Source organism: Paenibacillus sp. NPDC057934 (assembly GCF_042887565.1).
GTDB lineage: Bacteria > Bacillota > Bacilli > Paenibacillales > Paenibacillaceae > Paenibacillus_AQ.
Genome location: NZ_JBHVPB010000018.1, coordinates 1 through 57,671 on the forward strand (window position 1 = coordinate 1; position 57,671 = coordinate 57,671).

Genomic DNA, 57,671 nt, shown 5'->3' on the forward strand with positions numbered 1-57,671 from the left:
CCAGGATCAAACTCTCCAAATTGGTATTTAGAAAGAGCGATTGCTCATTTTGAAACATCTGACGAGAATTAAAAATTCTCATTTTGAATTCACTTGCGTGAATTCGATACTCACTCGTTGTTCAGTTTTCAAAGATCAAGCTGTTCTCGTTGTCCGCTTAATGTCTCAGCAGCAACTCTTATACTATATCATGTCCGACGTTTTAATGTCAAGCTCTTTTTTTTAATTTCTTTTTTCGAGCTCGGCATCGTTTGTTTCTCGGCCGGAATTAGAATATACCATGTATAGAAGACCATTGCAAGTGTTTTTTTGAAAATTAATTGATTTAATAGAACAAGAGCCAACGAGAACCCTCTGTGGAGGTTCCCTTGGCTCTTGTCGCTTTACCTATAAGACAGCACTTACTCCGCAGTACGGTTGCGCATATGTGGGAACAACAGCACATCACGAATGGATGCAGAGTTGGTCAGAAGCATAATCAGACGGTCTACACCGATGCCGAGTCCACCAGTAGGTGGCATCCCGTGTTCCAACGCACGGATGAAGTCATCGTCCATCTCATGCGCCTCATCGTTGCCTTGCTCCTTCTCATGAAGCTGCGCTTCAAACCGCTGGCGCTGGTCAATCGGGTCATTCAGCTCACTGAAGGCGTTGGCATGCTCACGAGCTACGATGAACAACTCAAAACGATCGGTAAACCGCGGATCAACATCATTCTTCTTCGCCAGAGGAGAAATCTCTACTGGATGTCCCATAACAAAAGTAGGCTGAATCAGCGTTTCTTCTACAAATTGCTCAAAGAACGCATTAAGGATATGTCCGAAGGTCATATGCTTCTCAACAGGCACACGGTGCTCCTTCGCCAATTGCTGAGCTTCCTCATCAGTCATTTGCACGCCAAAGTCAACACCAGTTACTTCTTTAACAGCGTCAACCATGGAGACACGGCGCCAGCCAGGGGACAGATCCACTTCTTGCCCTTGGTAGTTAACCTTCTGAGTTCCAAGCACCTCTTGTGCGATATGAGCAATCAGGTTCTCCGTCAGGTTCATAATATCCTGGTAGTCCGCATAGGCTTCGTACAGCTCAATCATCGTAAACTCCGGGTTGTGACGCGTAGAGATCCCTTCGTTACGATAGACACGGCCGATTTCATATACTTTTTCCAAACCACCGACAATCAGGCGCTTCAGATGCAGTTCAATGGCGATCCGCATGTAAAGCTGCATGTCGAGCGTATTATGGTGAGTAATGAAAGGACGAGCAGCGGCGCCGCCAGCAATGGCATGAAGGGTCGGCGTTTCGACTTCAAGATAACCGAGAGAATCGAGATAACGACGCATAGATTGAATGATTTTAGAACGGGCAATGAAGGTCTGCTGAACTTCCGGGTTAATGATCAGATCGACATAGCGCTGACGATAACGCAATTCTACATCTTTTAGACCATGATATTTCTCGGGTAGCGGCAACAGGGACTTCGACAAAACTTCAAGATCCTTCACCTTAATGGAGGTCTCACCTGTTTTGGTTTTGAACACAGTACCTTTTATACCGATAATGTCGCCCAGATCCAGAATATTGAATGCTGCATATTGGGTCTCAGGAATGCTATCCTGACGCACATAGATTTGTATTTTGCCGGAAAGGTCCTGAATATGCGCAAAGCTGGCTTTCCCCATCTTGCGTTTACCCATAATACGACCTGCTACGCTGACCTGGATATTCTTCTCTTCCAGCTCTTCCTGTGTGAAGCTATCGTATTCCTTCAGCAAATCACCTGCATTGGCGTTACGCTCGTACTTTTTACCGAAAGGATCGATTCCCAGTCCCCGCAGCTCGTCCAATTTGGCCCGTCGGATCTGCAGCAGCTCGCTAAGCTCATTCTCCTGAATCTGATCGTTGTTCAATTCTTCAGTCATGCCTTTCATCCCCTCTAAACTCATTAATGTCATATACACAAGAAGAAACGGCGCCGCCCTTCAGCCTTTGTGAGGACAGTCCCGTTCCAGCTTAGGAAACCATATGTGGTTCTGTATTGCCGGTTGATGTTGAAAAAAGCTTCCCTAAGGAAGCTTTCCTAAACATGTTCCCGCGTCTGCAGCCCGGTTCAGCCAAACCAGTGTTTGCCGCAGCAATACTATGTCAGACGGCAAGCGTCCGTGCTTACTTCATTCGGATATCAAGAATTTTATATTGAATAACGCCTGCAGGTACACTTACATCTACAACGGTGCCTTGCTTCTTGCCGATGATAGCTTTGCCCACAGGGCTTTCGTTGGAAATCTTGTTATTGAGTGGATCGGATTCAGCCGTGCCGACGATTGTATATTCCATTACATCGCCATACTCCATATCCTCTACACTTACGGTAACACCAATGCTTACAACATCTGTAACGATCTCGTCGCTATTGATAATACGCGCGTTACGAAGCATTTTCTCCAAAGTGATGACGCGTCCTTCGATAAACGCCTGCTCGTTCTTTGCGTCTTCGTACTCCGAGTTCTCGCTGATATCTCCGTAGCCAATCGCCACTTTGATCCGCTCGGCCACTTCGCGGCGTTTTACGGATTTGAGGTTCTCCAGCTCTTCTTCCAGACGCTTCAGTCCGTCCGGGGTAAGGATGACTTCTTTATCGCTCATCTCAACCGATTCTCCTGTCGTATACATTTATTGAAAACACCATAACTATATGCGAATCTGAAGGGTTAAGAACCCTCCTTGCTGCATTGATCTAACTGTAACGGCGATTTTATACTGAGAAATTATATTGGAACCGCTACAAAATGTCAATGATGGCACATATAATGTTGTGGGTATTCAAATCATGCACGCTTAACAAAGGTTACACTGCGGAAAGAGTCGCTTCAATGCCTGGGCCGCTGTTATCTCCCTCATAATTCAACTGTTCGACAAAATCATTCAAAATCTTCACCATTTCATCACGTCTTGTCTCTTCCATGATGACGTCCTTCACCCGTGCAGCGGCCTTCAAGCCTTTCAAATACCAGGCAAGATGCTTACGCATTTCACGCACGGCTACAGCTTCGCCTTTGAGCGCGATCAGACGGTCCATATGGAGAGTAGCCACCTTGATCTTCTCTTCCGCTCCTGGCTCAGGCATCAGTTCACCAGTACTCAAATACTGTATAGTACGATACAGCATCCATGGATTACCTAGCGCCCCACGACCGATCATGACACCGTCACAGCCGGTTTGATCCAGCATGGCCCGCGCATCTTCTGGCGTGTTTACGTCACCGTTGCCGATCACGGGAATCGACACAGCTTCCTTGGCCATTTTGATATAGTTCCAATCTGCACGTCCGGTGTAGAGCTGCTCCCGAGTACGACCATGCACACTGACCGCTTGACCTCCAGCACGTTCCACTGCACGCGCATTCTCTTCTACAAAAATATGCTCGCTATCCCAGCCGATCCGCATTTTAACTGTAACTGGTTTCTCCACGACCTCTACAACCGCAGATACCATCTCGTAGATCTTATCCGGATTCAAGAGCCAACGGGCACCTGCATCACACTTGGTTACTTTAGGAACAGGGCAGCCCATATTAATGTCGATGATATCGGCATTGGTTTCCTTGTCGACTACTTTAGCCGCTTCCACCAGTGAAGCGCGGTCTCCCCCAACAATTTGCAGGCTTAGCGGTTTCTCTCGCTCGTCCACGAACAACATTTCGCGTGTACGCTTATTGCCGTGGATGATCGCCTTATCGCTTACCATCTCCGCACACACCAGCCCCGTACCAAACTCTTTGGCAATCAGACGAAAAGCAGGGTTACATACGCCGGCCATAGGTGCCAGAACAACCTGATTCTTCATCTCGATGTCGCCAATCTTCAACATTTCTTTCACTCCTTAGTTCTTTGGAGTTACGATGGGTCGGAAAGTTCTTGAACTGTGACTCCTAAAACATTCGCAATTTTATTTAAAATTTGATCTTCTAATCGTCTATTACCACGTTCGACTGCGCCCAGCACAGCCAAAGATATTCCCGTACTATCGGCCAATTCCTGTTGAGTAAAGCCCTTCAGCTTACGGAATGCCCTGACCCGCCTTCCCATACGCTTGTTGTCCACAGCCGAATTCCTTCCTTTCCGTCTACATCTTGGAGCGCTTCTGTGACCCTGGCACGGAGTCCTGAGGGTTCTTGCTCTGGAACGATGTCATTCAGCGGAAAAAGCACAAACGCGCGCTCCAGCATACGAGGATGGGGCAGCGTCAGCTTCGGAGTATCGAAGGTCTCCCCTTCGACCCACAACAAATCAAGATCTACTGTTCTTGGGCCATTAAGGATATCGCGGGTACGGCCGAGCTGATTCTCAATCTCGAGCATAACGTCCAGCAACATCTCCGGTGCAAGGGTTGTGCGGAGCGCAGCTGCCATATTCAAAAACTGCGGCTGATCGAGATAACCGACCGGCTCTGTCTCATACACGCCCGAACTACGAACGACTTGAACTCCATCATGACTGTCCAGCCGATGCAAGGCTTCCTTCAAGGTTCCCTCACGGTCACCCAAATTAGCCCCTAAAGCAATATAAGCCTCTGATTCCTCAGAGGTGGAATGGTTATTCATGGTTCGACTCTCACTTTCTGGTTCTGCGCAGCTCTACGGTCACTCCCTGAAAATGAATGTCGAACGGCGGATGCGGCTTGGTAACTTTGACCGTTACCGCATTGATAATAGTATAAGTGTCCAGTACATGTGATGCAATACATTCACCCAAAGCTTCAATCAGCTTGAAGGACTTGGTTTCGACAATATTTTTAACCAAATCATGCACTTCGGCATAATTTACTGTTTGTGTGAGATCGTCATTCAGACCTGCATTCTGCAGCTCCATATCGAACTCCAGATCAATATAGTAACGTTGACCTAACTTTCGTTCTTCTTCAAAAACTCCATGGTACCCATAGTATTCCATTCGGTGCAGTTTCATTTTATCCATCTAACAGCCGCCCTTCCAAGTATCAATTATTCCTGCACCACGGGTGGTGCAGCGTATAGCATGGCATCGCACATCTTCACTGTACGCTTGATAAGAGCCACGTCGTGCACCCGCACAAACTGACAGCCTTGGGCTATTCCGAAAGCTACTGTAGCAGCAGTTCCCTCCAAAACATCGTCCGGTGGCAAATCTAGCACAGTACGGATGAATTTTTTGCGCGAAGTACCCAGCAGCAGCGGGTAACCTAATCCGGTCAAAGTATCGAGAGCCGCCATTGCCTTCAGATTCTCATCATGATCCTTCGCAAAACCGATTCCGGGATCAAGGATTATTCGTTCCGGTTTGACACCTGAATGAATAGCGAGATGTACACTCTCTTTTAAATCCTCACACATATTCATAATGAAATCCGTGTAATTGCGATCCTGACGGTTGTGCATCAAAATTATCGGGCAGTCTGCTTCTGCGGCCACACTGGCCATCGCTGGATCGGCTTTGCCTCCCCATACATCATTAATGATGTGCGCACCTGCTAGGAGTGCCTGGCGTGCCACTTCAGCCTTATAGGTATCTATCGACAACGGCAGGTGGGGTGCGGCACGGTGGATGCTTTCGATGACTGGAAGGACCCGTTCCAATTCCTCTTCCAGACTAACCGGTTTATGGCCGGGACGTGTCGATTCTCCACCGATATCGATAATGTCTGCACCATCGGCAGCCATTCGTAGCGCATGATCAACCGCCTTCTCCGGCTCATTCCAGAGCCCGCCATCGGAGAAAGAATCCGGGGTGATATTGAGAATCCCCATTACCAGTGTCCGCTGCCCCAAGGCCAGTTCCGTATCGCCACAGCGGTAGGTCCGTTTGTAAATTACAGGTTTCATTGTCTCGCCCCCGTTCTCTCTTTGTATAAACGAATCAGTTCTTCAGTAATGGCTCCGCAGCTTCCGCTGCCGACGGTGTGACGCTCATCTTGTTTCCACAATGAAGTGACTGGGACAAGCTCCTGCACGGAGTTGGTCAGAAACACCTCGTCCGCAACACTTAAGCGCTCCCATTCATATTGTCCTTCCTCAATTGCCAATCCGGCACCAGAAGCCAGCTCCAATACCATTTCCCGGGTAATGCCTGGAAGAATGCCTGTAGAGAGTGAAGGCGTATATAGCACATTGTGATGAACAAAAAATAGATTGCTGACTATCCCCTCAGCCAGGTACCCATCAGCAGTAAGCATCAGGCCTTCGGCCCCTTCACTAGAAGAGACATATCCCGAAAGCTCACGCTTGGCCAAGATATTATTCATATAATGCAAAGACTTGAAGCGCAGCGCCCCTTCCGGTGTGTTCCGGCGGTGGGACAATAACTGTAGTGGCTTGCCTGCGGTATAGAGCTTATCTGATAGTTTCGGCAATTCCTTGATATACAGAAGGTGATTAGGCTGACTGTAGTCTCCCGCAGGCAATCCCAGAATATCCTCACCTGCAGTTACTGTGTAGCGGATATAAGCCTCTTGCAGACCGTTCTTGTTCATTACCCGCTTGATCCACTCCAATAGACGCCCCCGCTCCTGTTCAAAAGGAATCCCCAGTTCCCGGCAACCTGATGCCAGCCGTTGCAAATGCCGCTCCAGCAAGAAAGGGACTCCATCATAGGTCCGGAAGGTCTCGAACAACCCCATACCGTACAAAAAGCCGTGATCCAGAGCAGAAACCACGGCTTCCTTGGCGTCAACTACGCCATTATTGATCCCTATATAGTTCATGCCGTTTCTCCGGCTCTCCGTTTCAGGAAATTGCGTAGCATGGTGTGACCATGATTCGTAATAATGGATTCCGGATGGAATTGTACACCTTCGATCGGGTACTCTTTATGGCGCAGAGCCATGATCTCGCCCTCTTCAGTCTCAGCAGTAATCTCCAAACAGTCCGGCAGGGTCTCCCGCTCTACGATCAGCGAGTGGTAGCGTGTTGCTGTGAACGGTGATTCCAGTCCTTCAAACACCGAGGTACCGTGATGGTGGATCGGAGAGGTCTTGCCATGCATTAGACGTTCAGCACGTATGACGTTGCCTCCGAAGGCTTGCCCGATTGCCTGATGGCCCAGACACACTCCGAAGATCGGAATGATCCCCTTGAAATGCTGCAGCACTTCCAAGCTGATACCTGCCTCATTTGGAGTACAGGGTCCCGGAGAAATCAAGATGTGGTCCGGAGCCAGCTTTTCAATCTCCTCAATGCTAATCTCGTCGTTGCGGGATACCTTCACCTCTTCGCCCAGTTCTCCCAAATACTGTACCAGGTTATACGTAAAGGAATCATAATTGTCGATGACCAAGATCATAATGTTGCTCCCCCTTCGGCGCCGCTGGAAGCCTGCAATTCTTGCGTGTGTTCACTACAAAGAACTGCTGTGACTATCGCTTTGGCTTTATTGTGACATTCCCGGTATTCACGGTACGGATCGGAGTCGATCACGATTCCCGCGCCCGTCTGAATGTATCCGATACCGTTCTGCACAGCTAGTGTACGTATAATAATATTTAATTCCATATTGCCGTTATAGTCAATCCAGCCCATAGACCCAGTATATGGACCACGCCGGACAGGCTCTAGCTCCTCGATGATCTCCATAGTGCGCACCTTGGGCGCGCCGGTGATCGTTCCGCCCGGGAAAAGGGCTGCGATGACGTCATAGGCATCCTTGCCAGGAGCGATGGTGCCTTCTACCTGCGAGACCAGGTGCATGACATGAGAGTAGCGCTCCACAGTCATCAGCTCGGGCACATGGACCGAGCCGTAAGCAGCGACACGTCCGATGTCGTTGCGCTCCAGGTCGACGAGCATGATATGCTCGGCGCGTTCTTTCTCGCTCCCGCGCAGCTCCGCCTCCATGGCGGCATCTTCAGCGGGAGTGAGTCCACGCCGCCGGGTGCCGGCGATGGGGCGTGCGCTGACGCTGTCCCCGTGCAGCTTGACGAGCAGCTCGGGCGAAGCGCTGGACAGCGCAAAGCCAGGAGAGCGCAGCAGCCCCATGTATGGGGACGGGTTAAGTCTGCGCAGCCACTCGTAGATATCCTCTGGCTGCGATTTCAGCGCTGCTTCCTGACGCAGCGACAGGTTCACCTGGAATACATCGCCCTTGCGGATGTATTCCTGAACGTCCAGCACAGCCTGCTGGAACTGTTCATTGGTAAAGGCCGAGGACATACCTGGCCATTCTCCTGTAGCACCAGCATAGATTTTGGCGACTTCGGCGCTGTCATCCATTAGTCCCGCTGCGGATGTGATCATCTCCCACTGAGTCAGCATTCGCTCCGCACGGCCCAGCGCATCATTGTATAGCTGCTCCAATTCATCTGACTGAGGCAAGCCCTTCTCTGCCAGTGGCACATGCACTGCACAATAGAGCATGTCCGCTTCATGGTCATAAATCCATACTTCCTCCATTCTCATGAAGAGGTAATCAGGAAACCCGGGATCGTCTTCCGCCAAAGATGGCAAACGTTCCAGTGAACGGACCACATCATAACCGAGAAACCCGAGGCAGCCTCCCGTAAATGGCGGAATGCCCTCAAGAGGCAGGCGTGGGGAGGTGTAGCCCGACATCCAGTGCTGCAGCACCTCCAGTGGCTGACCCTCCAGTACGCTGGCCGCTGGTTGCGCTGAGCTCCCCGATCCCAGATCGGTTGCTTTCGCCGAAGGGTCGATCACTTTAGCGGAATCGCCTTTTCCTTGGAGCACGGAAGCAGGCGTGAGACCGAGGTATGTGTATCTGCCACCTTTACCGCTTTCCAGCAAGACAGAGTAAGGAGACGCCAATTCCCATGCAGCCTTCCAAGATGCAGGCAACCTCCCGGACTTTTGTTGTGATTGTATAAGTAATGGCAGGGTGCTCCAGCCTTCATTCGCCCACTGCTCCCACCACTGCCGTGTCGTTAAGATTTCCAAAGCCATCCTCCTAAAAGTTTTGTGAGAAATACTTCATTGAACTTTCTACGTAACAAAACTTGCTTCGTAAGCACCCACTTAAGTTTTGTGAGAAATACTTCATTGAACTTTCTACGTAAGAAAACTACTTTGTAAGCATCCGCTTAAGTTTTGTTGCTAATACTTCTTATAGTCATTATTAATTATCTTTATATTGCCTGTCAGTATACTGTACATTTGGCCCTTTTGAAAAGAGCGCACAGCAAAATAACTTCGCCAAATGCACACCATAGGTAAGAAACGGCTTAGTACAAGGCAGAAATGACAAGAAAATGATCGTATTAAAATATTAAAAAGAGCCTTCGCCTCCACCAGATGGTGGGACGAAGGCTCTGAAGCGTCTGAACAGACACAGTTAATTAAACTTCGAAATTATAGAGCGGTGTGCTCAGGTAACGTTCGCCGTTACTTGGGATCACAGCGACTACCTTTTTACCAGCACCCAGTTCCTTGGCGATCTTGATCGCAGCAAATACTGCTGCACCAGATGAAATACCGGACAGAATGCCTTCTTCCTTCGCTACACGACGCGCTGTTTCGAAGGCTTCTTCGTTCTCAACATGAACGATTTCATCATAAACATCCTGGTTGAGGATTTCAGGGATGAAGTTCGCACCGATCCCTTGGATCTTGTGTGGGCCCGGTTTGCCGCCAGCCAGGATCGGCGAAGCCGCAGGCTCTACCGCATAGATTTTCACACCCGGATATTGGCTCTTCAACACTTCGCCAGCACCAGTGATCGTACCGCCAGTTCCAATCCCTGCAACGAATGCATCCAGCGGTCCGCCGATGGACTCAATCGCTTCCACGATCTCAGGTCCTGTAGTTTCGCGGTGAATCTTCACATTCGCCTTGTTCTTGAACTGCTCTGCAATGAAATAGCTTGGGTTCTCGGCCAGAATCTCTTCTGCCTTCTTAACCGCACCATTCATACCTTCTGATCCCGGAGTCAGCACCAGTTCCGCTCCGTAAGCACGCAGCAGATTCCGACGCTCCAAGCTCATGGTCTCAGGCATCACAATAACAACCTTGTACCCTTTAGCAGCAGCCACAAGAGCCAGACCGATACCGGTGTTACCGCTGGTCGCTTCCACAATAGTGTCACCCGGTTTCAGACGGCCTTCCTTCTCAGCCTCTTCCACAATGCTTATTGCAATGCGGTCCTTCACGCTGGAGCCCGGGTTCTGATATTCCAGCTTCACATAGATTTCAGCTGCTCCTTCCGGTACAATGCGGTTCAGACGAACTAGTGGAGTTCCTCCGATAAGTTCTGTAACATTGTTGACGACTTTAGCCATGAGCAAAAACCTCCTTGGAATGGTAAATGAATATTAGTACAATGAATTATTTCCGACTAAATCAGTAGGTTTTCAATAATCTCATATTATCAATGTTCCAGACTATTGTCAATATTTATTAAAGTTGCATATTTGACACGCAGATCGCTCTCAACTTGGTGCAGGGACGGGGCCTGCTCCAACGCCAGTTCCTGACGTACCTGTGATCTTATCTCTTCTGTATCCGGTACTGGGCGCTCAATTTTGTGTTCCAACCGGATTACAGCGTAACCCTCATCCGTCTGAAGCGGACCAGCAATGTCCCCGATATCCAGTCCTGCCGCTGTACTCAGTAGTTCCTTGGGCCAGAACGGATCATCTTCCTCTACAGTTCCCAAATTTCCACCTTGCAAGCGGCTTTCTACGTCAATAGACAATTCCTTCGCCAAAACGGCGAAATCTTCGCCCTTCTCCAAACGGTCCATGACCCGCTGTGCCTTCTTGTAGGTGGACACCTCAATCATAGAGAGCTGCATTTCCCGCTTGGGACGATAGCGATCTTCGTTCTGCTCCAGATAGCTGTCAATATCGGAATCATTAATCGTTATTCCAACGGTGGCTACAGCCTGAAGCGTTAGCTGGTACACAGTCTCTTCGCGCACTTCATTACGGGATAGCCCCAACTCAGACTGCATCTGGGCGTAGTACTGCTCTTCCGATGGATAACCGGCAATGATGCGTTCCAGCTCTCGTTTGACTTCCGTATCGGTTACCCGGATCCCCAGGGTCTGCGCTTCTTTGCCAACAACGATGTGATTGAGCATTTCCAATAATACCTCGTCGCCGTGTTTCTTTTTCAACTCAGCGATCCATTGCCGCTCGGTGATCTCTTGTCCACCCGCCGCCGCAACATCTGGAGATTCCGGATCCGCTTCGCTTCCTTCAAGAACGGCCATGGCACGCAGACTCCAAATTAGCAGCCCTCCACATACCAAGGTCGCAGCAGCTAATAGAACAACGGCATTGCGCAGAGCGCGTTCCTGTCTTGTCATCATCTGCCCGCCCTACGATGTCGCTTGATCCAGGATCGCCTGCATTTCTTCTTTATTAAATTGGTAAGCTTCATTACAGAAATGGCATACTACTTCAGCCTGCTCATCCTCTTCAATTAGACGCTCCAGTTCATGCTGACCCAGACTGATCAAGGTCTGCTCCACCCGTTCACGCGAACATTGGCAGGCGAAATGAACATCCAGTTCATCCAGCAGCACAGCGTCCGGCAAAAGCCAACGCATCATCTCTTCTGGTTCCAAGCCCTGCTCCAGCAATGCTGTAACGGAAGGCATAGCCCCCAGCTTTTGCTCAATCTCTGTGATCTCCGCATCCGTAAGACCCGGCAGCAGTTGAATGATAAAACCTCCGGCAACAATGACGGAGTTGTCCGTATCCACTAATACACCTAAGCCTACAGCCGCCGGTGTTTGCTCGGAAACCGCGAAATAATAGGTGAAATCATCACCAAGTTCTCCGGAGATAATCGGGACACTGCCAAGGTATGGCTCCTTCATTCCCAAATCCTTGATGACCTCAATGAATCCTTCAGTTCCAACAGCACCCGCAACATCGAGTTTGCCCACACTATTGCTCGGCAGATGAACGTGAGGATTGTGCACATATCCCCGAACTTCTCCCAGAGCGTTGGACTCTGCCAATACTCGACCTAGTGGCCCATTACCTTTAACATTAATATTAAGTCTCTCCTGGCCCTTGAGCATGGCTCCCATCATGGACGCAGCAGTAACGGTGCGCCCCAGAGCGGCTGTAGCCACCGGAAATGTATCGTGTCTACGCCGCAGCTCTTCAACCAATTCTGTCGTGCGGACTGCAAACGCTCTTACTCTCCCGTCAAATGCCGTTCCCCGGACAAGCCGATCCTTCTTATTTTCCATTGGGTGCATACTCCTCCTATCATTTATTCTGACTAACCTCTATAGGCAATCTTATTTATTGCGTTCGTATACAATGCGTAGCCCTTCAAGCGTGAGCAGCGGATTAATCTCATCAATGCATTCCGTCTCTCCGGCGATAAGCGGGGCTAGCCCACCTGTCGCAATAACCTTCAGTTCCGGCGCGTTCATTTCGATCTTGATACGTTTTACAATCCCTTCAACCTGACCCGCATATCCAAAAATGATTCCAGCCTGCATCGCATGAACTGTATTGCGGCCAATCACCTTTTTCGGCTTCTCCAATTCGATGCGAGGCAGCTTGGAAGCCCGCTGGTACAGCGCTTCAGTAGAAATACCTAGACCAGGGACAATGGCACCGCCAAGATAATTGGCATCGCCATCAATGCAATCAAACGTGGTCGCAGTCCCGAAATCGACGACTACGAGCGGACATTTATACTGTTCAATAGCTGCAACAGCGTTCACGATCCGATCTGCTCCCACCTCACGAGGGTTTTCATACCGCAGATTAAGTCCTGTCTTAATCCCAGGTCCCACCAGCAAGGGGTCTTTACCGATATATTTTACACACATATCAACGATCGTCTGAACCAGTGGAGGAACCACTGAGGATATAATGACACCTTCTACATCTTTGACCGAGATATCCGACATATGAAACAAATTGTGTATCAGCACACCATATTCGTCCACAGTGGATTGACGAGCGGTGCTCAGCCGAAAGTGGTGCAACAGCTCGCGCTTTTTATATACACCGAGAACAATATTAGTATTACCGATATCAACAGCCAGCATCATGAGATAGGACCCTCCTTCTTGGCGTTAAGGTCCAGGCTGATATCCAGAGAGGAAAAAGAATATGTTAGGCGGCCAACTGAAATTACGTCGACACCCGTTTCGGCCATTCCCCGTAGGGTCTCCAGCGACACATTGCCTGAGGCTTCAGTTCGCACATGTGGCGCCTTGGCTTTGATTCTGGCTACAGCTTCTTTCATCATATCAGTAGACATATTATCCAACATAATGATATCGGCTCCAGCAGCCAGTGCTTCTTCCACCTGCTCCAGGTTCTCCGTCTCGACCTCGATGGTCATCGTATGTGGAATATTATTCCTAGCGCGGTCGATTGCCTGCCGAATTCCACCGGCACCTTTAATATGGTTGTCTTTGATCATTACCGCATCATACAATCCAAAACGGTGGTTCGCTCCTCCGCCTACACGGACTGCATATTTCTCCAGCATCCGGTGGCCCGGAGTCGTCTTGCGTGTATCGACAAGTCGGGTTGAGAGGCCTTCGAGCTCCTGCACAAAAGAAGACGTACGTGTAGCAACCCCAGATAACCGCTGCATCAAGTTAAGAGCGAGTCTTTCACCTGTCAGGATGGCGTGTGTACTGCCCTCTACTTCGGCGATTACAGTGCCCTTCTCCAACTTCTGACCTTCCTGGACATGGGCAGTAAACGTCAGTGACGGATCTACTACCTGGAATACCAGTTCCGCCACAGGCAGGCCGCAAATGACACCGCTCTCCTTGGCATGTATTATACCCTTCGATTCATGACCAGCAGGAATTGTAGTCTGGGTAGTAATATCACCCGAACCCACATCTTCACGCAGCCATGACTTGATGGATTGTACCAGTTCTTCATTATATCCGTTAAACATCATCGCTTAATTCCTCCACTATTCCCAGCTCACGAGTCTGAAGCAGATGTTTGCGCCACTCCTCATCATTGCGCTGCGGATAATCCTCACGGTAATGCGCCCCGCGACTTTCTTGCCGAACAAGCGCCGATTCTGTGATCAGCAGGCAGCAGGTCAGCATGTTGGCAAATTCGTATTCCTCACGCTTAGACAGTGATGCCCCAAAGATCGGCACCTGCCGCTTCAGCTCTTCCAATCCTTTAGATAGCATTTCCTCATTACGCCGAAGTCCGGCATAGCGAACCATCACTTTTTGCAGCTTCAAACGGCGTTCTACTATAGCCTGGGTCGGGGCTTCCGTACGTCCTTCCTGGATGCTAACGGCATTCACATCACGTCCCAGGGGTGGCAGTTCACGAACCCGGTCAATAATCCGCCGCCCGAACACAACTGCTTCGGACAGGGAATTGCTCGCCAAGCGGTTCGCTCCATGCAGACCCGTGGAAGACACTTCACCACAGGCAAACAGGCGGGAAATATTACTTTCCCCGTTCAGATCGGTCTTGATGCCCCCCATCATATAATGCGCAGCTGGAGCCACCGGAATCCAATCTGAGGTAATATCCAGTCCGTAGCTCATGCAAGTCTCATATATGGTCGGAAAACGATGTCTCACCATCTCTGCCGACTCATGGGTAATATCCAAATAGACAAAAGTCGATTTGGTCAGCTCCATCTCGCTGACAATCGCCCGAGCAACAATATCACGTGGTGCTAGTTCAAGCAACTCATGATATCGCTCCATGAAGCGTTCACCATTGATATTACGCAGCACTGCACCTTCCCCACGAACCGCCTCAGAGATTAGGAACCGAGGGGCGCCTGGGTAACTGAGCGCTGTAGGATGAAACTGAATGAACTCCATATCCCGCATGTGCGCACCTGCCCGATATGCAATCGCCACACCATCACCAGTAGCAACCTCAGGGTTGGTCGTGTAACGGAATAACTGACCGGCCCCGCCGGTACACAGTATTGTTGCGTCCCCTTGCAGGAATAACTTTCCGCCATCTGGCTGCTGCAACAGCACGCCGACACATTCCCCGTCCTCAGTAATGAGATCTATGACATAATGATCATCCCATACCTCAATATTCTTATGCTCCGCCACCTGCTGACCCAAGGCCCTTACGATCTCATAGCCGGTTGCGTCTCCGTTGGCATGGAGAATACGTCGATGACTGTGCGCCCCTTCCTGAGTCAGTGCCAGAACACCATCTTCCTTATCGAACAATGTACCAAGCCGAATCAACTCATGCACACCTTCTGGACCCTCATTGACGAGGACATCCACAGCAGCAGAAGAGCAGAGGCCTACTCCCGCCATTAAGGTATCTTGGCGGTGGTAGGCCGGGGAATCATCATCGGAAATAACTGCAGCAATCCCACCCTGTGCATAGCGGGTATTACTCTCCATCAGCGACTTCTTAGTAAGCATAATGACACGCCGGTCTTCACTGGCTTTAATTGCTGTGAATAATCCGGCAATTCCGGAACCTATGACGATGCAATCCGTTTTTACAGTTGGAATATCCCGGAGATCAAAATCAACCAAATATTGTGGAATCATGACCGCTCACCTGTTTCAACGAAAGAGTAGCGCATGCTACTTGACTAGTAGCATGCGCTCTAAGGAAGTTCTGGCTTTGTCGGCGATAGCGGGTGGAACGTAAATTTGCGGTTTCATCGTTTCCAGGCATTTCACCAGTTTTTTGAGATTATTAACCTTCATATTAGGGCATACAAGAAATTTTGTGGCAAAATGGAACTCTTTATCAGGGCTATCCTTACGGAGCTGATACCCGGTACCATCTTCGGTGCCGACAATAAACTGCTTGCGATCCGACTTGCGGCAGTATTCCAGAATCGAGGTGGTGCTACCAACATAATCCCCCATGGCTACAACTTCAGGGCGGCATTCTGGATGAACCACGAACTCGGCCTCAGGATATTTGGCTCTCATCTCCACTACATCCTTGACGGTCAACATGTCGTGGGTATTGCAGTAGCCTTCCCAAATGATCAGCTTCTTGCCGGTTTGATCTTGAACATATTGTCCAAGGTTCTTATCGGGTACCCAGATGATTTCTTCGGCATCCAGCGATTCAATCACCTTCACCGCATTCGCGGAGGTACAGCAAATATCCGTCTCTGCCTTGATTTCTGCGGACGAATTGATATAAGTAACGACTTTAGCATTGGGGTGTTGTGCCTTCAACTTGCGAAGACCTTCCACATTGACCATATCAGCCATTGGGCAGCCAGCGCGTTCATCAGGAATAATTACTGTCTTGTTAGGCGCCAAAATTTTAGCACTTTCTCCCATGAAATGCACACCACAGAACACAATCACATCTGCATCAGTCTCCGCTGCCTTTTGAGCCAGCAAAAACGAGTCACCCCGGAAATCAGCAACCTCCTGAATTTCATCCCGTTGATAGTAATGCGCCAAAATGATTGCGTTTCGTTCTTTCTTAAGCTGTTCGAGACGTATACGAAGTTCACGATTCTGTTCCTGCTTGCGCTCCAGCGCCAAAGCTTCCACGGTCTGTACTCCCCCTTATGTCTTCGCGGCTTGAGGCCGGCACGTTCATGTCAAATTGGATCATATAAAAAGTAAGTAATATTAATCACTAATGTACACAACGTTAAAGCCCCTGTCAATGTAACCGGAAAGACAGTCAACGACTTCTTTTCTAGAGTGTAGACGCAAAAAATCCGGAGAACATAACCGTTCTCCGGATTTGCAGCAGTTAATTCAGTTAAAAGACAACTTAGGAAAGACTTCCGCCGCCTTTATTATCATCCGATCCATCATTGCCTTCGGACCCCGGATTGTTCGGGATATCCTTGGCCAGATCCGGTGATGTGGACTGAGTATCCTCAGGCTTGCCTTGAATACGCACACGCACATCTCCAATAGAATCGATTACTGGCTCTCCACCTTCATGGACAACACCTTCGGATTCCTCAGGCTTGCCATCTTCAGACAGGTAACCCTGCTCGATCAGTTCTTTGATCTGATCCAGTTCCAGTGTTTCCTTCTCAAGCAAGGTGTTAGCAATAAGGTGCATTTCCTTGGAGTACTTGGTTAACAGTTCTCTACAACGCTCGTAGCACGTGCGGATAAAGTTCTGCATTTCTTGATCAATCTCATAAGCGATGGAGTCACTGTAGTTCTGTTCATGCCCGATATCACGGCCCAGGAATACTTGACCTTGGGATGTTCCGAACTGTAGAGGTCCAAGCTTATCAGACATACCGTACTCCATAATCATGCTCCGAACAATAGACGTAGCCTGTTGGAAGTCACTGTATGCGCCTGTACCGATTTCGCCGATGAACATTTCTTCAGCAACACGGCCACCGAGCAATCCAGTTACTCTATCAAGCAATTCCTGCTTGGTTGCAAGCATCCGGTCTTCCTTAGGAAGCATAATGACATATCCGCCTGCGCGTCCGCGCGGGATAATCGTTACTTTATGCACCATATCGGCATGCTCCAGGAAGTAACCAGCAATGGTATGACCTGCTTCGTGGTAAGCCACGATACGTTTCTCACGGTCGCTGATAACACGGCTGCGTTTCTCAGTACCCACGATCACGCGGTCAATCGCTTCATCCACTTCGCGCATGGAGATATCCTTGCGGTTGCGGCGTGCAGCGAGCAATGCCGCTTCGTTCAGGAGGTTCTCCAGATCTGCACCGGTGAATCCAGTTGTACGCTTGGCGATTACATCCAGCTTAACATCCTTCGTCAGCGGTTTGTTACGGGAGTGAACTTTCAGTACTGCTTCACGGCCTTTCACATCAGGGCGGTCAACCGTAATTTGACGGTCAAAACGTCCCGGACGAAGCAAGGCTGGGTCAAGAATGTCTGCGCGGTTAGTTGCCGCTACAATGATAATACCTTCGTTGCCACCAAAGCCGTCCATTTCAACGAGCAATTGGTTGAGTGTCTGTTCACGCTCATCGTGTCCACCGCCGAGGCCAGCGCCACGTTGACGTCCAACTGCGTCAATCTCATCAATGAAGATGATACAAGGCGCATTCTTCTTGGCATTCTCGAACAAATCACGTACACGGGAAGCACCGACACCGACGAACATTTCCACAAAGTCGGAACCGGAGATACTGAAGAATGGAACACCAGCTTCACCAGCTACCGCACGGGCCAGCAAAGTTTTACCTGTTCCCGGAGGACCTACGAGCAATACGCCTTTAGGGATACGTGCACCCACAGCAGCGAATTTGCGCGGATCTTTCAGGAATTCCACGACCTCGACAAGCTCTTGCTTCTCTTCGTCGGCTCCTGCAACATCCTCAAAGCTGATTCGCTTCTTCTCTTCATTATATAACCGGGCTTTGCTCTTGCCGAAATTCATGACCTTGCCGCCGCCACCCTGCGCCTGATTGAACAGGAAGAAGAACAGGATGAACATGATTACCAGCGGGATAATGGAGGAGAGGAACGTCAGCCAAATGCTGTCGCCTTGCATCTTCTTCTGCTCATACTCTACGCCGTGTTCATCACTGGCCTTAACCAGTTCGTTAAGAGCAGCATCTGTAGGAGGGATATATGTGGAGAAGCTTTTGGATTTTTTGTCTGCCGGCAGCTCTTTATACTCACCTGTAACCAGGAACGCGTTGCCTTCAAACTGAACCGTTACGCTCTTCACATTATCGCTCTTGATTTCCTGTCTTAACTGGTCATATCTAGGGAAATCGGCGGATTCATTTCCATTGCTTACAAACTGGACAATGCCCACCACGACTAAAAATAAAATCAAATAAAAACCAGAATTCCGGATGAACCGATTCATCCCCTACCTCCTCTCGCAACACTCAAGTTATTGTACCATAGCCTGTCGGGACACCTCAAATAAGGGAAGTCCTGGAGTCTAATCACCAGCTGTAAGGCTGTCAATTGTTCAGTTGGAATAAATCTCAGGCTTCAGCACGCCGACGTAAGGGAGATTCCGATACCGCTCGGCATAATCCAATCCGTAGCCCACAACAAATTCATCGGGCAATACAAACCCTGTGTACTCTGCTTCAAGGTTGACTGTACGTCCCGCAGGTTTGTCAAACAGGGTAACTACTGAGACTGACTTGGCATTACGATTACGCAGCAGCTCGATCAGGTAGCTGAGCGTAAGGCCGCTGTCGATGATATCCTCAACGATCAGCACATCACGGCCCTCTACCGACACATCAAGATCCTTGATGATTTTGACAACACCGGAAGACTTTGTAGATGCTCCATAGCTCGATACCGCCATAAAGTCCATCTCCAGAGGTACTGTAATGACTTTAACCAAATCTGCCATAAATATAAACGCACCTTTTAAAACACAGATCACTAAAGGGTTACGTCCTGCATATTCCTTGCTCAGCACAGTGCCAAGCTCCTTGATTTTCTTCTGAATTTCCTCTTCGCTGATTAAAACTTCTTTAATATCATTTTGCAACTTGCGAGACCTCCTAAGTTATACTATGAAAGACTTACTTCGACCATTACGTTTCTTCAGTCCCATCACCGTCTTCTAGCGACAGGAGAAGGACCGCGGCCGTATGCCGCCCTACTGCGGCATGCATCGAGCGTCTTACGCCCGGAATCCAGACGATATTGCCCAAACCATCGCACACGAGGGGAATTATAGATCGCTCGGAAGAAGGTATTTTATCATCAATGTAAATATCTTTTACCTTTTTGCTTCCGTTTAATCCCATAATCTTAATGGTATCTCCAGGCAATCTGGATCGGATGGTCAGTGGGAAGACCAATTCATCTAGGTCAAACCATGCTAACATCACTTCAGACTGCTCCCCGCGTAATAAAAAGCTTTCTCTCTCCAGCACCGTCATCGTCATCACTTTCCCAATCTCACCGAGCAAAAGCCGGGTCTGGGGCAAAGAAATCCGATATGTATAGCTTGCCTGCACCTTCGGAGGCTTGGACGAGAACAACATCATGTCATATTGCCGGATACAGGTAAGTCCCCCACCCAGATCGAGACTCCAGGTCGTAGGATATTCCTGTAATGTCCGCCGCCGCACAGATTCAATCTTGGAGAAATCCGTAATGGAAGAATCCGCCGACAGATAATTTAATATTAGTTTAATCAAACGCCGTTGTAAAGCGGAGGGTACGGCTCCAAAGGATACCCTTTCAAATGTATATTTCCCGCTATTTACGGAAACCAGTTCATCAAAGCATCTGGCAGCAGCTTCCTCCATATATTCATCCTCAGCTCCGGCAATCTCTGCCAGTTGCAGCAAGGAATGTCCCAAGCGTCCATTGTATCTTTCCAGAAAAGGCAGCACCTCCAGCCTCACAGCATTCCTCGTATATTGCGTCAGCAGATTGCTGGCATCTTCCGCATAGGGATAACCATTCTCCTGGCACAGGCCCACAAGGGCCGTTTTGTTAATACGGAGGAAGGGACGGATGAGTTGCACCTTTTTTTCGGTTCGCTTCCATCTCATGCCGGCCAGTCCCGAGAGCCCGCTTCCACGCAACAGCCGCATTAGTACAGTCTCAGCCTGATCATCGGCATGATGGGCCAGCGCGACAGCTTGAGCCCCATACTGGTGAGCGGTATCAATAAGAAACTGATAACGCTTCTCCCGGGCTGTTCCCTCCGGCCCAAGGCCACTGTCCTTTGCCAGTGAGGGAATATCAAACTCCGCCATTTCGAAAGGAATGTTGAGTTCTGCCGCCAACTGGCGGACAAGCTCTGCCTCTTCTACCGACTCCCCCCTAAATCCATGGTTCACGTGGGCACATATTAATTTTAAAGGTGTCCGATTTGTCGCGATTTCATGCAGCACATGCAAAAGAGCCACAGAATCCGAGCCTCCGGATACTGCGACTACAATGGTGTCATGAGGCGACCACAGCCCATGTTCAGCTGCAGACTCCAGTACAGCATCCACGAGTCCGTTCATTTGCTCCATATGCGGCTCCCTTCCCGCCCGGCCGTTTGCACAGGTTCGTATACCGGCAATCCTTGGTCGTTAACCGGCAGTATGTATAATTTCAAAATCGCAGTAGCCAATAAATTGTAAAGGCCAGCATGAATAAAGACAAGCCAAACGCATTCTTCAACCAGCGGGGCGTGGCCATATGCTCCGGTCTGGCCTTACGTGAGCCGTATATATGATTCTTCCAAATCTCCATAGCCTCAGCCGAGCTGTTGAATCCACCTTTCAGCGCATGGCAAATCCACGAGGACAACTTCTTGTCCGGCAGGCTGCGGGCCAGCTTCAACAGTTCATCTACACTTCTCGTCTGCGGTAGCTGTAGAGCCGCACTCTTCAGACCAGATTCATTAAGCAGGCGAAGACAGAGAACAGCAAAGGCAAACAGATCGTAGGCCTCATCGCCAGTCCGGCTGCCAGCATTCCAGAAGCCACGATCATGCCACTCGGTGAATTGCTTCACACTGCGTCCCATTGGACTTGCGCCGCCAAAGTCAATTAGTTCCGCTTCCCCGACGTCAGAAACCATAACATTCTCCGGCTTCAGATCACCAAATACAAAGCCGCATTCATGCAGCCTGCGTAACTTATCAAGCAGCTTCAGGCCCACAAGTCCAAGCCAGTCTGGTCCGTTCTTAGAAAGAAAATGATGCAGCGGCCTGCCCTGCACATATCTCATCACATAGAACGGCTTATTATCGTCCTCCCTGTAATCATCAGCTTCCAGTAGATAAGACGACAAGGGCGATTCCCGCTGGGCGCGGTATTCATTACGCTTCCGGCGGGACTGCAAGGAAGTGAGCACATTGATCTCGGATTGCAGGTCAAGCGCATCGTATCCTATTTTAAGCGCATAGTATTCCCGTCTCCCTTGTCGCTGCACGAGATATACGGTTCCATTCGCGCCCCTGCCCAGCAATCGCTGTATCACATAACGGTTTCCCCGCCATTTCCCGGTGATAACGGTGCCGAGAGGATAAGGCGGATTAGACGACATACCCACCAATCATCCCTTCTCTTTCGTCTGGATCTTCAATCATCCGGCGTCCATGATGTCCATCCAGTGTATCATAACGGTAATGCTCAAGCACCTTGAATATCGCGGGTCCTGTAGGAGTGGCGCCTCTCATCCGCAGCTTGGAGAATAAAGAGCGGACACCAGACACATTGTGGGTCCAGTCCATATCAAGCTCTGCATCCTCACTGCTGTTGCGACCGGGAAAATGAAAGACAGCAATCTCGCTTTTACCTTCCCTTGCCTCCAGACTCAGCGCCAGATCTCGGATAGCGTCCTCTACGGCAGCAAGCTTGGGCTTCATGCTGGCGCTGGCGTCAATGAGCAGAGCAATGCGCAGCGGAGATGTTTCCGTCAACTCGTCTACGACATTGACGACCTGAGAACGCTGTAGCGGCGGCAATTCTTCCAGCGAGCCATCACCGAGTATTTTTTTCACCTCTTTGTTGACTGCCTGCTGAATGGTCTGCACTACAGTCTTACGCGTCATCATCTGGATCGTATGAGCCAATTGTGGTGTTCCGACTATACGGCTCAGCCCCCCTCCGGCTTTCGCAATATCGGCAATCTCCCGGCTGCCAAGCTCCCCAATGGTTCCATGATCAATCACACCGACCACGTTAACGGTGATTCCCTCCTGCAGGGCATGCGCCGCTGCCATCACCGGACTTTCCCCCACGTTCGAACATCCGTCTGTAATGAGCAGGATCTGCTTCATAACCATTCACTCCCCTTTTGTCTGAAACCTCTGTTTCTAGCATGTCCAGAAATGAGAGATTTCAAACTCGCATTTTGTGATGTGAAAGGCTTTTAGAAAGACTGTGAATGAAGGGGAACTGCGAGAAATGTTGGGCTTTCGATCGCTGTTATTCTCTGATTTCTTTCATCAGAACCGTTATAGTGGTCGAAATCAGAGAATAAAGGCGAGCGCTTCGCTTCTACAGCTCCAAAATTTCACTCCGTTCCACACCTTTCACTTTTTCAAAAGCCTAACACCACCACAAATTGCGGTGTTTGGGTGGGGAGGAACAAGTGGTGGCGAGTCATCATTTCATTCGACTCGGCAGGCAAAGGCAAGGTCAAGTGCTTGAAGTGCAACAAGTGCGGAAGCACTGTCTAAGCTTGTCCAACATTAGAAGGCCGATACTATAAAAGTTTAGACAACAAGAGAACAGAGCAGTTGCACTCTAACTCACTGTACGCGGGCGCTCCATTCGCCCAATTCCAGGCAGCTGCAGGCTGGACCATTCCGGATGATAATGATCAATCCGGCTGACGACGATGGTCATATCATCATGGATTTCATTACCTTGATAACGAATGACCTTCTCCAGAAGGGTGTCAGCCATGTCCTGCGGATCATCACCCTCAAGCTCCTGTATCATTCGTTTCATCCATATCTCTTTATTAACGGCATATCCCGGTGCATCATAAATACCGTCGGTCATCATAATGAGAATATCTCCCGGATGGAGCTGCAAAGTGATTAGATCCACCTCCATATCCTGAATAATGCCGATGGGCAAATTGCTAGCTGTCACAGGGATCACTTCGCTGCCTCGCCGGATAAAGCTCGGTGCGGAGGCGATTTTCATAAAAGTAGTCTGTGCGGAATATTGATCAATCAGCGCCATATCCACGGTAGCATAGAACTCGTCAGGGGAACGGAGCATCAGCACCGAATTGACGGATTTGACCGCCAGCTTCTCATCCATGCCGGATTGTAGCAGCTTCTCCAGCATTCCGAGCGCCGCGCTACTCTCCATCCTTGCACGCTCGCCGTTTCCCATTCCATCGCTGATCGATACAGCAAATGTTCCGTTGCCCAGTTCGACGGTACTGAAGCTGTCACCGGACAGTAAATCGCCCCCTTTGGCCGCGTTGGCTACCCCGGTATTCACCTCATAAGCTTTTGCCGATCCGAATGTAACCATCGAAAGCCCTTCACGAGGATGAACTGCTGTCTCGCTCATGACAGCTATGTTCTCATTAAGAATGTCCGAGAGCAGTGGGGCAATCATTTTACGGCATTCATCGAACCCACGAGTATAGGCATGAACGACCTCGATTTCTACGCGTCCGGGATCAAGGCTTAATATATCAATGCTATGGATGGACAAGCCCAGCTTCTCCAAGGCTTCACGAATCTGGCTTTCCTGGCGATACATCGCCTGTCCTTCCCGCTTGATTTCTTTGGCCAGGTCCTCCATCACCTGGGAGACGCCGGACAGTTGCTCGGCAACAAATTGTCGGCTGTCGTATATTTGTCTTTTCCACCGCATATCATGCTGGTAAAGGCCGTATTGACCCTTCATGAACTCCAGAACCTCACCCGTCTTGCCACAAATCCGGTTCCACTCAGGGGGTAGCTGAGCGGCCGTGACATCCGGGCATTCTTCCACGGTAGTCATCATATCCGTCATATAACGATAGGTCTGATAGAATTTCGCATCCCAGCAATGACCACGGCGCACGCAACCTGCGCAGACGTTGTCCGTCACCGTACTCATGAAATCCTCCATTTCACGTTCGGCGGTTCCCGCTTCACCGGCGCGTGAAATTTGCCCGAAGCTGCTGGACAGCTGGCGGAATACCTGCGAGAACTGTGTCACCCTTTCTGCCGTAATATCCCGTACTCTGCGGGCATATTCATGTTGAGATCGACTATGATCGGCTGTTCCCGGTACATATTTGGCAATTGCCGAAATCATGCTGCGCGGAGTCAGGAGAAATAACACCACTGCTACACAAGTCTCCCATATTGAGGCCATCATATCACCCGGACCCGTGAAATAGACGGACAGAATACTGGAGCCCAGCAGCATTCCGATCGAAACAGCGCCTTTCCGGCCACCCTGCATCATGCCCGCCAGCATCCCGGAAAAAGCCAGCAGGCTCATCTGATAAATCGCTCCAATATCGGCCAGGCTGAGAATTAGCCCGGTAACGACCCCGACAGCAGCCCCAAGCGGGGCACCGCCAGCCATTGCAAACAATAGGATGAGAAATCGAGAAAGAATATGCTCCAGAGACAGTCCTCCTACAGCCCAGCCGACCAGCCCGGTCATTACAGAGGCCAGCAATATAATTAGGCAGAGAATTTCTTCATTGCGCAGCGATCGGCTCTTCTGCCTAAAGGTCAATAGCGGAAGCGCCTGTACGAATACAAGCGTCAGTACGAACCCAAGCCCTGCATCGAGGGTCATCATCATCAATGGGTACCAGGTGAATGAAGGGCCAATCACGATTTGGAACAGACCCACCATAAAGGAAGATACGAAGACCATTAACGGCGCATAGGAGAGATCGATGCGCTGGAAGCTTTCCATTCCCTTGTAGACCAACATAAAGATAATCAGTTCTGCGGCAATCACCAATCCCCCTGGGAAGGGCGTGAAGAGGCTGCCTGCAATAATCGCTACGGCCACGGGAAGCATAGAGTCTCTGCGCATAAACATAATGACGGCAAAATAAGCGGCAGCGAACGGGGATAGCTCATTCAGAATGGTAGCTCGTCCAAGCAGAAAACCCATGACACTAAGGAGCAGCATCCATTTCTTAGCTGCCAAAAGCTGAAGGGCCCGCTGGTTCTGAGCCCATGTCTTCAGACGCGATCCCAAGCCTTCTTTTTGTGCTTTGTCTTTGTTTCCTGTTCTTGTCCACTCCGGCAAATTAACCACATTGCTTTTACTCATTACTCTACACCACCCGTTTCCAAATTTATGGTTCTCATTATATAGTGGCGGTTCTGAGAAAGTTTGTCAGAAACGGAAGGTAAGTCAGAAGAAATTTCCGACAAAAAAGCCTGTCCCGACAAACCTCGGAAAAGGCCCTTTATTCCTTATGGGACAGTGACTTACTCTGCTTGAGCAGAAGCAATGCCTGACTTCTGTCAGTGAATGACGGCAGGCATTCGCCAGCGATTGCCCTAAAGTAATGTGAGATTGGCGAGGATGCTGTCGCCGATTTGGCGGTCCCCGACAAAAATAGTTAAGGGTCGTGAAACCTTGTCTGTACACTACAGAAAAAACAAAAAAACCGCAAAAGGCCGAAGCCCTCGCGGTTATTTATGATGTTCAAGATTAGGATTATACGCGTTTGGCGCCACGGCCTCCACGTTTTCCTTCTGTGTTCTTCTTAATCGAAGATATGCGCTCTTCGCTGTCTTTCAGGAAGCGTGACATTTTATCCTCGAATGAAGGTTTACCGGCTGCAGGCTTGAATGGACGCCCTCCCCGTTCACGATTAAATCCACCGCCTCCACCACCGTTACCTCCACCGCCGCCAAAACGGTCTCCACCGCTTGGACGTTCAGGTCTTGGTGCTCTTGGGGGACGTACTTCCGATGCCGGCTTATCTACGGCCTGCTTGATGGAAAGTCCGATCTTACCGTCCTTGTCGACGTTGATCACCTTGACTGTTACTACATCACTAATCTTCAGATGATCGTTAACATCCTTGACGTAATTATCGGCGATTTCCGAGATGTGAACGAGACCTGTGACACCTCCTGACAGATCCACAAATGCTCCGAAATGCGTGATGCCTGTCACCTTGCCTTCTAACTTGGTGCCCACTTCAATTGCCATAGAATAAAATGATCCTCCCTTAAAAATATACAGACGAATATTAAGGTCATCCTGTCTGCGGTGATTTGATTATACAGTAAAGAGAAGAGCAAGGCAACAGAGCGAAAAGCCTCTTTTGACCTGCTTTATTTCCCTGATTGCTCTGTTCGAATCGGAGTCTCCCCTTGAGGGTAGATATTATACCATTTACGTGCCAATTGGCCGATATACTCATCATCATTCAGCCTGGATACATCGTACTTCAGTTGATCCAGATTTTTGGTAATACTATCCTTGGCTTCTTGCTTCTTAGCCAGATCGGCACTCTTGTCCGCAATAAGCGCATGTTGGGAAAAGAAAATATAGCCTGCCCAGCCGAAAAAAACCGTCACAACGACCAGCCAGATAAATTTCCTTCTCTTCGCGCCGGCAGCCGAAGCTTTAATCGCCTTCTTCTCTTCTGCAGAAAATCTGTTCATGCTGCGTCCCCCTCTTCAAGGTCAGCGTTTCCATCGCTTAGTCAGCCAAGTAGTAATTGTTGTCATACGTGTGCTATGAACAAGCCGAGTCCAGTAGGGAGAAAGCCATCTGACAGGCAGTACCCAAAGCGGCTTCGTCAGACGCAAGAGCAGCTTGAGAACAAACAGCACAATACGCCCAAGCAGTATCAGCACTCCTTTGAGAAGACGCCAGAGCCACAGAAGCGGCATCCCGATCAGGATCGTTACAAGCTTCCAAAGGAATTTGCACACAGAATGAACCAACTGAATTAACATTACCACAAAACGCCGCACCGTAACACTGAAGATCAAAAAATAGATCCATACACCTAGAAACAGACCAAGGAACGCGTAGAACCGCAATTGCCCCTGATTGCCGGCATACAACAGACGAAACACAAGCAGGGCAGCCCATAGCCAGTACAACAAATCCAGTGCGGCGCACAGCCAGTTGGGAAACCTTAACTTGAACGACAGCACCCGGTAGCCGTCATAGGCGAGTCCCATTGCCGCCCCGGCCAGCATCATGTAGAGCAGGGTTACCCATTGGACCCCGGGGTTCATTTGAAGAGCTTGCCGATAATTCCCTTGTTTTTGCCCTGCGAACCGGGATCAAGATAAATCAATGAATGAACGTTGCCTTCCAGCGACAGGAGTCCGTTTTCCAGACTGAGATTTTTGATATGTAAATGGCTCCCGCGAATGGTGAGATGGCCGAGTTCTGTACGAAGCAGAAACTCCTCGCTGTCGAAACTTTCCACATTCTGCACGCCCGTAAGTTCCACCTGCTTGCGGTCGTGCATATGCAGATCATGCTGCTTATTGGCTTTTACTGGTTCGATCATAGCATGTACCCCTCCTTCTTACCTCTAATCTATGGTGAGGGAGTTCAAGATAGAACGGAGCTTGTTTTAAAAATATACTTAACTTCTCTGAAACCGCCTTATCCACGCAAAAAAAGCGCAACTCTACATTATGTACAGTTACGCTTTCTTACATCAGGCATCCGTATAAGCTAGGTTACCGGCACTTACCACTCCAGCCCGTTGCTCTTCGCAACCGGCTCTTCCCGGAGCAGGGTATACATCCCGGCGGCTTCGTCCTTGCGGGTCGTCTCCACCAGTTTCTCTACCTTGACCGTCACCAGCTTCTGACCGAACTGCACTGTAATCTCATCGCCGAGCTTTACTGTGCTGCTAGGTTTGGATTCCCGTCCGTTAATCAGCACCCGACCTTGTTCGGACACATCCTTGGCCACCGTACGGCGCTTAATCAAACGGGAGACTTTCAGAAATTTGTCGAGACGCATTAGTTGACGGCTTCTTTAAGCTTGTTACCTGCCTTGAAGGCCGGTACAGTAGATTCAGGGATTTCAATAGTTGTGCCCGTTTGCGGGTTACGGCCTGTACGACCGGAACGTTTGCGGGTTTCGAAAGTGCCGAAACCGATCAATTGGACTTTATCGCCTTTAGCCAGAGCTTCGGTGATCTCGCCCAGGAATCCATTCAGTACTGCTTCTACGTCTTTCTTTGCCAATCCGTTTTTCTCGGAAATGTTGTTAACCAAATCTGTCTTGTTCATAGTTTAAGGTTCCTCCTAGGATACGAAAAAATAAATGAAACGAGATTTACCGCCATAATCGGCCACAAATCACCATTTCGTCTTTATGATATTCTGGATGCCACCCGTAAATCCTGCCATGACTCGCCGTTTTTTTAAAAGCGGGCTTCTTTCTTCCCGGCAAGAAGAGGGTTAGCAGAGTATAGCACTATTACATTATAAACTGCAATCCCTGCTTCAAATCAAAGATTCATAGCCGCTATATTCACAGCATAGCCGCTTCTTCGCGTATATATACGGCTAAGTATCTTTCGATTGATCTACCAACGTAAAGTAGCTTCAGTAGGCCCTTCTGCAGCTTCTGTCGTTACTTGCGCTCCTGGACCTTAGCCTCCTGCCAAAGCGCCTCCATCTCATCAAGATTGCTACCCTGCACACTCTTCCCTTTGCTGCGCAGGCTTTGTTCGATGTATTGGAACCGTTGGACAAATTTGCGGTTGGTGCGAGTCAGCGCGTCTTCCGGATCAGCGCCGATAAACCGAGCTACATTAGTGGCTGCAAAGAGCAGATCACCAAGCTCCAGGATCTGTTCTTCCGTAGGCGCTCCACTGGCAATAGCCTCCTGCAGCTCGTCAGCCTCCTCACGAACCTTCACCAGGCAGTCCAGTGCATTGTCCCAGTCAAAGCCTACCTTGGAAGCTTTCTTCTGCAGCTTATAGGCCTTCATCAAGGCCGGCAAATCCCGGGGAACGCCATCAAGGACAGACTGCTCCTCCGGCTTCATACCCTTACGCCGCTTCTCCTCTGCTTTCATGCCTTCCCAGTTCTGAAGCGCCTCATCCGCATTGCCGGCCTCCCGGTCGCCGAATACATGGGGATGACGGAACACCAGCTTGTTGTTGAGTCCCTCGATAACGTCAAACACATTGAACGTTCCCACTTCTTCTTCCATCTGAGCATGCAACATGATCTGCAGCAGTAAGTCACCCAGTTCCTCCTTCATGTGATCCGGGTCATCCTCATCAATGGTTTCCAGCACTTCGTAGGTTTCTTCGATCAGGTTCTTGCGCAGCGATTCATGGGTCTGCTCTTGGTCCCAAGGACAGCCTTCCGGGCTGCGGAGAATATCGACAATTTCATGCAAACGGGCAAAGGTGCGATTTCGCACCTCTTCTGAACGATTTGCCGGGATATAAATCAGCGACAGGTTCCCATACCCATCCAGACGGTCCAACTCGTAGAGAGGCACCTTCAGAATTTTCTCCTCGTTCTCCACGCCAAGCGCATGCCCAACAACAACCTCATATTCGGGTGGATACAGCTCCATCAGACATAGCTTGGTCTCCGAAGCAGTAAAGGTGTCATACACCTGACCGATCAAGGTGTGCAGCTCCGGCTGAAGATGTGAGCGCCGAATACCGGAAGCATCAAGCAGTTGGAACCCTTCGATAGGGTCAAAGCCGAGCCGCACAAAGGCCTCGTCCAGGAAGCTCTCGCCGCCCAGAATCTGCAGCTCTATGCCCCATTCGGTACAGCGTTGCCGGAGTAAGGAAACCGCCGATTCGGCAACCATGGGATGGCCTGGCACCGCATAGACAATTTCTGTGCCTTGCTCGGCAGCAGAGGCCTCTTGAATTAAACGGGACGCAATAGCCTCATAGACTTCGGGGAAAGAGGGCAGTGACTCGTACAATCCGTCGAACGATTTCCACTCAATCTCCAGCTCCGCAAGCGCAGACATCACCGGGTGTTCCTTGGTGCGTACGTACACGGTTGAGGCTGCCTTTAGCTTCTTAATAATACCCAGCGTCAGCCGGTCAGGGTTGCCGGAACCCAGTCCGACAATCGTTAATGATGCGCTCATGCGTGTTGTTCATCTCCTTATTGACCCTCTCTAGCCTTAACAATAGGCAGAGGGCACTCTATCCTTGAATGTTTTCCTGGGCTTGCTATGCAAGCCAGAAGACAGGGAATGGTTCATTTATGATCGGCTAGCGGAATAGCCGTAGCTTGCTGAAGCCCTTCGCTAGGGCCGGGCCGATGCCCGGAAGCTGGCGCAACTCGCTCTCGCTCAGCAGCCGCAGGGCGATCGCGCCTACGGCGAAGACGACGCAACCCGCCGTCACGCCGAGCAAGCTTTGGGCCAGGCTGGCGGTACGCCCGCCAGCCAGCCCTGCCGCTGCGAACAATGCGTCAGCTCCATAGCTGACGGCCGCAGCGGCGGCGGCCAAGCCCGCGAGTAGCACCGCGGGCTTCACCAGGGCATCTGCGAGGCGAAGCCGCAGATAGCCCTGGCGGTGCAGCAGCAGCACGTTGAGTGCTGCTGCCAGCAGGTGCGCGGCCACACTGGCGATGGCCGCGCCGGTAATGCCCTGCTGCGGGACAAGCAGCAGGTTGAGGGCCGCCTTGAGCCCCGCGGCGGCCAAGAGATGTATGGCTGGGGCGCGCACATGCCCCAGCCCCTGCAGCAGTGCAGCCGAGATGATGCTGACCGTGCCGCCGGCGGCGGTGAAGGCCAGCCAGATCATCGTGATGCTGCCGGCAGTATCGCCGTAGAGCGCGATGTTAATCGGCTCAGCCAGCACCGCCAGCCCCACAGCTGCTGCGAGCCCCAAGAGCCAGAACCAACGCAGTGACAGACTGCAGCGTGTCTCGACCAGCTTCAGATCGCCGTTGTACTTGGCTTCTGCCAGTGCGGGAATGAATACAACGGACAGGGATGTCGCAAGCATAGTCACAATCTGCACAAGCGGCAGGCCGCGATTATAGATGCCAAACTGTGCCATAGATGCACTTTCGCTGAGACCTTCTGAGAGCAGGCGAGGCACGGTAAATACGTCGACTAGCCCGATCAGTGGAAGGGCCAGCGCACCCAGCATTACAGGAACTCCATAGGCCAACAGACTGCTCGCCTTGACCCCTGAAGCTTGTCCTCGCAGGGGCTTAGCTCGCCCCTGCGGCCCAGTTACTTCTGCGGTAGCCGCCACTTCTGCCGCAGCGGGAAGTTCCGTATTACGGCGGTGCCTCCGCCAATACAGCAGCATCACTAGCAAACCGGCGGCCCCGCCTCCAGCAGAGCCAAGCAGAGCACCAGCCGCAATACTCTCCACTCCCGCCCCCTGTGAAGTCAGATAGAGCAGCAGAATAATCATTACCGCTACGCGGACCGACTGCTCCACAATTTGCGATACCGCAGTGGGGGTCATATTGTGGAGACCCTGGAAATAACCCCGTAATGCCGCCATGACCGGAACGAATACAAGCCCCCACGATGCGCTGCGTAGCGCTGGAATGACATGGGAGCTGCCGACCCATTCAGCAATAAGAGGCGCGCCAGCATAGGTAAGGAGACCCAGTACCAAACCACAGATGCCCGTAATCAGCGTGGACAGAAGAAGAATCCTCCGGCCTTCATCTTTCCGCCTTCTGGCGGAAGCCTCTGCCACGAATTTGGATATGGCTGAAGGTAAACCCAGCATAGCGATGGTTATGAGCATGGTGTATAGCGGGTAAACCGTATTATAGATGCCAAATACGGCATCACCACCCAGATTTTGCAGCGGTATTTTTTGCAAAGTGCCAATCAGCTTCGAGATAATCGCCGCCGCACTAAGAATAAAGGCCCCCTGGAGCAAACGGGAAGCTTGTGTTGTCGATTTCATGAGATTACCTGCTTCTAACGCTGAATTTGGAAAGAAACGCGACTGCCACCCAGTCAAACAACCGTAGTCAAAACAAGCTTAATTATAACGTATGTATGCCCTGAACGACAAAACTCCCGCTTTCCTTTGTACATCATACCAAAAGGAGAGCAGGAGCCATAGTACCGTAGATATTACTGTTCCATCTGCTTGCCCAAAAATGCGGCAGCCGTTTCAGTCATTTTGACTTCCATCTGGGACATCTTCACCGAATCATCCTTGTTAAGCATCACTACACAGCCGATCGGATCGCCTCCTGAAATAATCGGTGATGCTACATAAGTGGACAGCAGTTCTGAATGGTCTTTGCCTATCTCATAATTGCCACCGTTCGTTTCCAGTACCGTTTTACGGCCATCCATTACCTTTTCCAGCAGCACACCCACTTGCTTCTCCAAATACTCCTTCTTGGAACCGCCAGCAAGTGCAATGAAGGTATCTCGGTCTGCGATTATGGTGATATGACCTGTGCTTTCATACAGCGACTCGGCATATTCTTTGGCAAAATCACCAAGCTCGCCGATTGGCGAGTATTTCTTGAGGATGACTTCACCATCACGGTCAACGAAGATTTCCAGAGGGTCTCCTTCCCGGATCCGAAGCGTCCGTCTAATTTCTTTGGGAATCACCACTCGTCCGAGGTCGTCAATACGTCGTACAATTCCAGTAGCTTTCATTCACATGTTGCCCCGCTTTCTTAAGAAGTATTGTTCAACTACTGTCCATTATGGGAATGGATAATCCCAGTGATTTATCGTAATATCTGCCCATAGTATTCATCTCTTCCCAGTTCATTATACATATCATTGCCTGTATAAAAAAACTCGGGCAAACTTCGCCGATTGCTGCGAATAGTCTGAATAAAACAAAAAAATACCGCCCACAGGGGCGGTACTTGAAACAGAAAGCAAGATGCTTTCTTCAGTCTGTAATGGAGTATAAAGGGGAGCTTGTCCCGGCTTATTCAGCAGCCTTTGTTGCCTCAGGAGACGCACTTGGCTCTGTACCTTTTTCATCAGCAGGGGCAGAGCTCTTAGGCAGGTTGATCTTCTCAATGATACCGTCGAGTTCCTTCTCCATGAAGCTCTCTAGGCTCTTGGAAGCCAGTGATTGCTTAATGTTTTCCTTCTGCTCGTCAGTCAATTGGTCGAAGGTCTTCTCGGTACGGGACTCTACCTTGATAATGTGATATCCGAATTGGCTTTCTACCGGTTCACTGATCGTGTTTAGCGGTAGGGTCTGCGCAGCCTTCTTAAACGACTCTACATAGGTACCAAGTGGTTTATCCTTGTACTCGCCACCCGTTTCCTTGGAAGCCGTGTCGTCAGTGTATTTCTTCACAACTTCCGCAAAATCGGCTCCCCCGTCAAGCTCTGCCTTTACTTGCTTCGCGAGTTTCAAGGCATCCTCTTTGCTGCGTTCCTTCTTGTCAGCATCTGTAAAGCCAATCAGGACATGACGCAGATTAGCTACGGTAAAGTCGCCCTTTGTCGCTTCAAATTCTTTCTTCACATCTTCATCCGTGACTTTGAGCAGCATATCCTGATACACAGTCAGTACACGCACCATGTACGCATGGATATCTTCTTCCGTGATCCCTTGCTGCTTCAAAGTATCTTTATACGTTTTGCCAAGACCTTTTTTCATAGCCTCAACTTGGGCATCGGCTTCCTTCTTAGCTTCTTTCTTAGCCTCGTCCGTAGCTTTGCCAGCCAAATATTCAAAAGCTATCTCTTGCTTGAGGATGGATTCCTTGAAGGCATCAATTTGCAAATACTGCGCCTGATCCGGCGACAGGAATTTCATGATCTTCTGATCCAGATCAAATGCCTTTTCTGTTATTGTACCACCTTTATAAGTAGCAACTGCCGTACTGTTATCTGCTGCAGTGCCCCCTTTGCTGCTGCATGCGGATAGTACAGAGAAGGAAAGAGCTGCTGCTAGTGATACAAGCAGCACTTTCCAGGTTTTTGTTTTATTTAACGACATTGTGAAGTTCTCCCTTCGATTTGAAAGCCTGTTTGACTTCCTCCAGAAATTGCTCAAGCAAGTCAAGCAGCTCTTTGTCCCCGAGCCCTTTCGACTTGACCCGGATGACGGCTTTTGCATCCTTTTCAAATTGTACACGTCTTTCAAAACGATTTCCAACTTTAGCGAGCTTTGCAGTGTCGAATGCCCCGATCCGGTCTTCATAGAAATTGAGCGAGACTTCGTCCCCTCGCCGCACCATGGCGTCAATGCCGTACATCTTGCCATAGACCTTCAACCTTGCTACAGACAAGAGGTTAACGACTGCCTCTGGCAGCTCCCCGAATCGATCAAGCAGTTCGTCTTCAAGCTCGGAAGCATCGTCAAAGGCGGAAATAGCTGCTACCTTTTTATAAATTTCAATTTTTTGGATGCTGTCGTAAATATACTCTGACGGGAGATAGGCGTCAATCGACAAATCAATGACTGTATTCCCTTCCTTCAGCGAGGTATCTTCCTCACCAAGTACAGTCACTTTGCGTTTGCGAATCTCCTCTGCCAGCATCTGCGAATATAGATCAAAGCCCACTGAGGCGATAAAACCGTGCTGCTCTGCCCCCAGCAAGTTCCCCGCTCCACGGATGGAAAGGTCACGCATAGCAATTTTGAACCCGGAGCCAAGCTCCGTGAATTCCTTGATCGACTGTAACCGCTTTTCGGCCACTTCAGTCAGAACCTTGTCCCGCTGATACGTAAAATAGGCGTAAGCGATCCGGTTGGACCGGCCTACCCGTCCCCGCAGCTGATAAAGCTGGGAAAGGCCCATTTTATCAGCATCATGCACAATGAGCGTGTTAACGTTAGGAATATCTACCCCGGTCTCGATAATACTTGTGCTAACGAGCACATCGTATTCGCCATCGAGGAAGTCCAAGATAGTTTTCTCCAGTTCCTGTTCTGACATCTGGCCGTGACCAATGCCAACGCGTGCTTCCGGTACTAGCATGGAGATCTGAGCAGCCATTTCCTGAATACCTTGAACGCGGTTATACAGATAGTATACCTGCCCCCCGCGTGCGAGCTCCCGCTCCACTGCTTCGCGGGTAAGAGTCTGGCTATGTTCAACGACATACGTCTGTACGGGAAAGCGGTTCTCCGGTGGTGTCTCAATGACAGACAAATCCCGTACCCCAAGCATTGACATGTGCAGTGTGCGGGGAATCGGTGTTGCTGTCAGTGTCAGTACGTCCACGTTCGTTTTCAGCTTCTTCAGCTTTTCTTTATGCGTCACGCCGAAACGCTGCTCCTCATCCACAATCAACAGACCCAGATCTTTGAAGACCAGATCCTGTGAGAGCAGACGGTGTGTCCCAATGACCACATCGACAGTTCCCTGTTTGACTCCCTTGATCGTATCATTCTGCTCTTTGCGGCTACGGAATCGGCTCAGCACTTGGATATTCAGCGGGTAATTGGAGAACCGCTCACGGAAAGTCTCATAGTGCTGCTGGGCTAGAATCGTGGTCGGCACTAATACAGCCACTTGCTTACCTTCAATGGCTGCTTTGAAGGCGGCACGAATGGCTACTTCAGTCTTGCCATATCCGACATCGCCACATAGTAAACGGTCCATCGGACGGTTCTGCTCCATGTCCTTTTTGATTTCCTCAATCGCCCGCAACTGGTCGCGGGTCTCATCGTACGGGAATACTTCCTCGAACTCCTGTTGCTCCGGAGTATCCTTCTCAAACCCGTATCCCATAGCGCTTTGACGCTCGGCGTACAGCTTAATCAGATCGTCGGCGATATCCTGTACCGAAGAACGCACCTTATTGGTGACGCGGGTCCATTCATTACCGCCTAGCTTATATACCTTGGGCTCTTTATCTTCGGAGCCGACATATTTCTGGATTAGGTCAATCTGTTCGATCGGGACAGACAGCTTGTCACCGCCAGCATACATAATATGCATATAGTCACGGTGGATCCCACTGACTTCCAGTGTACCAATCCCCATGTATTTACCGATCCCGTGATTCTGGTGAACCACATAATCGCCGATTTTCAGTTCCGTATAACTCTTAATTCGTTCAGCATTGTCTATACCCTTCGACACTTTGCGCGCCTTGCGCTGCTTCTGGGAGAACATCTCGCCTTCGGTAATGACCGCAAGGTGAATAGACGGGAGCTCAAAACCGGATCCCAGATTTCCCTGAACAATGGTTGGCTCCTCAATGCCGTAGTCATAAAGGACTCTGCGCACGCGCTCTATACGTTCCTCGCCGTTCGCCAGCATGATAACTTTGACACCGGACTTGTGCCAGCGCTCCATCTCCGATTTGAGCACATTCATCTGTCCATGGAAATCCTGCATCCCACGGCTGATGAACCCTAGGATGTTCTGAGGCTGAACATGTGGAACTTGGCGGAGAAAGATCGACATAAACAGACTTTGGAAAGGACGGTGATACATTACCGTGTCAGTCTCTACAGAGAGCTGCAGATCCGGTAGCGTCTTGCCATTCTGCAGCAAATGAAGGTTCCATTCCGATTCATCCCGTTCCAACTGCTTTGCTGTCTCCAAGAGCCGTGCTGGCTCGTCGAATACAAGTAGTGTATCCTCCACCATATAGTCATACAGATGGGAATGTTCAGGATAAAGCAAACTGATATATTTATAGATTTCCGGAAAATAAGTACCCTGGCGGAGCATTTCCAGCTCACGGCCCATTTCCTCCCGCAGACGCAGCTTCGCCTGGCGGTCTGTCATCTTCTCTAGCTGGCGTTCCAGCAGAACCGCCGCCTCAGCAGCTGCCGCTTCCTGGCGGGACTTGTCCGCGATGATCTCCTTAGCTGGAGTAATCTTCACACTACGTACTTTGTCAATCGAGCGTTGATCGGCTGGATCGAAAGTTCTGATAGAATCGACTTCTTCGTCGAACAGTTCCACCCGGTAAGCCAAGGCAGAGGTCATTGGATAAAAGTCAACAATACCCCCTCTTACGCTTAGCTCGCCACGGTTCTCTACCCGTTCTACCCGCTCATAGCCCATTTCGATCATGGACAGCAGGAATTCTTCTAGGTTAAGCGTACCTTCCTGCGAGATGGTCACCTGTGCTCCAGCCATAACATGAGGGGACGGCAGCAAACGGCGCACACCTGAATAAGGGGCGATTACAATGCCCCGGAAGCCCTGAGCGCATCGTGTCAGCACATCAATCCGCTGAGCTAGCGTCTCTGGACTGGAGACCGCTGCCTCAGCGGCTACCAGTTCATTGGCAGGGTACAGCAGTACGCGATCCGGGGAAAGCGCTTCCTGCAAATCATCGGCCATCTTCTGGGCCGAGAACATATTATGTGTCACCACCAGCAGCGGGCGCGCTGTCTCTTCATGCAGCGCCGCCAGCATGATCTGCCGGGCAGATCCGGACAAGCCGGATATGAGTTGTTCCTTCATACCTGCTGCAACACCGCGGGTGACAGATTGAAAATCGGGATCTTGGGAAAAAGCTTCTATAAGACCTTGTAACAACAGGCGCACCTCTCTTACTAAACAGGTTGAAAGCGGCTGATACCGCCTCACCTGTTATGATTGGAATCGAAAAACAAGCCTCAGCTGTAACGCCAAGGCTTGCGGATGACGATAGAGACAGGCGCTTCCACTTACTGAAGCGGACTGGCCAGCAGGCTAAGCTCGGGATTGTTATCCAAGGCTTGCTTGCAGTAATCGCAAGTAACCTTTACCGTAATCTCGCCTTCTGAATCATACGCTATGATATCTCTGCGCTCCGCAGGGGTCAAGGAATGTAGGCCGAGTTGCACTTCTGTCGCATCGCTTCTGTGAATGCTGCCCAGAAAGGTTCTGCAGTGCCTGCATACATAGTTTATTGCCATCTATATGCCTCCTGAAGGTAGTATATACCTTCAGTATGCCCGACTGACACTGTATTTAGCCCGGTACAAAGACCATTGCAACATATTAACCGTTGAATTTGGCCATGGTCTGCTCAAACGTGTTCTTGAGACTGAACTCGAGTGCATCACAGGTACTCGTAATCGTGTCCTGCAGCTTATCCCCATCCTTCTTGGCAAAAGTGGACAGTACATAATCCACTATCGCATAACCCGGCTCAGGGCGGGAGATACCCATTCGTATCCGATTAAAGTTCTGGGTTCCTGTGTGCTGTATGATGGATTTAATTCCGTTATGCCCACCTGCACTTCCTTGATAACGCAGCCGCACCTTGCCTAGCTCCGTATCCAGGTCATCGTAGACTACAATCATATCTTCAAGCTGAACCTTGTAATAATCCATATATGCGCGTACGGCTTCACCGGAGAGGTTCATGAAGGTCATTGGCTTGATCAGTACAATCTTGACGCCGCCGATCACCCCTTCACCAATAACCGATTTGCATTTGTTCTGATTAAAAGAAATTCCGTGTCTGGCTGCCAGTTCATCCAGCGCCATGAATCCGACATTATGCTTGGTCTTCGCATACTGCGGACCGGGATTCCCGAGTCCAACTATCCATTTCATTGCTGAACGTTCCTTTCCCTTCGGCTCTTTTGCGCAAGTGATTACTGTTTTTGGTACAATGGAAGCATAAGGGCTTCTTGGACCGACATTACACTTTCGAAGACAGGTGATTATTCTATGTTACGCCAGGGCGAGAAACTGATACTTCACCGCCATTTCCAGTATCACATCCAGTATGCTGTGCCTGTCGAGATTTACCTGGACAATGTGCACATAGACATCGGTATACTGACGGCAGTAGATGAAGGCTTTGTAGAGTTACAGGGTACGCTGTACAACCGTAGCCGCTATACCTTCATCTCCCGTCCCGGGTACTAGAGACCATACGTTTCCTTTGGCATCACGCCGAGAAGGGTTACATCTTCCAAATAGGAGAGGTGTAACCCTTTATTTATTATACAGTTGCTTCTGCTCTATCTACCTTATTCAATCTCGAACAACTTGCTGATCGACAGCTCTTCGTGCACACGGATGATGGCTTCGCCCATCAGTGGAGCAACGGATAGCACCTTCAGCTTCGAAGTTGGGTTCTCGCTACGGATTGGAATGGTATCCGTCACGATAATCTCCTTGATCGGCGAGTTCTCCAGACGCTCATGCGCAGGACCAGACAAGACCGGGTGGGTACAGCAAGCGTATACTTCCTTCACGCCGCCTTCCATCAGGGCATTGGCGCCCAGTACAATCGTTCCAGCTGTATCAATGATATCATCAATCAGAATCGCCGTTTTGCCTTCAATGTTACCAATGATGTTCATAACTTCACTGACATTTGGCTCCGGACGACGTTTGTCGATAATGGCCAGCGGAGCATTCAGGAAATCGGCCAGTTTTCTGGCGCGAACCACACCGCCGTGATCAGGAGACACAACGACAGGGTTCTCGATTTGTTTCGAGCGGAAATACTGAGCCAGAATCGGCACGCCGAGCAAATGATCCACCGGAATATCAAAGAAACCTTGAATCTGCATTGCGTGAAGGTCCATCGTAATGACGCGGTGTGCCCCTGCCTTCTCAATCAGGTTCGCCACCAGCTTGGCCGTAATTGGATCGCGTGAACGCGCTTTACGGTCCTGACGCGCATACCCGTAATAAGGAATAACAACGTTGATGCTCTTCGCGGAAGCACGTTTAAGTGCGTCTACCATAACGAGAAGCTCCATCAGGTTGTCATTGACTGGACCACAGGTCGACTGTACTACATATACATGGCAGCCCCGTACGCTTTCCGACAGCTTCACCTGAATCTCGCCATCGCTGAAGCTGGTAGTATGCGATTCACCCATCGGAATACCGATATAGTCCGCAATTTGACTGGCCAGCTTGGGATTAGAATTACAGGTGAAAATTTTTAGCTTGGAATCACAATAAGTCATAAAATATAAACCCTCCGTGACGGAATTTAGCTTTCCAAAGGCGCCGGAGCGGAGATGTTCAGTCCGTCCGGCGGTTACAGCAGGACTTTACGATGGACTGGACTTATCTTTCTTTGCTTTCGCACGGGCACGGATCTTGACCGCATAGCCCTCTTTATTCTCCTGTCGTGCTCTGGCAATGGCAAGATCATGATCCGGAACGGAACGGGTAATGGTTGACCCGGCAACAACATAGGCCCCTTTACCCACGTTAACGGGAGCAATGAGATTCACGTTGCTGCCGATAAAAGCATCATCGCCAATCTCTGTCTTGGCTTTATTATAACCATCATAGTTGACGGTGATTGCACCGCAGCCCACATTCACATTGGAGCCGACAGATGCGTCACCAATGTAACTAAGGTGCGATACCTTAGAACCGTCGCCGATCGTGGCATTCTTGATTTCTACGAAATCGCCGACTTTGACTTCCTCACCGAGTACAGCACCAGGACGCAAATACGCAAAAGGCCCAACGGTGGTCCGTGCGCCAACTTCTGCCTGATTCAATACAGATTGCTTGATCTCGGCTCCGTCAAGCACACGGGAATCCTCGATTTCCGTTGACGGACCGATCACGCAGTTCTCTCCGATATCAGTTGAGCCTTTCAAGATTGTCCCCGGATACAGAACAGTGTCTGCGCCAATGACTACGTCTGCTCCGATATAGGTTGAGGCAGGGTCGGTAATAGTTACTCCATTAAGCATATGGTAACGGTTGATGCGGTTACGCATATGCCCTTCAGCCTCTGACAGCGCCAATCGGTCATTCACACCAATAGACTCCGCGGCATCCTTTGTCTGGTAACCCAGTACAATCTCGCCCGAAGCCCGCAGTATACCGATCACATCGGTCAAATAATACTCCTGCTGGTTGTTGCTGTTCGTAACTTTCTCCAGAGCAGCAAACAATTTTGCATTATCAAAACAATAAGTCCCTGTATTAATCTCCTGCACAGCAGCTTCCTCGGCAGTACAATCCTTCTGCTCGACAATCTTCTGTACTCCGCCGTCTTCCCCGCGGATGATGCGTCCGTACCCTGTAGGATCATCCATAACAGCGCTGAGCACGGTTGCTGCCGCATGATTCTCTTCATGCAGTGTCATCAGCCCGTTAAGCGTCTCAGTTGTAACCAGTGGGGTATCCCCGCAGATCACAATTGTCGTTCCTTCTTCGCCGCCCAGCAAATCCTTGGCCTGTTTCACGGCATGACCGGTTCCGAGCTGCTGTTCCTGCAGCACATATTCCGCCGTGTCGCCCAAATAAGCCTGAACCGCTTCCGCGCCGTGTCCGACGATGACAATACTCCGCTGGCATCCGGTCGCTTTTACTGTATCAAGCACGTGCCCAACCATCGGCTTTCCGCAAACGGGGTGCAGCACCTTATATAATTTAGATTTCATCCGCTTGCCCTGGCCTGCGGCAAGTACTACAGCCATTCTTTTCAAGAATGCCAACCTCCTACTCTTGAACTCACTACTGAATATATCTCATTCCGGGCAAAAAGAAAAGAGAACCATGTAGGCATGGTTCCCTTTTCTCCGAACCCCAATGAGAAAGACCGTTCATGCTGGACCTTAAATGATGCAGTACAAACCATCAGTAAAGGCGGCCCATTTTGCAATATCAGGAAGTCACTTCAAAGGGATGCTCATACTTTCTGATATTATAAATAACGGCATGGCCTGGCACCGCCCCGAAGGGCAGCTGTCAACAAGTAGAAAGCGCATCCTAGGCTCCCTCTTCGATGACTTCTTCTTCTTCTGTAGCGGCGCGATCGTACTCGGCCAGAACCGCAGATTGAATCTTCTCGCGTGTACCCGAAGAGATCGGGTGTGCGATATCGCGGAATTCTCCGTCCGGTGTACGCTTGCTCGGCATAGCAACGAACATCCCATTGTTCCCGTCGATGACGCGAATGTCATGAACAACAAACTCGTTGTCGATGGTAATGGATGCAATTGCTTTCATTCTCCCCTCAGAGTTAACTCGGCGGAGTCTGACATCCGTAATTTGCATGTGTGTGTTCACCACCTTTTTCCATCAGAGACTTGGTGTATAATTCCACACAACAATGCTAAATCCTTCTTTTCCATACCAAAAAATGACTGTTTAAGAAGAATATTTTTGAACATCCATTGTTTTCGACACATTTCGGGCGGTTTACTGTTTATTCCTCATAATTTCGACAAATTACTCCGTATTTGAAAAAATACGCGGACCTGGCATTCCAGCCGACCCGCGTATCTCAATTCACATTTCCGTCAAAAAAAGTAATTCCCCGGATGTGCAGAAATTTTCCGCTCCTTGGCGTCCACTTCACTTAGCTTCACAAGCGACACATACTCGTGCAGCAGCCGCTCTTCTGATTCTACCGCGCCAGATTCCACCAGCACACCAACACCCGCCACTTCGGCATTAAACTCGCCGAGCAGATCCACCATTCCGCGAATGGTTCCTCCTGCTTTCATGAAGTCGTCCACGATCAGTACCCTGGATTTCTCCTTCAAGGCCCGTCTGGACAGTGACATCGTGTGAATGCTCTTATGCGATCCGGATACATAATTAATGCTCACCGCCGAACCTTCCGTCACCTGATGGTCACGACGGACAATCACGACAGGCAATCCCAGTTGGGCTGCCGTTGCATAAGCCAGGGGGATCCCCTTGGTCTCTACCGTCATAACCACGTCGATGTCCTGATTGCTATAAGCAGTGGCAATGATCTTGCCAGCCTGCTCCATCAAGGAAGGAAGCCCTAACAGATCAGACATGTACAAATATCCACCTGGAAGAATGCGATCGCTGTGTTCGAGTTGCTCGCACAGACGCTTGGCAAATGAAAGCGCCATTTCCTTTGGAATCTTCGGAATATAGCGTACTCCGCCCGCTGCACCAGCCAGGGTCTGAAGCTCGCCCATGCCTTCACCTTCAAATACCTCTTTTATAATAGCCAGATCTTCACTTACGGATGACTTCGCCGCACCGTAACGTTCCGCAAAAATGGACAGCGGCAGCAGGTCATGCGGCTTCTCCAGCAAAAATTGGGTCATGTCAACCAAACGCTGACTTCGTTTTAGTTTCTTCACAGAATACTCCTCGCCAAAACCGAATATTATAGAAAAATATATCACTTTTGTACGGGTTTATACAAGAGAAGCCTGCTATGTCAGCGACCGTACTGCATATACTTCCTTACAAAATCCGCGCAGTCCGTTATAGATGCGCGCTACTTTCGACTGCTTGGACACAAGTCCGAACACGGTAGGCCCGCTACCCGACATCAGGACGCCATCAGCTCCGAGCTTGATCATCGCATCCTTAAGCTGCTGCACCTCCGGGTGCAGCTTCAGCGTCACGTCCTCCAGGACGTTGCCTAGCTTGCTACACACGCCGTGAAAATCGCCAGCCTCAATCGCTGCGCGCATTTCGCTAGCGGACGGATGTACGGCGATATTCCCGGCACGCACACGGCCATACACCTCAGCCGTCGATACATTGATCGGCGGCTTCGCCAGCACTACCCAGCACTGCGGGGGACTTACAATCGGCGTCAGCTGCTCCCCACGGCCCGTCGCAAGGGCTGTACCGCCCGTCACGCAGAAAGGCACGTCCGAGCCCAGCTCGGCGCCGAGCTCTTGCAGCTCCTGCGCCGGGATCCCGAGGCGCCAGAGCCGGTTGAGGCCGCGCAGCGTAGCTGCGGCATCACTGCTGCCGCCGGCGAGCCCGGCAGCGACTGGGATTCTTTTGTCCAGATGGATATGTACGCCACTCCGCACATTGTAGCGGTCTTTAATCAGCCTTGCCGCCTGAAAGGCCAAATTCTTCTCATCCAGAGGGATATACCCTGCCTGGCTGGATATTATAATCGAATCCCTCGGCATCTCTGACAGCTCCAAACGGTCTGCCAGATCTACCATCGTCATTATCATTTCCACCTCATGAAAACCGTCAGCGCGCTTATGCAATACGTCCAGCATCAAATTGATTTTGGCCGGCGCTTTTTCGTACATTTTCAAGGCGTTCACCCACCTTCAGCTTTTCCCCTAAAAACAACTTAACATATTATATGAGAAACTGGTATCGAAGTCCATTCTTCAAATGGAATGGGTCCCAAGACAGAACAAAAGACGCCCCTTCGTGGCAGCGTCCTTTCCAAGTCCATACAACCCTAAGCCTCAATCCGATCTACGTGCAGCCTGCTCAGCGAGCTGAATGGCCCGCTTGACCATATTCCCGGCATCCTTCGCTCTGATTCCACCCCAGCCCTCGCGCTCCACAGTATCGTAGAACCCCAGTTCCTTGGCCAGCTCGGTCTTCAGTTCCTCCGACATCGTGCTACGTCTTCTTCGGCTCACTTAAGGTTCCTCCCTTAATGCATATTTGATGATGAGCAACTTGCCTTATTAGTATGCTTGCCAGGGGAAGAGATCATTCATCCAACAAAAAACAGCCCCCAAATAGGAGGCTGCTCATGAATCGTTAAGATTTAATATACATGATCCGCATCTGCCCGTCATCTTCACACACTGTGATTTCCACAGATTCGGTAAGTATATCGGCATAGCTGTAGGAGACTCGTTTGAACGTTTGCTGCTCCTGATCTAGTTTGACAATAAAAACAGAAGGGTACGTTTCTTCCAGGACACCGGTGCGTTCGACGGTTTTACGGCGACCACCATTTGCACGTAGCGTAATCTTATGACCGACGTGAGCTTCGAGACTGCGTTTGATTTCCAACAGCGCGTTATTAGCCATTGCCTGACGACCACCTCTTTCCTTGTCCATTATACATCATTTTACAGACCTTGTCAAAGTAAATAAATAATTATAAATTATGCCAAAAGGGATGTCAATGGATTTTTTTCGGGGGAAAGATTGGCTGCAATAATTGCCTTGTTATCGGTAATAAGTATTTGCTTGACTCGACTGGTCTTGAATTGTCCATATGAGGAGTGTGTCCTGTTCCCGTCAGATTATGAGCAATAGACCCTTTTTTCCTGAAAAAGAAAGAACCGGGCTTCCGCCCGGCTCTCTTCTGCTACTTATATAGCCGCGAGAACGGCTCACTCTTCTTCTAAGGCGCGTAGATGTCCGTTAAACCACCGAAGGGGTAACCTTTAGCGCAGAGAGGTTCTGCAAGCGTGGCATACCGACTCGGAAGCTACCGCGTGTCTCAATGCCTCCCATACCTTGGCTGCCGCTGATGGTGTTGCCCAGCACGTCGTTCAAATTAACCGTATCCCGAACGGACGTGAATGACGCCTTGGCTGCCACATAGACAGGGTCCAGCGCGTGAATCAGAATCCGCCCCGGCGAGCTAGCGAAGTTGGCCCCTGCGCCCAGCAGCGCCTCAAAATGCGATTGGCAAGCACCCGCAATGATGGTGAGTGAGTCAAAATTTCGTTCATACTCCCGGGCAACCTGAACTGCGGCCACAAAATTCTGTGAATTTTTGTAGCTGTTCAGGCTGTAGAGATCATAAGTATGCTGCTGCTTGAGCACTCCGTCATGACCAGTAATCACCACAATATCCGGACGGACACGGGGCAGCAGTCGGTAGAGCGTATCCGCCATAGAGGACTCACGAACATGATGACCCTCGGCAGGAATCCGCAATTGCTCATACAAGCTCAGGCTTTTATTCAAATAGGACGCATCGCCGTCCAAATGCAGCACTTTGCCTGGCACATCAAAATAAGCCGCTTCTGTAGAGGATTGATTCCACAACCCGCCCGTACTGTTACCGCTGCGCTGTGTTTGGTCCTGACGGTCCTTATGCAACTGCGTCAACGATTCCTTTGCCTTTATCTGCGCTCGCTGCCCCAGCTCTGTGATCCGGGTAGGAGGCACCTGTACCAAGTCGTCCAGTGGAGAATCCGCCAGCAGACGGAATTCTGTCCCCTTGATAACGGCTCCGGTCTGCACGATGCGCTCTACTCGAAAAGTCACGTCACCGCCATAAGATTTGCGAACGACCAAGTCTCCTGAATTCATCAAAACACCACCTTTACCCCATCGTATGGGCAAAAGCCGCGGTTGGTTCGTATTCTGGCGTGTTTTTAAAATATCAGCCCCCCATTTAAGGAAGGCAGCCGTTTCTGCTTAACTCAGACAACTCCTGCGGCCAAAAGAACTCCGCTAAGCCGGGCGTATTCCTCCAGGCTCAGTGTCTCTCCACGTCTTGTCGGCTCGATTCCTGCTTCGCTCAGCAGCGCCTCCAGGCGCTCGCGTCCCTCTCCTGGGAAGAAACGAGCCTTGAGGTTATTGGCGATCGTCTTGCGCCGCTGGGTAAAGGAAGCCTGTACCACATCGAAGAAGTGCTTCTCATCGGCAACCTCTACTGGTGGACGCTCCCGTACCTTCAGTCGGATCACTGCCGACTCTACATTCGGCTGCGGGATGAATACGGTGTGCGGCACAATGCAGACCAGCTCCGGCTCACTGTAATACTGTACGGCGATACTCAGACTGCCATACTCTTTGCCGCCCGGGGAAGCTGCCATCCGTTCGGCAACCTCCTTCTGGATCATAACAACGATATTATCAAGCGGTAGCTTCTCTTCTAGCAGCTTCATAAGGATTGGCGTCGTAACATAATAAGGCAAGTTAGCAACTACGCTTACTCGATCTACGGAGGCAAAGTCCTCCTTGAAGAGTTGCTGTAAGTCCACCTTCAGTACGTCATCATTACGAACCTTCACATGGGGGTATGGGGAGAGTACATCCTTCAGAATCGGGATCAGCCGTCTGTCGATCTCCACCGCTGTTACGGCACCGGCAGTTTGCGCCAAGCGCTCTGTCAGTGCCCCGATTCCAGGACCGATCTCCAGTGCACCTGCAGTATTGTCCAGCTCAGCGGCGTTTACAATTTTATCGAGAATATTCTGGTCAATCAGAAAGTTCTGACCCAGACTTTTTTTGAATGAGAACCCGTACCGTTGAATGATTTCCTTTGTCCGTTTAGGGGTTGAAACGCTCTCTTTGCCAGTCATGAAGTTATGCCTCCCTGTTCAATTTGGGCGAGGGCTCCGGCAAACTCCTCCCGCGTAATGCCAAACATTGCAAGCCGCTTGAAGAGTTGCTTGCCGTTGCAGTACCCAATGCCAAGCAGATTGCCTAGCAGCATCCTTCTCTGAGCGGCCTGTGGGTGCACCAGCATGCCTGCCGCCATTAGGTCATCCAGCCCTATCAGGGCTGGTGCGCCCTCGAAGGACGTATGTACATGCGCCAGCGCGTGGCGGATCGCCTCAGGTGCAGCATTTTCGACGCCAATGTCACCCTTACGAGTAGCATCCTTCTCGGGGATGAAGGCATGCTTGCAGCCTGGAACCTTGCTTGAAACGATCTTGCGGATACGCTCCCCCGCATGGTCAGGATCCGTTAGAATAATCACACCCCGCCGTTCCATGGCGAGCGCGATTTTGGCAATCACCTTCTTGTCCACCGCGGAGCCGCCAGTCTCGATGGTATCCGCCTGAACCGCTCGCTTGATGGCTATCGTGTCGCTCTTGCCTTCGACAACGATTACTTCCTTGATCATAAGTGTTTACTCCTTCTCGTAAACGCAAAAAGAAGAGGATTCGCTCCCCTTCTTTTTGGCTAAAGAATGTATAAGTGATGAGCGGTAGCTCTGCGATCATTTCCTGAGCACAAGTTATTCTTAATTGCTACCCTCACTATAGCTGATTCAACCTAATTTTGCAAAAGCTCAGACTTAGTTAAGCTCTGGTTTTACAGGTCCGATCACATACACAGCACGAGACTTGCGTCCGAAATTACGTGCATGGTTCAGCGAATCGTAGTAGACATCCACCTTATTGCCTTTGATAGCGCCACCAGTATCTTCTGCACGGCGGAAACCCAGGCCTTCGATATATACCCACCAACCGATAGGAATTACATTAGGGTCCACTGCAATCGTACGTCCTTCCGTTACGCGTGTGCCGGAGGCGGTACGAGTTCCAATGCCCGGTTCTTCTGAAGAATAAGCAGTCATCGAGACGTTCTTGATTAATTTCTTGTATTCAAAATTGACGCCCGATTTAGTGGCGACATTACTGCTCTTGGCACTGGTTTTTGTTGAAATGGTAGCATTAGCTGTTTTGGAAGTTGTTGTTTGGGCCACTGTTACAGGTTTTGGGAGAGGCTTTGTGCCAACGGCGATAATTTTGTCTTTGGTCACCGTCTGCACTTCTTTCCCAACCATACGCATGGAAGCCAGTTCACCGTCTTGATAAACCTTTTCGATGTGCTGGATCATGACGCCTGGTGCGCCCGCCTGTGCCACTCTGACTGTTCCCTTGGTAAGGGAGGGGTCTGCCGTCTTGATGACTCGATATGGCAAGTTCGTTGTCCGCTGTACAGTTTGTTTGTTAATGCGGACAATCTTGATATCCATATTGGCAGAGATAGTGGTATCTAGCGAAGGGAAAATCTTATCATGGCCTTCGAGGGCAATACCCAGCTTCTTGATGGCCTGACCGATTGTTTTCTCGGTCGTATAAAAAATCTTTTTTGCACCATCCGCAGAAAGACTGAATGGCTGCGCACGGTTAATTACGACACGGTCGCCGTCTTTTATTTCATCACTAAGGCCTATAGATAGTTGATCATGCGGCTGCAGCGAAATTTGCTCTTTTGCTAGTGCATCACTGAGAATCGCTTCACGCGTTTCCAGAGACTGCGTTTTCCCGTCTATTACTAAAGTGATCTGCTTGCTGCTTTGACCGTGCACGTACAGCAGAATGATCAGCGTGATCAAAATCGATAACACGCCGGCAAGTGAAAGTACGCGAAAATTCACTTGTTCCCACCGTAAAGCGTAAGACCTGCTGGATGATTGCGAATCATGGGATACTTCTGGTTGGAATACGCCCATTCTCTCCATCCTCCTTACATAGCCCCGTCGTCAGCTGTATACCAAGATGACTGTCATCATTCGGACGAAACTATTCGAGATTGTCACAGGACACGCTATTTGCAATACCTTTGCGTCTCCTGCTCATGGATCGCCTGCCCGGCATAGTGCTCCCCCCACATCTGTTATATAACAGTATGCAGGGTACATTCGCATTATTCAAAATAAAAGAAGCCTAAAAGAGTTCTATGAGGACTCTTTCGTGGCTTCTCCGATGTTAGAATACGCGGCTTATGCACGAGGTTTCCTCTCTTACTTTCGCTTACGGGGTTAGCTGTCGGGTTCGGACGAAAGAGAGACGCCCTATCTTGGGTCACCCGCTCACGGCGGTTGCCCTTAAATTCACCCCAAAGACCACGTGAAGAAATCAAATAGTGTCTGCGGCATTCTATGCTGTGCTTGTGGTACTCTGCATGCGGCAAAACAATATTGGTTCCCCCGTTCTCCATACGGAGACTCAGCGAGACGATCCATGATAGCGTGGGCTGTCACTGTAACAACAGCTCACTGCACTGAAAAGATGATATCCTTTTTTGATGCATGTTGTAAAGGACGATTCAACCACGTTTACGCAAATATATGGTTAAAATATTGTAATATTCGGCTGTTTTTTTATTAAAAAAGTTTAATACATCGGCTATCCTCTATTTTTCACCGTGTTTTCTCCCGATTTCACTCAATGCCAAATCGTTCCAGCGCGTTCGCATACGTAATTTCAGCCAATTCCTCCCAAGTTATCCCTTTAATTTCTGCCGCAGCTTCTGCCACCAACTTGACATGAGCGCTCTCATTTCGCTTCCCGCGGAAGGGGTGTGGCGTCAGATACGGGGAGTCTGTTTCGATCAACAAACGGTCCAGTGGCGTCTGCGCCAGCACCTCTTTGGGAACCCTTGCATTCTTGAACGTTATCGGTCCTCCGAAGGATAAATGGAACCCCAAATCCAAGCACATTTTCGCTGTCTCCCAGCTGCCGGAGAAGGAATGCATTACACCACCAACCTCGTTAGCCTTCTCCTCGCGGAGAATTCGTACCACGTCCTCATGGGCATCTCGATCATGAATACAGATAGGCATCTTCAGCTCACGGGCTAGTCCGATCTGCTTACGGAAGACCTCATGCTGCACGTCCTTAGGAGAGGTATCCCAGTAATAATCGAGACCGATTTCACCAATGGCGACAACCTTCTTGTGACTACACAGCGAGGCGATCCAATCGAGGTCCCCCTCCTTCATGTCAATCGCATCCTGCGGATGCCATCCCACGGCTGCATAAATATAATCATACGATTCGGCGAGCTGCATCGTGGTTGGAATCGTCTCCCGGTTAAATCCGATATTGATCATTTTGCTGACACCGGCCTCCACCGCACGGGCAATGACCTGTTCACGGTCCTCGTCGAATTGCGGAGCATCCAGATGGGTATGTGTGTCGAATAAGTACATGTACTGTTGTCCTCCCGGTCTTGATTTCTATGTTCAAAGATAACTATTTAATCTTTATTTCGCGAATATTTCAGCAATGGAGTCAGGCAGTTTTGAAAGCGCCTTATTCAGCTTGTCTTGTGGAAAATATAAGTGATATCTTCCACGGTGAATGCCGCTGATGGAACGAATAATGTCTGAAACTTCCGAAATTTCACGCAGCCGATCCTTCCGGTCAAGCAGCAATATTTGGTTGCTGTCAAAACCCTCTCCCGGACGAAACACATCATACGGAAGGTCTGACGGAAAATCAATTTCCAAATCATATTCCGGGTTCAGTCCCGCTCCGGCAAAACTGCGGCGAATTTCGTCAATCGTCTCCGGATCGAGGCTCTCCATCTCCACATATTTATACAGTTTACGATGAATAAACCGGCTACACAAGTCGCTTAGCAGCCCATCCTCCTCCAGTGTCCATTGCATGAAGGCTGTCTGAACTAGCGCCTCATCTAGCAGCAAATACTGTTCCACTGTCACTTCTCCCTGAAGCAAGTCACCCAGCGGATGAATCATAAATTTAAAATTATACCCCTCTAAATACAGCTCTTTAGCCCGGCGGAAAATCTGTCGTAAAATAATTTCAGAACTCCGGGTTACCGGGTGGAAATATACTTGCCAGTACATTTGATACCGCGACATCAAATAGTCCTCTATCGCATGCATTCCTGATTCCTTAACTACAACTCTTCCATTGTAGGGACGAAGCACCCGCAGAATTCGATCGATGTCAATCGTGCCGTAGTTTACGCCGGTGTAATAAGCATCGCGCAGCAGATAATCCATCCGGTCAGCATCGAGCGGACTGGACACCAAATTGACAACAATTTCGTGCTCATAGGTTTTAGCGATAACTGAAGCCACTTTCTGAGGAAAATCTTCCTCTACATCCCGCAGAATATTGGTGATTTCTGTGTTCTCCAGAATGATCCGGCACGTCCAGTCCTCATGGTTCATTTCAAAAGCTTCTTCTATAGAATGGGAGAACGGACCATGCCCCAAATCATGAAGCAGCGCTGCACAGAGCGTGAGCAATCGTTCTTCCGGAATCCAGCCTTTATATCCACTTCGCTCAAACTGGGAAATAATTCGACGGGTAATTTCATAGACACCAAGAGAATGCGAGAATCGGCTGTGTTCTGCACCATGGAAAGTCAGATAAGAGGTGCCTAGTTGCCGAATCCGGCGCAACCGTTGAAATTCCCTGGTATTAATCAAACGCCAGATGATCACATCCTGCACGTGAATATAATTGTGAACCGGATCTTTGAAAACCTTCTCTTCTGTGAGCGGCTTCTTCATGACATCAACTCCTTCATATAATTTTAATTAGTCATTTCGCGCTTGGCGGTATATAATGGGTAATAATGTCGCACTTTGTCGAATTATGACACAAAATGAGTGGTTGAATCGACAAAATTTATTTATGTAATTTTTGGGTGGTTTCGCTTCAAACCTAACAGCACTGTACATTTCCATAAAATTACCCTAAAATTCGTTAGAAAAAAGGTTGACTGTTTTGGGAATCGTTGGTATTATGGATATCATAAAACAGTGAAGAATGTCGAATAATGACGCTTTTGATATTTGAAAGGGGCAACGATTACTATGATGAAATCAACAGGAATTGTAAGAAAAGTAGACGAACTGGGACGGGTTGTTATTCCAATTGAATTGCGCCGTACGCTTGGCATTGGTGAAAAGGATGCGCTCGAAATTTACGTGGACGGTGAGCGGATCATGCTTAAGAAATATGAGCCTGCCTGCATCTTCTGTGGCAATGCTGAGAACGTAACTTATTTCAAAGGAAAAATTGTTTGTCATGAATGCATTTCTACTATCCCTACCCCTGTGACAAACTAAAACAAATAGTATATAATAAGAATAAATCAAATTGTTAATTCTAACCTTTTTATATCTCCTTGGCCCTCCGTGTATGCGGGGGGTACTTTTTTTTGTGGGGGCACCCTCCCAAACCCTCCCTGTAGGGAGGGCCCCAAAGGGCTGCCAGCCCTCTGGACACCCGGAAGGGCACACCCGCGGACAGTGCGGCAATCGCGGACGGAAGGTGGTGGTAGCGTTAGGACCGGCCCCCTGGGCCTCGTCATGCGGCGCGGACGAGATGAGCTACGGCGTGCGGATTGTGGCGGCTCTCCCTTTGGGAATTGGCTTGCGTCGGCGATAGGCGTACAGCTGATTCGGCGAATGAGTTACGACGAGCGGACTACGGCGGCTCTCCCTTCGGGAATTGCCCTACGTTAGCGCCGGGTGGTGATACGTCTAACCCAGCGTGCTACAGATGGCGGGGGTTCATCGCTCTCCCTTCAGGAATCGGCTTGCATCGGCGATAGGCTTACAGCTGATTCGGAGAACGAGTTACGACGAGCGGACTACGGCGGCTCTCCCTTCGGGAATGGCTGATGTCTGCGCTAGGCATACCGTTGATTCGACGGATAAGTTACGACGAGCGGACTGCGATGGCTCTCCCTTCGGGATTTGCCTAGCTTCGTCGTAAGCATTACTTCTTCAAAATAACCGCTTAATGTTTTCCCAATATTCCCTCAGCATTATCAAACATCATTTACCCTGTCCAATTTATACACTTAGATCCAAATTATACTTTTAGAATGCTATTCCCGCTCCAGCAGCGCGTTATAAATATCTCGTTTGGCCACACCGCGGTCGGAAGCGGCTTTTTTCATAGCTTCTTTGCGAGGGATGTCGTTAGCCTCGTAGTGGGCTACGTGTTCTTCGATGCTCAGTTCACGCCACCAAGCGGACTCGGCAGCGGCTGCCTCTTCTTTACTCTCACCCTCAACGACAATGACATATTCTCCAAGCGGAGGATGCTCGTCTAGCCAAGCGCTACACTCTTCAATCGTTCCGCGCAGAAATTCCTCGTACCGCTTAGTTAGTTCACGGGCTAGAACAACACGGCGGTTACCGAATGCCTCCTGCAAATGCTCCAAGGTCTTAAGTACCCGATGCGGGGACTCGTAAAACAATAATGTTCCCTGAGCAGAACGCAGAGGAGCTAAGACAGCACGAATGTCTTTACGCTCCCGGGGAAGAAAGCCGGCAAAAGTGAAGGTTGTCGTCGGCAATCCGGAAGCAATCAATGCGGACAACGCAGCGTTCGCACCGGGTACCGGAATGACCGGGATACCATGGCTAATAGCAAGTGCAACGAGGTCAGAACCAGGGTCAGAAATAGCCGGCAGACCGGCGTCACTGACAAGCGCCAAATTTTTACCTTCTATTATATAGCGTATTAGCTCCGGCCCACTTGCCGCCTTATTATGCTCGTGATAGCTGAATAGCATAGATGGGGAAATCTCAAAATGACTCAGCAGCTTTCGCGTATTTCGTGTATCCTCAGCAGCAATAATGTCACACTCCTGGAGGGTACGCACTGCACGATAAGTCATATCCTCCAGGTTGCCAATAGGTGTAGCCACAAGATAAAGTGAGCCGCTCCCCTCCGGGCCCCCCCCATCTTTGCTGTTTTGAAAACTGCTCTGGCAAGATATTGTCATGTTCTACCCTCTCCGGCTCCAAAATAGATGTCCATGATCTCCGGACAATATTCATTGTTCTCATTATAAACGATCAACGGCGGCTGCAAACGCACCTCCGGCTTCCCGTCACGCGCTGCTTCGATAAGCACCATATTCGCTTCAAGATGCGCACGGGGATGTACAAAACGGATACTTTTCGGCTCCAGTCTATACTGCCGCATCAGGCTGATAATATCAGCCAAACGCTGCGGCTTGTGTACCATACTCACCTTACCTCCAGTACGGACAAGACGGACACAGGCCTGAATGACTTCCTCCAGTGTACAGCCCAGCTCATGCCGGGCCATCGCCTGGTGTGTATTCATTTTGAGATCGCTCCCGTTCAGCGGCATGTAGGGCGGGTTCACGGTGATTGCGTCATATACACCATAACCTGCCACTGTATGCAGCTCACGTAAATCGCCTTCATGGATGACAATCCGCTCCTCCAGACCATTCATAGCCACGCTGCGGCGGGCCATATCAGCCAGACGGGGTTGAATCTCGATTCCTTCTATAGAAGCACTAGTACGTGTAGTCAGCAGCATGGGAATAACGCCGTTGCCGGTGCAGAGGTCAAGCACTCTGCCACGCGGCGGAATACCTGCGAATCGTGCCAGCAGTACAGCATCCATCGAAAAGCTGAATACCTCATCGCTTTGTATAATGTGCAGATCATGAGTCAATAAATCATCCACCCGCTCCGACGGAAGCAGAGGAATGGCTGAATCTTTGAACGAATTCATCTTGTAGCTCTCCTTACCTTTAAAAAATTTAAATACCGTACATCTCTTCTATATTACAAAAAAACCGTAGGCGTAAATCCCCTACGGCTGGATATCCTCATTTATTAAGAAAAGAAAGACAGAACAGACAATCACCCTCTGTACGCAAATGCCCAAAGTAAACATTGCAGATGTGGAAGCCCTCATGGTATAGACGGGCCAGGTTATCATAACCTTCCCCGACAACCTCTTCTGTTCCTTCGCTTGCCGCCAGAAGCGCTTCTGCTTCCGCCGAATCCACGTTAGGATCTAGGGGTGCTTCCCTCTTTAATATTTTTCTAAGTTGTTCATTTTCGAGACTGAGCCTTTGATTGGCTTCCATCAGTTCTTTTACCGTCTGTTTCCATTCGCCAAGATTGGCGCGCATTGTTTCCATCTGCGCTTCCATATCCTGCATGTGTGCAAATATATTTTTCTTCTCCAAGTTTCCACCCCGAAAGTAACCTTATATGGTTTACTTGACGACAACATCATCCATTGGAAGTTCCTTCACTTTGCCCACTTCAAATAGCTGCACATGAATCGTACGGTTTCCGGCATTAATGCCTACAACCTTGCCTTCCCCTAAAGAGGTAATGACCATTTTACCAACTGCCGGCATTTCTTCCTTCACACTTTCATAATTATCATGCTCAAACTTCAAGCAACACATGAGCCGTCCGCATAATCCGGAGATTTTGGTCGGATTGAGCGAAAGGTTCTGATCCTTGGCCATTTTGATGGATACCGGCTCGAAATCGCCCAGCCAGGATGAACAGCAGAGAACCCGCCCGCAGGGACCCAGTCCACCCAGCATTTTAGCTTCATCACGCACACCAATCTGCCGAAGCTCGATCCGGGTACGGAAGATACTAGCCAGATCCTTAACCAATTCACGGAAATCGACACGTCCCTCAGCCGTGAAATAGAAGATGATTTTGTTTCGGTCAAATGTGAATTCGACGTCCACCAACTTCATTTTAAGGCCATGATCACGAATTTTATTTAAACAGGTGGTAAAGGCATCTTTTGCCGCACCCTTGTTCTCTTCCACCACGCGTGCGTCGGTTTCACCGGCAATACGCATGACTTTCTTCAGAGGCAGTACAACGTCAGACTCCTGCACCTCTTTTTTGCCAATGACGACTTTGCCGTACTCCACCCCACGTGCCGTCTCAACAATCACGCACTGATCCCGTTCAATCGGAAAATCCAGCGGATCGAAGTAATATATTTTACCCGCCTTTTTAAAGCGGACACCTACTACGCTGTACAAAAATTAACCCCCTTGTTTGCCGGTAAAAGGAACCTAAGGGCAAGTCCGCTCCCTGGTAATGCATGCTTGTCCTTCCTCATCGGTTACACCAATACTTCCAGGCTGAAGCGACATATGGAGGATATTCATAATTATCCTTTAGCTTTCCAGACGGATTAAGAACTGCTCCAGACAAAGCTGGGCATTGGCATTGGAGCGCAGCTTTCTTTTGCTCTCTGCAGCAAACTCCATGTAACCCACCCACTGTTCCGTAGTCCGCTGACGGGCATGTCTGGAAATAAAGTCTAACTGATCTATGAAAACGATACTTTCGTGCTTTCGGTACAGGAAGTAGAGCATATCTTTGAACCATAGATGGAACATGCTGAATAGAGTATCCAAATGTTCACCGAGCCCGGTCTTGAACAGCTTCACCCCCGCAGTTGCAAGCGCGGAGCTGCCTTTGCCCAAAGACTCCTTTGCTAATTGTAACACTAGATTTCTCATTTCTGCAAACCAATTCTGTTCCAAAAGTTGCCTGCACCCCTCAAGTCCCGAGGTCAAGGATACGGCGCAGCGGGCCAAGGGAAGCGGAACTCCGTCAGAAGCAAGCGCCTGCAGCATTAGATCCGGATGCACAGGACTGAATGGGATGCGCTGAGTTCGTGATTGTATAGTAGGTAGCAGCGCCCGGCTATTGTCCGAGATTAGAATGCCCACTGCCGGTGCCGAAGGCTCCTCAAGAAATTTCAGCAGACTATTGCCGGCTTGCACCGTCATTTTGTCGGCCTCATCTATAATGTAGATCTTTGGATTAACACCTTCAGACCGATAGGAGAACATTCGCTGCAGCTGACGAATCTGATCAATCTTGATGCTGGCTCCATCAGGCCTCAGGATCGTCAGATCCGGGTGATTGCCATGCTCTACCTTTCGGCATTCCAGGCATTCCCCGCAAGCATCGTCGTCTGATACTGTACAAAATATAGCCTGGGCGAACGTTACGGCCGTACTCATCTGTCCGCTACCAGATGGCCCGCTGAACAGATAGGCATGGCTCACGGTATTGTTACGCAGTGCGTTCTGAAGCAGCCTTTTGGCATCCTCCTGACCCAATATATCATGAAAAGACATAAATTCCTCCCAAATAACTCTTAAAAAGCAAGGTTTAACAATAAACCTCGGATTTCTCCCACCTTGCCCAACAAATCTATGCGACCTTGCTCATTGCTTAGCAGATCATCTGCCATCGACAGCAGCGCAGTATCAATCTCTTCTAGCAGTTTGTAGCGTTTGCTGCGGCCCCGACGATCCCAACCCTTTGTTTCTTTCAGGATTACGCCGCGCCGTGCCGTTTCCTCCAGAAACCGTTTGATCAACGTCCGGTAGATAGACAGTTCTCGAACCGTCATGGATTTCGACAAACGGTCTCCTTGAAGCTGGATTTCCCGAATCTGTCGGTTTAGCTCATCTTTCGTTTTCTGTTCTCCCTGCTGCTGGAACACATCGGAGAACGTTTTTTGCTGAA

General features: G+C 49.9%; 58 protein-coding genes and 1 riboswitch (1 of these 59 running past the window's edge). Of the genes, 3 read left to right on the top strand and 55 right to left on the bottom strand.

Going from position 1 to position 57,671, the window contains the following annotated elements:
* Positions 1-401 precede the first annotated feature (401 nt).
* From lysS to pth, 36 genes are all read right to left on the bottom strand, one after another.
* A complete protein-coding gene (gene lysS / locus ACFVRY_RS27870; RefSeq protein ID WP_387503520.1) occupies positions 402-1,922 on the bottom strand; it encodes a lysine--tRNA ligase in 1,521 nt (506 codons plus the stop codon).
* Positions 1,923-2,166: 244 nt separating this feature from the next.
* Positions 2,167-2,646, bottom strand: coding sequence for a transcription elongation factor GreA (greA, locus tag ACFVRY_RS27875; protein WP_066367820.1), 480 nt, complete (start codon positions 2,644-2,646; stop codon positions 2,167-2,169).
* Between the two features lie 202 nt (positions 2,647-2,848).
* Positions 2,849-3,871, bottom strand: a complete 1,023-nt coding sequence (gene dusB / locus ACFVRY_RS27880; RefSeq protein WP_387503521.1) for a tRNA dihydrouridine synthase DusB — start codon at positions 3,869-3,871, stop codon at positions 2,849-2,851.
* 26 nt (positions 3,872-3,897) lie between these two features.
* Entirely contained in the window at positions 3,898-4,089 is a 192-nt protein-coding gene (locus ACFVRY_RS27885; protein WP_387503566.1) for a helix-turn-helix domain-containing protein, read from the bottom strand.
* Positions 4,056-4,604, bottom strand: a complete 549-nt coding sequence (folK, locus tag ACFVRY_RS27890; protein ID WP_387503523.1) for a 2-amino-4-hydroxy-6-hydroxymethyldihydropteridine diphosphokinase — start codon at positions 4,602-4,604, stop codon at positions 4,056-4,058. Before folK ends, ACFVRY_RS27885 begins: the two co-directional genes overlap by 34 nt.
* A gap of 10 nt (positions 4,605-4,614) precedes the next feature.
* The gene (gene folB / locus ACFVRY_RS27895; RefSeq protein ID WP_175370195.1) at positions 4,615-4,977 is read right to left on the bottom strand and encodes a dihydroneopterin aldolase; all 363 of its coding nucleotides are present in this window, start codon (positions 4,975-4,977) and stop codon (positions 4,615-4,617) included.
* Between the two features lie 26 nt (positions 4,978-5,003).
* The gene (gene folP, locus ACFVRY_RS27900) at positions 5,004-5,861 is read right to left on the bottom strand and encodes a dihydropteroate synthase (protein ID WP_387503524.1); all 858 of its coding nucleotides are present in this window, start codon (positions 5,859-5,861) and stop codon (positions 5,004-5,006) included.
* Positions 5,858-6,739: an aminodeoxychorismate lyase gene (gene pabC, locus ACFVRY_RS27905; RefSeq protein ID WP_387503525.1), complete on the bottom strand. Its 882-nt coding sequence runs from the start codon at positions 6,737-6,739 to the stop codon at positions 5,858-5,860. The genes folP and pabC overlap by 4 nt, the downstream gene beginning before the upstream one ends.
* The gene (gene pabA / locus ACFVRY_RS27910) at positions 6,736-7,317 is read right to left on the bottom strand and encodes an aminodeoxychorismate/anthranilate synthase component II (RefSeq protein ID WP_066367848.1); all 582 of its coding nucleotides are present in this window, start codon (positions 7,315-7,317) and stop codon (positions 6,736-6,738) included. Before pabA ends, pabC begins: the two co-directional genes overlap by 4 nt.
* Entirely contained in the window at positions 7,314-8,930 is a 1,617-nt protein-coding gene (locus ACFVRY_RS27915; protein WP_387503526.1) for an anthranilate synthase component I family protein, read from the bottom strand. Before ACFVRY_RS27915 ends, pabA begins: the two co-directional genes overlap by 4 nt.
* Positions 8,931-9,322: 392 nt before the next feature.
* On the bottom strand, positions 9,323-10,261 hold the full coding sequence (cysK, locus tag ACFVRY_RS27920) for a cysteine synthase A (protein WP_387503527.1): 939 nt from the start codon (positions 10,259-10,261) through the stop codon (positions 9,323-9,325).
* Between the two features lie 89 nt (positions 10,262-10,350).
* The gene (locus tag ACFVRY_RS27925) at positions 10,351-11,295 is read right to left on the bottom strand and encodes a peptidylprolyl isomerase (RefSeq protein ID WP_387503528.1); all 945 of its coding nucleotides are present in this window, start codon (positions 11,293-11,295) and stop codon (positions 10,351-10,353) included.
* Positions 11,296-11,304: 9 nt separating this feature from the next.
* Positions 11,305-12,189: an Hsp33 family molecular chaperone HslO gene (gene hslO / locus ACFVRY_RS27930; RefSeq protein ID WP_387503529.1), complete on the bottom strand. Its 885-nt coding sequence runs from the start codon at positions 12,187-12,189 to the stop codon at positions 11,305-11,307.
* A gap of 51 nt (positions 12,190-12,240) precedes the next feature.
* On the bottom strand, positions 12,241-13,008 hold the full coding sequence (locus ACFVRY_RS27935) for a type III pantothenate kinase (RefSeq protein WP_175370202.1): 768 nt from the start codon (positions 13,006-13,008) through the stop codon (positions 12,241-12,243).
* Positions 13,005-13,880: a carboxylating nicotinate-nucleotide diphosphorylase gene (gene nadC / locus ACFVRY_RS27940; RefSeq protein WP_387503530.1), complete on the bottom strand. Its 876-nt coding sequence runs from the start codon at positions 13,878-13,880 to the stop codon at positions 13,005-13,007. The genes ACFVRY_RS27935 and nadC overlap by 4 nt, the downstream gene beginning before the upstream one ends.
* The gene (gene nadB / locus ACFVRY_RS27945; protein ID WP_387503531.1) at positions 13,870-15,486 is read right to left on the bottom strand and encodes an L-aspartate oxidase; all 1,617 of its coding nucleotides are present in this window, start codon (positions 15,484-15,486) and stop codon (positions 13,870-13,872) included. The genes nadC and nadB overlap by 11 nt, the downstream gene beginning before the upstream one ends.
* A 36-nt stretch (positions 15,487-15,522) precedes the next feature.
* The gene (gene nadA / locus ACFVRY_RS27950; RefSeq protein WP_387503532.1) at positions 15,523-16,461 is read right to left on the bottom strand and encodes a quinolinate synthase NadA; all 939 of its coding nucleotides are present in this window, start codon (positions 16,459-16,461) and stop codon (positions 15,523-15,525) included.
* A gap of 229 nt (positions 16,462-16,690) precedes the next feature.
* Positions 16,691-18,739 carry an ATP-dependent zinc metalloprotease FtsH gene (gene ftsH, locus ACFVRY_RS27955; RefSeq protein WP_387503533.1) on the bottom strand — a complete coding sequence of 683 codons (2,049 nt, stop codon included), beginning with the start codon at positions 18,737-18,739 and terminating at the stop codon, positions 16,691-16,693.
* Between the two features lie 108 nt (positions 18,740-18,847).
* The gene (gene hpt / locus ACFVRY_RS27960) at positions 18,848-19,387 is read right to left on the bottom strand and encodes a hypoxanthine phosphoribosyltransferase (RefSeq protein ID WP_379470037.1); all 540 of its coding nucleotides are present in this window, start codon (positions 19,385-19,387) and stop codon (positions 18,848-18,850) included.
* A gap of 46 nt (positions 19,388-19,433) precedes the next feature.
* A complete protein-coding gene (gene tilS / locus ACFVRY_RS27965) occupies positions 19,434-20,876 on the bottom strand; it encodes a tRNA lysidine(34) synthetase TilS (RefSeq protein ID WP_387503534.1) in 1,443 nt (480 codons plus the stop codon).
* An 82-nt stretch (positions 20,877-20,958) separates the two neighbouring features.
* On the bottom strand, positions 20,959-21,897 hold the full coding sequence (locus ACFVRY_RS27970; protein WP_066368033.1) for a serine/threonine protein kinase: 939 nt from the start codon (positions 21,895-21,897) through the stop codon (positions 20,959-20,961).
* Positions 21,887-22,633 (bottom strand): vWA domain-containing protein, encoded by a 747-nt coding sequence (locus ACFVRY_RS27975; RefSeq protein WP_387503535.1) that lies wholly within the window; start codon positions 22,631-22,633, stop codon positions 21,887-21,889. Before ACFVRY_RS27975 ends, ACFVRY_RS27970 begins: the two co-directional genes overlap by 11 nt.
* Positions 22,634-23,102: 469 nt before the next feature.
* On the bottom strand, positions 23,103-25,610 hold the full coding sequence (gene spoIIE, locus ACFVRY_RS27980; protein ID WP_387503536.1) for a stage II sporulation protein E: 2,508 nt from the start codon (positions 25,608-25,610) through the stop codon (positions 23,103-23,105).
* A gap of 393 nt (positions 25,611-26,003) precedes the next feature.
* Positions 26,004-26,504: a S1 domain-containing RNA-binding protein gene (locus ACFVRY_RS27985; protein ID WP_387503537.1), complete on the bottom strand. Its 501-nt coding sequence runs from the start codon at positions 26,502-26,504 to the stop codon at positions 26,004-26,006.
* 125 nt (positions 26,505-26,629) lie between these two features.
* On the bottom strand, positions 26,630-26,962 hold the full coding sequence (locus ACFVRY_RS27990; RefSeq protein ID WP_387503538.1) for an FtsB family cell division protein: 333 nt from the start codon (positions 26,960-26,962) through the stop codon (positions 26,630-26,632).
* Positions 26,963-26,983: 21 nt separating this feature from the next.
* On the bottom strand, positions 26,984-27,547 hold the full coding sequence (gene yabQ, locus ACFVRY_RS27995; RefSeq protein ID WP_387503539.1) for a spore cortex biosynthesis protein YabQ: 564 nt from the start codon (positions 27,545-27,547) through the stop codon (positions 26,984-26,986).
* Positions 27,544-27,828 (bottom strand): sporulation protein YabP, encoded by a 285-nt coding sequence (gene yabP, locus ACFVRY_RS28000; RefSeq protein ID WP_387503540.1) that lies wholly within the window; start codon positions 27,826-27,828, stop codon positions 27,544-27,546. The genes yabQ and yabP overlap by 4 nt, the downstream gene beginning before the upstream one ends.
* Positions 27,829-28,013: 185 nt before the next feature.
* Positions 28,014-28,292 (bottom strand): RNA-binding S4 domain-containing protein, encoded by a 279-nt coding sequence (locus ACFVRY_RS28005; protein WP_066367906.1) that lies wholly within the window; start codon positions 28,290-28,292, stop codon positions 28,014-28,016.
* On the bottom strand, positions 28,292-28,564 hold the full coding sequence (locus ACFVRY_RS28010) for an HU family DNA-binding protein (RefSeq protein ID WP_066367909.1): 273 nt from the start codon (positions 28,562-28,564) through the stop codon (positions 28,292-28,294). The genes ACFVRY_RS28005 and ACFVRY_RS28010 overlap by 1 nt, the downstream gene beginning before the upstream one ends.
* A 346-nt stretch (positions 28,565-28,910) precedes the next feature.
* Positions 28,911-30,407, bottom strand: a complete 1,497-nt coding sequence (gene yabN / locus ACFVRY_RS28015; protein ID WP_387503541.1) for a bifunctional methyltransferase/pyrophosphohydrolase YabN — start codon at positions 30,405-30,407, stop codon at positions 28,911-28,913.
* 127 nt (positions 30,408-30,534) lie between these two features.
* A complete protein-coding gene (locus ACFVRY_RS28020) occupies positions 30,535-32,205 on the bottom strand; it encodes a putative polysaccharide biosynthesis protein (protein ID WP_387503542.1) in 1,671 nt (556 codons plus the stop codon).
* Between the two features lie 173 nt (positions 32,206-32,378).
* Positions 32,379-32,921 (bottom strand): stage V sporulation protein T, encoded by a 543-nt coding sequence (gene spoVT / locus ACFVRY_RS28025; RefSeq protein WP_387503543.1) that lies wholly within the window; start codon positions 32,919-32,921, stop codon positions 32,379-32,381.
* A 283-nt stretch (positions 32,922-33,204) separates the two neighbouring features.
* Positions 33,205-34,233 (bottom strand): peptidylprolyl isomerase, encoded by a 1,029-nt coding sequence (locus tag ACFVRY_RS28030; RefSeq protein WP_387503544.1) that lies wholly within the window; start codon positions 34,231-34,233, stop codon positions 33,205-33,207.
* Positions 34,220-37,744, bottom strand: coding sequence for a transcription-repair coupling factor (mfd, locus tag ACFVRY_RS28035; RefSeq protein WP_387503545.1), 3,525 nt, complete (start codon positions 37,742-37,744; stop codon positions 34,220-34,222). The genes ACFVRY_RS28030 and mfd overlap by 14 nt, the downstream gene beginning before the upstream one ends.
* A gap of 131 nt (positions 37,745-37,875) precedes the next feature.
* Positions 37,876-38,106 (bottom strand): anti-sigma-F factor Fin family protein, encoded by a 231-nt coding sequence (locus ACFVRY_RS28040; RefSeq protein ID WP_066367922.1) that lies wholly within the window; start codon positions 38,104-38,106, stop codon positions 37,876-37,878.
* Between the two features lie 85 nt (positions 38,107-38,191).
* Positions 38,192-38,752: an aminoacyl-tRNA hydrolase gene (gene pth, locus ACFVRY_RS28045; RefSeq protein WP_387503546.1), complete on the bottom strand. Its 561-nt coding sequence runs from the start codon at positions 38,750-38,752 to the stop codon at positions 38,192-38,194.
* Between the two features lie 117 nt (positions 38,753-38,869).
* On the opposite strand from pth, the gene ACFVRY_RS28050 reads away from it, so the two are divergent.
* Positions 38,870-39,070 (top strand): hypothetical protein, encoded by a 201-nt coding sequence (locus tag ACFVRY_RS28050; RefSeq protein ID WP_066367928.1) that lies wholly within the window; start codon positions 38,870-38,872, stop codon positions 39,068-39,070.
* A gap of 104 nt (positions 39,071-39,174) precedes the next feature.
* Here the strand turns inward: ACFVRY_RS28050 and ACFVRY_RS28055 are convergent, their stop codons facing one another.
* From ACFVRY_RS28055 to ACFVRY_RS28115, 13 genes are all read right to left on the bottom strand, one after another.
* Positions 39,175-40,128, bottom strand: a complete 954-nt coding sequence (locus ACFVRY_RS28055) for a ribose-phosphate diphosphokinase (protein WP_066367931.1) — start codon at positions 40,126-40,128, stop codon at positions 39,175-39,177.
* 87 nt (positions 40,129-40,215) lie between these two features.
* Positions 40,216-41,616, bottom strand: coding sequence for a bifunctional UDP-N-acetylglucosamine diphosphorylase/glucosamine-1-phosphate N-acetyltransferase GlmU (gene glmU, locus ACFVRY_RS28060; protein ID WP_387503547.1), 1,401 nt, complete (start codon positions 41,614-41,616; stop codon positions 40,216-40,218).
* A gap of 283 nt (positions 41,617-41,899) precedes the next feature.
* Complete coding sequence (spoVG, locus tag ACFVRY_RS28065; protein WP_020425826.1) at positions 41,900-42,187, bottom strand: septation regulator SpoVG; 288 nt, start codon at positions 42,185-42,187, stop codon at positions 41,900-41,902.
* A 245-nt stretch (positions 42,188-42,432) separates the two neighbouring features.
* On the bottom strand, positions 42,433-43,257 hold the full coding sequence (gene purR, locus ACFVRY_RS28070) for a pur operon repressor (RefSeq protein WP_066367938.1): 825 nt from the start codon (positions 43,255-43,257) through the stop codon (positions 42,433-42,435).
* Between the two features lie 75 nt (positions 43,258-43,332).
* Positions 43,333-44,187: a 4-(cytidine 5'-diphospho)-2-C-methyl-D-erythritol kinase gene (gene ispE, locus ACFVRY_RS28075; protein WP_387503548.1), complete on the bottom strand. Its 855-nt coding sequence runs from the start codon at positions 44,185-44,187 to the stop codon at positions 43,333-43,335.
* 159 nt (positions 44,188-44,346) lie between these two features.
* Entirely contained in the window at positions 44,347-44,526 is a 180-nt protein-coding gene (locus ACFVRY_RS28080) for a small, acid-soluble spore protein, alpha/beta type (RefSeq protein WP_066367955.1), read from the bottom strand.
* A 124-nt stretch (positions 44,527-44,650) separates the two neighbouring features.
* Positions 44,651-44,926, bottom strand: coding sequence for a biofilm formation stimulator Veg (gene veg, locus ACFVRY_RS28085; protein ID WP_066367960.1), 276 nt, complete (start codon positions 44,924-44,926; stop codon positions 44,651-44,653).
* A gap of 339 nt (positions 44,927-45,265) precedes the next feature.
* Positions 45,266-46,165: a sporulation peptidase YabG gene (yabG, locus tag ACFVRY_RS28090; protein ID WP_387503550.1), complete on the bottom strand. Its 900-nt coding sequence runs from the start codon at positions 46,163-46,165 to the stop codon at positions 45,266-45,268.
* A 113-nt stretch (positions 46,166-46,278) separates the two neighbouring features.
* On the bottom strand, positions 46,279-47,163 hold the full coding sequence (gene rsmA, locus ACFVRY_RS28095; protein WP_387503551.1) for a 16S rRNA (adenine(1518)-N(6)/adenine(1519)-N(6))-dimethyltransferase RsmA: 885 nt from the start codon (positions 47,161-47,163) through the stop codon (positions 46,279-46,281).
* Positions 47,160-47,711, bottom strand: a complete 552-nt coding sequence (rnmV, locus tag ACFVRY_RS28100; protein ID WP_387503552.1) for a ribonuclease M5 — start codon at positions 47,709-47,711, stop codon at positions 47,160-47,162. The genes rsmA and rnmV overlap by 4 nt, the downstream gene beginning before the upstream one ends.
* A 174-nt stretch (positions 47,712-47,885) precedes the next feature.
* Entirely contained in the window at positions 47,886-49,049 is a 1,164-nt protein-coding gene (locus tag ACFVRY_RS28105) for a resuscitation-promoting factor (protein ID WP_387503554.1), read from the bottom strand.
* A 283-nt stretch (positions 49,050-49,332) separates the two neighbouring features.
* A riboswitch (cyclic di-AMP (ydaO/yuaA leader) is annotated at positions 49,333-49,561 on the bottom strand.
* A 199-nt stretch (positions 49,562-49,760) separates the two neighbouring features.
* Positions 49,761-50,531 carry a TatD family hydrolase gene (locus ACFVRY_RS28110; RefSeq protein WP_387503555.1) on the bottom strand — a complete coding sequence of 257 codons (771 nt, stop codon included), beginning with the start codon at positions 50,529-50,531 and terminating at the stop codon, positions 49,761-49,763.
* Between the two features lie 54 nt (positions 50,532-50,585).
* Entirely contained in the window at positions 50,586-51,869 is a 1,284-nt protein-coding gene (locus ACFVRY_RS28115; RefSeq protein WP_387503556.1) for an HD domain-containing protein, read from the bottom strand.
* Between the two features lie 306 nt (positions 51,870-52,175).
* Between ACFVRY_RS28115 and ACFVRY_RS28120 the strand changes: the two genes are divergently transcribed.
* Together ACFVRY_RS28120 and ACFVRY_RS28125 are read left to right on the top strand one after the other, a co-directional pair.
* On the top strand, positions 52,176-52,430 hold the full coding sequence (locus ACFVRY_RS28120; RefSeq protein ID WP_042123095.1) for an AbrB/MazE/SpoVT family DNA-binding domain-containing protein: 255 nt from the start codon (positions 52,176-52,178) through the stop codon (positions 52,428-52,430).
* Between the two features lie 243 nt (positions 52,431-52,673).
* Positions 52,674-52,829, top strand: coding sequence for a hypothetical protein (locus tag ACFVRY_RS28125; protein WP_387503557.1), 156 nt, complete (start codon positions 52,674-52,676; stop codon positions 52,827-52,829).
* A gap of 368 nt (positions 52,830-53,197) precedes the next feature.
* Here the strand turns inward: ACFVRY_RS28125 and rsmI are convergent, their stop codons facing one another.
* The 6 genes from rsmI to ACFVRY_RS28155 form a co-directional block, all read right to left on the bottom strand.
* Positions 53,198-54,103, bottom strand: coding sequence for a 16S rRNA (cytidine(1402)-2'-O)-methyltransferase (gene rsmI / locus ACFVRY_RS28130; RefSeq protein ID WP_387503558.1), 906 nt, complete (start codon positions 54,101-54,103; stop codon positions 53,198-53,200).
* Entirely contained in the window at positions 54,100-54,870 is a 771-nt protein-coding gene (locus tag ACFVRY_RS28135; RefSeq protein WP_387503559.1) for a tRNA1(Val) (adenine(37)-N6)-methyltransferase, read from the bottom strand. The genes rsmI and ACFVRY_RS28135 overlap by 4 nt, the downstream gene beginning before the upstream one ends.
* Before the next feature lie 97 nt (positions 54,871-54,967).
* The gene (gene yabA, locus ACFVRY_RS28140; protein WP_066367987.1) at positions 54,968-55,333 is read right to left on the bottom strand and encodes a DNA replication initiation control protein YabA; all 366 of its coding nucleotides are present in this window, start codon (positions 55,331-55,333) and stop codon (positions 54,968-54,970) included.
* A gap of 30 nt (positions 55,334-55,363) precedes the next feature.
* Positions 55,364-56,164 (bottom strand): PSP1 domain-containing protein, encoded by an 801-nt coding sequence (locus ACFVRY_RS28145; protein WP_066367989.1) that lies wholly within the window; start codon positions 56,162-56,164, stop codon positions 55,364-55,366.
* A 138-nt stretch (positions 56,165-56,302) separates the two neighbouring features.
* A complete protein-coding gene (gene holB / locus ACFVRY_RS28150) occupies positions 56,303-57,277 on the bottom strand; it encodes a DNA polymerase III subunit delta' (RefSeq protein WP_066367990.1) in 975 nt (324 codons plus the stop codon).
* 20 nt (positions 57,278-57,297) lie between these two features.
* A protein-coding gene (locus tag ACFVRY_RS28155) for a YaaR family protein (RefSeq protein WP_387503560.1) crosses the window boundary here: on the bottom strand, positions 57,298-57,671 show its 3' portion. 70 nt of this gene lie beyond the right edge of the window; only the last 374 of its 444 coding nucleotides appear in the window; its start codon lies beyond the right edge, outside the window — the gene reads right to left on this strand; its stop codon occupies positions 57,298-57,300.

Excerpts from the sequence above, each read along its gene's own strand:
- ACFVRY_RS27935 (WP_175370202.1), bottom strand. The coding sequence starts at position 13,008 with ATGATGCTGGCTGTTGATATCGGTAATACTAATATTGTTCTCGGTGTA.
- ACFVRY_RS28120 (WP_042123095.1), top strand. The coding sequence starts at position 52,176 with ATGATGAAATCAACAGGAATTGTAAGAAAAGTAGACGAACTGGGACGG.
- ACFVRY_RS28055 (WP_066367931.1), bottom strand. The coding sequence starts at position 40,128 with ATGACTTATTGTGATTCCAAGCTAAAAATTTTCACCTGTAATTCTAAT.
- ftsH (WP_387503533.1), bottom strand. The coding sequence starts at position 18,739 with ATGAATCGGTTCATCCGGAATTCTGGTTTTTATTTGATTTTATTTTTA.
- spoVG (WP_020425826.1), bottom strand. The coding sequence starts at position 42,187 with ATGCAAATTACGGATGTCAGACTCCGCCGAGTTAACTCTGAGGGGAGA.
- dusB (WP_387503521.1), bottom strand. The coding sequence starts at position 3,871 with ATGTTGAAGATTGGCGACATCGAGATGAAGAATCAGGTTGTTCTGGCA.
- ACFVRY_RS28010 (WP_066367909.1), bottom strand. The coding sequence starts at position 28,564 with ATGAACAAGACAGATTTGGTTAACAACATTTCCGAGAAAAACGGATTG.
- greA (WP_066367820.1), bottom strand. The coding sequence starts at position 2,646 with ATGAGCGATAAAGAAGTCATCCTTACCCCGGACGGACTGAAGCGTCTG.
- rnmV (WP_387503552.1), bottom strand. The coding sequence starts at position 47,711 with ATGATCAAGGAAGTAATCGTTGTCGAAGGCAAGAGCGACACGATAGCC.
- yabN (WP_387503541.1), bottom strand. The coding sequence starts at position 30,407 with ATGAGCGCATCATTAACGATTGTCGGACTGGGTTCCGGCAACCCTGAC.
- ACFVRY_RS27885 (WP_387503566.1), bottom strand. The coding sequence starts at position 4,089 with ATGGGAAGGCGGGTCAGGGCATTCCGTAAGCTGAAGGGCTTTACTCAA.
- tilS (WP_387503534.1), bottom strand. The coding sequence starts at position 20,876 with ATGGAGCAAATGAACGGACTCGTGGATGCTGTACTGGAGTCTGCAGCT.
- holB (WP_066367990.1), bottom strand. The coding sequence starts at position 57,277 with ATGTCTTTTCATGATATATTGGGTCAGGAGGATGCCAAAAGGCTGCTT.
- nadB (WP_387503531.1), bottom strand. The coding sequence starts at position 15,486 with ATGATTCCACAATATTTGGTTGATTTTGATCTCCGGGATATTCCAACT.
- pabA (WP_066367848.1), bottom strand. The coding sequence starts at position 7,317 with ATGATCTTGGTCATCGACAATTATGATTCCTTTACGTATAACCTGGTA.
- ACFVRY_RS28115 (WP_387503556.1), bottom strand. The coding sequence starts at position 51,869 with ATGAAGAAGCCGCTCACAGAAGAGAAGGTTTTCAAAGATCCGGTTCAC.
- ACFVRY_RS27925 (WP_387503528.1), bottom strand. The coding sequence starts at position 11,295 with ATGATGACAAGACAGGAACGCGCTCTGCGCAATGCCGTTGTTCTATTA.
- ACFVRY_RS28020 (WP_387503542.1), bottom strand. The coding sequence starts at position 32,205 with ATGAAATCGACAACACAAGCTTCCCGTTTGCTCCAGGGGGCCTTTATT.
- ACFVRY_RS27915 (WP_387503526.1), bottom strand. The coding sequence starts at position 8,930 with ATGGCTTTGGAAATCTTAACGACACGGCAGTGGTGGGAGCAGTGGGCG.
- ACFVRY_RS27990 (WP_387503538.1), bottom strand. The coding sequence starts at position 26,962 with ATGAACAGATTTTCTGCAGAAGAGAAGAAGGCGATTAAAGCTTCGGCT.
- veg (WP_066367960.1), bottom strand. The coding sequence starts at position 44,926 with ATGGCTAATAACGCGCTGTTGGAAATCAAACGCAGTCTCGAAGCTCAC.
- ACFVRY_RS27985 (WP_387503537.1), bottom strand. The coding sequence starts at position 26,504 with ATGGCAATTGAAGTGGGCACCAAGTTAGAAGGCAAGGTGACAGGCATC.
- ACFVRY_RS27975 (WP_387503535.1), bottom strand. The coding sequence starts at position 22,633 with ATGAAGCAGATCCTGCTCATTACAGACGGATGTTCGAACGTGGGGGAA.
- lysS (WP_387503520.1), bottom strand. The coding sequence starts at position 1,922 with ATGACTGAAGAATTGAACAACGATCAGATTCAGGAGAATGAGCTTAGC.
- ACFVRY_RS28005 (WP_066367906.1), bottom strand. The coding sequence starts at position 28,292 with ATGCGTCTCGACAAATTTCTGAAAGTCTCCCGTTTGATTAAGCGCCGT.
- ACFVRY_RS28030 (WP_387503544.1), bottom strand. The coding sequence starts at position 34,233 with ATGTCGTTAAATAAAACAAAAACCTGGAAAGTGCTGCTTGTATCACTA.
- folP (WP_387503524.1), bottom strand. The coding sequence starts at position 5,861 with ATGAAACCTGTAATTTACAAACGGACCTACCGCTGTGGCGATACGGAA.
- folB (WP_175370195.1), bottom strand. The coding sequence starts at position 4,977 with ATGGATAAAATGAAACTGCACCGAATGGAATACTATGGGTACCATGGA.
- spoVT (WP_387503543.1), bottom strand. The coding sequence starts at position 32,921 with ATGAAAGCTACTGGAATTGTACGACGTATTGACGACCTCGGACGAGTG.
- yabG (WP_387503550.1), bottom strand. The coding sequence starts at position 46,165 with ATGAATTCAGGAGACTTGGTCGTTCGCAAATCTTATGGCGGTGACGTG.
- cysK (WP_387503527.1), bottom strand. The coding sequence starts at position 10,261 with ATGGCTAAAGTCGTCAACAATGTTACAGAACTTATCGGAGGAACTCCA.
- ACFVRY_RS28050 (WP_066367928.1), top strand. The coding sequence starts at position 38,870 with ATGTTACGCCAGGGCGAGAAACTGATACTTCACCGCCATTTCCAGTAT.
- ACFVRY_RS27970 (WP_066368033.1), bottom strand. The coding sequence starts at position 21,897 with ATGTCGTCTAATCCGCCTTATCCTCTCGGCACCGTTATCACCGGGAAA.
- spoIIE (WP_387503536.1), bottom strand. The coding sequence starts at position 25,610 with ATGAGTAAAAGCAATGTGGTTAATTTGCCGGAGTGGACAAGAACAGGA.
- rsmA (WP_387503551.1), bottom strand. The coding sequence starts at position 47,163 with ATGACTGGCAAAGAGAGCGTTTCAACCCCTAAACGGACAAAGGAAATC.
- ACFVRY_RS28040 (WP_066367922.1), bottom strand. The coding sequence starts at position 38,106 with ATGGCAATAAACTATGTATGCAGGCACTGCAGAACCTTTCTGGGCAGC.
- hslO (WP_387503529.1), bottom strand. The coding sequence starts at position 12,189 with ATGGAAAATAAGAAGGATCGGCTTGTCCGGGGAACGGCATTTGACGGG.
- yabP (WP_387503540.1), bottom strand. The coding sequence starts at position 27,828 with ATGATCGAACCAGTAAAAGCCAATAAGCAGCATGATCTGCATATGCAC.
- pabC (WP_387503525.1), bottom strand. The coding sequence starts at position 6,739 with ATGAACTATATAGGGATCAATAATGGCGTAGTTGACGCCAAGGAAGCC.
- ACFVRY_RS28105 (WP_387503554.1), bottom strand. The coding sequence starts at position 49,049 with ATGGGCGTATTCCAACCAGAAGTATCCCATGATTCGCAATCATCCAGC.
- yabQ (WP_387503539.1), bottom strand. The coding sequence starts at position 27,547 with ATGAACCCCGGGGTCCAATGGGTAACCCTGCTCTACATGATGCTGGCC.
- folK (WP_387503523.1), bottom strand. The coding sequence starts at position 4,604 with ATGAATAACCATTCCACCTCTGAGGAATCAGAGGCTTATATTGCTTTA.
- ACFVRY_RS28135 (WP_387503559.1), bottom strand. The coding sequence starts at position 54,870 with ATGAATTCGTTCAAAGATTCAGCCATTCCTCTGCTTCCGTCGGAGCGG.
- ACFVRY_RS28110 (WP_387503555.1), bottom strand. The coding sequence starts at position 50,531 with ATGTACTTATTCGACACACATACCCATCTGGATGCTCCGCAATTCGAC.
- ACFVRY_RS28125 (WP_387503557.1), top strand. The coding sequence starts at position 52,674 with ATGCGGCGCGGACGAGATGAGCTACGGCGTGCGGATTGTGGCGGCTCT.
- pth (WP_387503546.1), bottom strand. The coding sequence starts at position 38,752 with ATGAAATGGATAGTTGGACTCGGGAATCCCGGTCCGCAGTATGCGAAG.
- rsmI (WP_387503558.1), bottom strand. The coding sequence starts at position 54,103 with ATGACAATATCTTGCCAGAGCAGTTTTCAAAACAGCAAAGATGGGGGG.
- nadC (WP_387503530.1), bottom strand. The coding sequence starts at position 13,880 with ATGATGTTTAACGGATATAATGAAGAACTGGTACAATCCATCAAGTCA.